Consider the following 42,877-nt stretch of genomic DNA (forward strand, 5'->3'; position numbering starts at 1 on the left):
GCGGGCCTGAGCCAGGGCCTCAACATCGGCTGGCTGCACAACATGTTCGGCGTGCAGGGGCTTGGCGCGCTGCTGCAGTATTTCGCCGGCGTGAGCGACGCGAACGTGCTGTCGACGCCGAACCTGATCACGCTCGACAACGAGGAAGCGAAGATCGTCGTCGGCCAGAACGTGCCGATCGCGACCGGTTCGTACTCGAACCTGACGAGCGGCACGACGAGCAACGCGTTCAATACCTACGACCGTCGCGACGTCGGCCTGACGCTGCACGTGAAGCCGCAGATCACCGACGGCGGGATCCTGAAGCTGCAGCTCTACACGGAGGATTCGGCGGTCGTCAGCGGCACCACCAACGCGCAGACCGGCCCGACCTTCACGAAGCGCTCGATCCAGTCGACGATCCTCGCGGACAACGGCGAGATCATCGTGCTCGGCGGCTTGATGCAGGACAACTACCAGGTGTCGAACAGCAAGGTGCCGCTGCTCGGCGACATCCCGTGGATCGGCCAGCTGTTCCGTTCGGAATCGAAGCAGCGCCAGAAGACCAACCTGATGGTGTTCCTGCGCCCGGTGATCATCTCCGATCGCAGCACCGCGCAGGAAGTCACGGCCAACCGCTACGACTACATCCAGGGCGTGACCGGCGCGTACAAGTCGGACAACAACGTGATCCGCGACAAGGACGACCCGGTCGTCCCGCCGATGCCGCTGGGTCCGAGCCAGGGTGGCACGCCCGCCGGGAACCTGTTCGATCTCGACAAGATGCGTCGCCAGCAGCTGCAGCGCCAGGTCGCGCCGGTGCCGGCCCAGCCGCTGCCCGAGGCGACGCCCGCGCAGCCGCAAGGCGTGCCGCAGCAGTCGGTGCCGCAACAGCCGCTGACCGCCACGCCGGGAGCCTCGCAGTGAGCAACGTGCTCGCGTCCTCGACCCAGGACGGCGCGCCGGGCGAACGGCAGCCGCCGTCGCCGCTCGCCGCGCGCCTGTTGCCGTACGGCTTCGCGAAGACCGGCCAGGTGCTGATCGCGCACCAGCTCGACGACACGCTCGAGGTGTGGATCAGCGAGCGCACGAACGATGCGGCGCTCGCCGAAATCGCGCGCAACTTCGGCTCGATTTCCGTGCACCGCGTGCCGGCCGACGAGCTCGCGCAGGCGATCAACCAGGCGTACGCGCGCCAGGACGGCAGCGCCGCGCAGGTCGTCGGCGAGGTCGAAGGCGAAGTCGACCTGTCGCGACTGATGCAGGACATCCCCGAAGTCGAGGATCTGCTCGAATCGGAAGACGACGCGCCGATCATCCGGATGATCAACGCGCTGCTCACGCAAGCGGCGCGCGAACAGGCGTCGGACATTCACATCGAGCCGTTCGAGAATGCGTCGGTCGTGCGGTTTCGCGTCGACGGCACGCTGCGCGACGTCGTGCGGCCGAAGAAGGCGCTGCACGGCGCGCTGATCTCGCGGATCAAGATCATGGCGCAGCTCGACATCGCCGAGAAACGCCTGCCGCAGGACGGCCGCATCACGCTGCGCGTCGGCGGCCGGCCGGTCGACGTGCGGGTGTCGACGCTGCCGACCGGGCACGGCGAGCGCGCGGTGCTCCGTCTGCTGGAAAAGGATGCGCAGCGCCTGAACCTCGAGGCGCTCGGGATGGGCCGCGACACGCTCGTCCAGTTCGACAAGCTGATCGGCCGCCCGCACGGGATCGTGCTGGTGACGGGCCCGACCGGCTCGGGCAAGACGACCACGCTCTATGCGTCGATGTCGCGGCTCGAAACGGCGACGACCAACATCATGACCGTCGAGGATCCGATCGAATACGACCTGTCCGGCATCGGCCAGACGCAGGTGAACGAGCGGATCGGGATGACCTTTGCCCGTGCGCTGCGTTCGATCCTGCGTCAGGATCCGGACGTGATCATGATCGGCGAAATCCGTGACCTCGAAACCGCGCAGATCGCGGTGCAGGCATCGCTCACGGGCCACCTCGTGCTCGCGACGCTGCACACCAACGACGCGGCCTCGGCCGTCACGCGCCTGACCGACATGGGCGTCGAGCCGTACCTGCTCGCGTCGTCGCTGCTCGGCGTGCTCGCGCAGCGTCTGGTGCGCCAGCTCTGCCCAGCCTGCAAGGAAGAGCGGCACGAGGACGGCCGCACCGTGTGGCATCCGGTCGGCTGCGACCGGTGCGGGCATTCGGGCTATGCGGGCCGGCGCGGGGTATACGAACTGCTGCTGATCGACGATTCGATCCGCGCGCTGATCCACCGCAACGCGGCCGATGCGGAGATTCTCGCCACGGGGCGCGCACAAGGGATGCGCACGCTGCGCGACGACGCCGAGCGCTGGCTCGCGGCCGGCGCCACGTCGCTCGAGGAAGTGCTGCGCGTGACGGGAGGCGCATAGCGCGATGCCGGCATTCCGTTTCGAAGCCATCGATTCGGCGGGGCGACCGCAGAAAGGCGTGATCGATGCCGACAGTGCGCGCGGCGCGCGCGGCCAGCTGCGCACGCAGGGGCTCACGCCGCTCGTCGTCGAGCCGGCCGCCAGTGCGACCCGCGGCGCGCGTTCGCAGCGCCTCGCGTTCGGCCGCAAGCTGTCGCAGCGCGAACAGGCGATCCTCACGCGCCAGCTCGCGAGCCTGCTGATCGCGGGGCTGCCGCTCGACGAGGCGCTCGGCGTGCTCACCGAGCAGGCCGAACGCGACTACATCCGTGAGCTGATGGCCGCGATCCGTGCCGAGGTGCTCGGCGGCCATTCGCTCGCGAATGCGCTGGGCCAGCATCCGCGCGACTTCCCGGAAATCTACCGCGCGCTCGTCGCGGCGGGCGAGCACACCGGCAAGCTCGGCATCGTGCTGTCGCGCCTCGCCGACTACATCGAACAGAGCAACGCGCTGAAGCAGAAGATCCTGCTGGCGTTCACGTATCCGGGGATCGTCACGCTGATCGCGTTCGGCATCGTCACGTTCCTGCTGAGCTATGTCGTGCCGCAGGTCGTCAACGTGTTCGCGAGCACGAAGCAGCAACTGCCCATTCTCACGGTCGTGATGATGGCGCTGTCGGAGTTCGTGCGGCACTGGTGGTGGGCGATCCTGATCACGGTCGCGCTCGTCGTGTGGTTCGTGAAGGCGACGCTGTCGCGCGACGGGCCGCGGCTCGCGTTCGATCGCTGGGTGCTGACCGCGCCGCTCGCGGGCAAGCTCGTGCGCGGCTACAACACGGTGCGCTTCGCGAGCACGCTCGGGATCCTGACCGCGGCCGGCGTGCCGATCCTGCGCGCGCTGCAGGCGGCCGGCGAGACGCTGTCGAACCGCGCGATGCGCGCGAACATCGACGATGCGATCGTGCGCGTGCGCGAAGGCTCCGCGCTGTCGCGCGCGCTGAACAACGTGAAGACATTCCCGCCGGTGCTCGTGCACCTGATCCGTTCCGGCGAAGCGACGGGCGACGTGACGACGATGCTCGACCGCGCGGCGGAAGGCGAGGCGCGCGAGCTCGAGCGGCGCACGATGTTCCTGACGAGCCTGCTCGAGCCGCTGCTGATCCTCGCGATGGGCGGCATCGTGCTCGTGATCGTGCTGGCCGTGATGCTGCCGATCATCGAGCTGAACAACATGGTGCAGTGACGGCCTGACCGCTCGTCAGGCCGCCACCGTTCAACGCATGTAGATCGCGGGGGACGGCGTGTTCGCGGGGAGCTGGATTTCGGCGCGGGCGCCGTTGCGGTCGATGATGATCGAGCGGCTGCGGACTTCGGCCAGCTTCGCGCCGGACGTGAGCTCCGCGCCGAGCGACACGGCGCGCGGCGGCTCGCCACCGATACCGACGATCGCGGCGGCGCCACGACCGAGCGAGAGAATGCCGAACAGGTGGATGTCCTGCACGGGATTCTTGTCGAGCTGTCCGCCGAAGAGCGCGGCGGCGTCCTCGGTGCGGATCGGCAACCGCGCGGCGGCGGCGGGCAGCGGCGCTTCGCGGGCCGACAGCGTGACGACCCAGTAGGTGGCCGTCGCGCACAAACCCGCGAAGAGGGCGAGGGAGAGGATCCGGATCGAGAGCGCGTTCATGCGCGCTATTGTACGGATGTATATGAAATTTGCGTTGGGTGAAAGCCCTCGGCAATGCGCGCCTTACAATGCGTGCTCCGCGCCCGGGGAATCGGAAGCTTGCCGTCAGGCAAACGTTCGCGATGCGCCGGGTGCGTCACTCAATCGACGATATTTTTTGGAAAGAGGTAGTCAGTCATGCAAACGTGGATCACTCGCCGTAATGCGGCCGTGCGCCGTCAGCGCGGTTTCACGCTGATCGAGATCATGGTGGTGGTCGCGATCCTCGGGATCCTGGCGGCACTGATCGTGCCGAAGATCATGAGCCGTCCCGACGAGGCGCGCCGTATCGCCGCGAAGCAGGACATCGGCACGATCATGCAGGCGCTCAAGCTGTACCGTCTCGACAACGGCCGCTATCCGACCCAGGAGCAGGGCCTGAACGCGCTGATCCAGAAGCCGTCCACCGATCCGATCCCGAACAACTGGAAGGACGGCGGCTATCTCGAGCGCCTGCCGAACGATCCGTGGGGCAACGGGTACAAGTACCTGAACCCGGGCGTGCACGGCGAGATCGACGTGTTCAGCTACGGCGCCGACGGCAAGGAAGGCGGCGAAAGCAACGATTCCGATATCGGTTCGTGGCAGTAAGTCGGCATCGACCGATCCGACGATCGTCCCCGTTCTTCATTTCATGCCCGCCCTTCGCACGCCCCTGCGCTCCGCTCGCGCTCGCCGCGCTGCCCGCGACCGCCGTGTGCGGCGCGTGCGGCGCGGCGCGGCCGTGACCCCGGCACGCACGCGTGCACGCGGCTTCACGCTGCTCGAGATGCTGGTCGTGCTCGTGATCGCGGGCCTGCTGGTGTCGCTCGCGTCGCTGTCGCTCACGCGCAATCCGCGCACCGATCTGCGCGAGGAAGCGCAGCGCATCGCGCTGCTGTTCGAGACGGCCGGCGACGAAGCGCAGGTGCGCGCGCGCCCGATCGCGTGGCAGCCGACCGCGCACGGCTTTCGTTTCGACGTGAGTTCGCCCGACGGCTGGCGCACGCTGCGCGACGACCTGCTGCGCCCGCGCGACTGGGACGGCGGCGTCACGGGCGCCGAAATCGATTATCCGGGGTCCGACACGCACGCGAGCACGGTCGTGTTCGGCACCGAAAGCGTCGACATGCCGGTGCGCGTGACGCTGCATTCGGCGGTCGGCAGCGCGACGATCGTCGGCACCGGCAACGGCCGGTACGAGGTGCAATGACGATGCGTCGTCGCCTGCCCTTCCCGGCTTCCGGTTCCCGAGGCTTCACGATGATCGAGGTGCTGGTCGCGCTCGCGATCATCGCGGTCGCGCTGGCCGCGTCGATCCGCGCGGTCGGCACGATGGCGAACAACGCATCCGATCTTCATCACCGGCTGCTGGCCGGGTGGAGCGCCGACAACGCGCTCGCGCAGTTGCGGCTCACGCATGCGTGGCCGGAGGTCGGCGAGCAGAGTTTCGATTGTTCGCAAGGCAACGTGCAGATGGTCTGCACGCAGCGCGTGAGCACGACGCCGAACCCGGTGTTCCGGCGCGTGCAGATTTCGGTGAGCATGCCGGGGCATCCCGGCGTGCTCGCGCAAATGGTGACGGTGGTCGCGAATGAAACCAGCCGTCCGCTCTGACGCGCCGATGCGGCGCCGTCCCATGCGTTTCGCTGGCTCGCGCCGCGTGCGCGGCTTCACGCTGATCGAACTGATGATCGCGATCGCGATCCTCGCGGTGGTCGCGATCCTCGCGTGGCGCGGGCTCGACCAGATCATGCGCGGCCGCGACAAGGTCGCGTCCGCGATGGAAGACGAGCGCGTGTTCGCGCAGATGTTCGACCAGATGCGCATCGACGCGCGACTCGCCGCGACCGACGACGAAGCCGGCCAGCCGGCGATCGGCGTCGCCGGCAATACGCTGCAGATCGTCCGCACGCTCGACTTGGCCGGCGCCGCGCCGCGGCTGCAGGTGGTCCGCTACCGGATCGCCGGCGGGCGCGTCGTGCGCTATGCATCGCCGCCGCTCGCCGATGCGAACCGCTTGCGCGACGTGCTGAAGGACAGCGGCGTCGACGGCTGGAGCTGGGTCGCGCTGATGGGCGGCGTCGGGGCGATCGACGCGAAGCTGTACGTGCCGCGCGTCGGCTGGACCACCAACCTGCAGACGGCCAACGACGCGCTGGCGCAGAACAACGATGCGCTGAAGGTGCCGCAGATCGGCAACGCGCCGCCGACACGCGCGGTGACGGGGCTGCAGGTCAGCATCGGCGCGACGTCGCTGCGCGTGCCCGTCACGCGCATCTTCCTCGTCGGGGAATGACGATGCGCGCGCGCCCTCACCGTTCCCGCTTCGCCGGCCGCCCGCCCGCAAGCACACATGCCCGCCGCGAGCGCGGCGCGGCGATCATCACCGCGCTGCTCGTCGTCGCGCTGTCTGCGATCCTCGTGTCGGGGATGCTGTGGCGCCAGCAGGTGCAGATTCGCCGGATCGAGAACCAGCGCGTGATCGCGCAGGCGCAGTGGGTCGCGCGCGGCGCGCTCGACTGGACGCGCATGATCCTGCGCTCCGAGGGCGACACGGCGCCCGGCATCACCTATCTCGGCGGGATCTGGGCCGTGCCGATCGCGAAGACCAAGCTGTCGGACTTCCTCGGCCGGATCGGCGCGCCGAACGACAACGGCGGCGAAGACACCTACCTGTCCGGCTCGATCGAGGACGCGCAGGCGAAGTACAACCTGCGCAATCTCGTGTCGTCGCCGGCGCCCGGCGTGCTGCAGCTCAACGTGATGCAGCTGCAGGCATTCCAGCGGCTGCTGACGACGCTCGGCTACGACGGCGCGTTCGCGAAGCGGATCGCGCTGCACATGCGCGCGGGCCTGATGCATTCGGCGACGCGCTTCCAGACGCCGACGCTGCCCGGCGCCGGTACGGCCGCGACCGCGCCGGTGGCCGGCGGTGACATGCAGGCCGGCAACTTCACCGACGAGCCGGGGATGTCCGACGGCGAGCGCGGCCCTGCGCCGCTCGTGATGTCGGGCGTCGACAACCTGCTCGACGTCGACGGCGTGACGCCCGAGATGGTCGCGCGGCTGCGCCCGTTCGTCACCGTGCTGCCGACCACGACGCCGGTGAACATGAACACCGCGCCGGCCGAGGTGATCGCGGCGCTGGTGCCGGGGATGAGCGTGTCGTCCGCGCAGGCGCTCGTGTCGCGCCGCGAGACCGTGTTCTTCCGCAACGTCGGCGACGTGCAGCTCGCGCTGCGCGGTGCCGGCGCGCCGAACGTGACGATCGACTCGAGCCTCGTCGACGTCAATTCCAGCTATTTCATCGTGCATGGCCGGATCCAGCACGATCGCGCGGAGGTGGATCGCACCTCGCTCGTGTATCGTGATCCGACCACGCACTCGACGCGGGTCGTGCGCATCCGCGACCAGCTATAACGACGCCATCCGGGAGAGGAGCTCTTGAGCACGCTGATTGTTTCTTTGCCGCCGCGCGAGCCGGCCGTGCCGTTGCAGGAATGGCAGTGGCCCGAGCTGCCGTTCACGCTCGTGGACAAGGCCGGCCAGGTGCAGCGCGCGGGCCACGCCGCGCTCGCGCTGCTGCCGCGCGCGAACGAGACGCGGCTGATCGTCGCCGCGCGCGACGTGCTGCTGCTCGCCGCGACCGTGCCGCCGCTCAAGGGGCCGAAGCTGCGCCAGGCGCTGCCCAACATCGTCGAGGATCAACTGATCCAGGATCCGCTCGGCTGCCATATCGCGCTCGACCCGGTCGCGCTGCCCGATGGCCGTCGCGTGCTGGCCGTCGTCGACCGCGCGTGGTTCCGTACGATCTGCGACGCGTTCGCCGCGGCCGGCCACCGGCGCCTGAGCGCGGTACCCGCGACGCGCTGCCTGCCGGCGCCGCGCGAGCCGGCGCAAGCGCCGCTCGATACGCCTGTCGACGGTGAGGCCGTCAAGGCCGACACGATCACGCTCGCGAACGCACCGGCCGGCCGCCCGACGGCCGTGGCCGCGGTGCTCGGGCTGGCGACCACGGTCGAACCGGCGCTCGTCGAAGCCGGCGCGCTGCCGGTCGCGGCCGGTGCGCCGCGTCTCGAACTCGCGATCGCGCGCGGCGCGCTCGGCGAGGGTTTCGCGGCGCCCGCGTCGCGTGCCGCCGGCACGCTGGCCGCGCTCGCGGGCGGCGGCGACGTCGAACTGTACGAACTCGGCGAGCCGGGCGCGGAGCCGCGGCTCGCGTCGGTCGGCCGCACCGACGGCCCGCTGCTGCCGGGTGCGCAGCCGCTGCCGTTCGACACGTTCGCGCGGCGTGCGCTCGCCGAGCGCTTCGATCTGTGCCAGTTCGAATTCGAGTCGCAGCCGTGGCGCTTCGACCGCGCGACGATGAAGCGCCTGCGCGTGCCGATCGCCCTCGTCGCGGCAACGCTCGGCGTCGCGGTGATCGGAATGAACCTGCACTGGTGGAAGCTGTCGCGCGAGCGCGATGCGCTGTCCGCGCAGATCACCGAGACGCTCCTGTCCGCCTTCCCGAAGACCACGACGGTGCTCGATCCGCCCGCGCAGATGCAGCGCCAGCTCGATCAGCTGCGCCTGGCGGCGGGCGAGCTGTCGCCGAACGACTTCCTCGCGCTGTCGAGCGGGCTGTCGCGTTCGATGGGCGCGCTGCCGCTGAACGGCATCGCGTCGCTCGATTATCACGACCGGCGGCTCGACGTCGGCTTCAAGCCGGAGGTCAAGGTCGACCCCGATTTCCCGCAGCGTCTCGCGCGCAACGGGCTCGCTGGCGAAGTCGACAGCAGCACCGGCAAATGGACCATCCGGAGCCGCCCATGAAGACCGAACAACTGAACCAGACGCTGGCCCAGTTCTGGGGCGAGCGCTCGCAGCGCGAGCGGACGCTGCTCGGCTGGGGCGGCGCCGTGCTGGCCGTCGCGATCGCGTATTCGGTGCTGTGGTCGCCCGCGCAGGAAGGCCGCGCGCGCATCCGGCGCGAGCTGCCGACGATGCGCAGCGAGCTTGCGCAGATGACCGCGCAGGCCAACGAGGCGAAGTCGCTGACGGCCGCCGCGCAAGGCGTCGCGCCGACCGGCCTCGCGCTGAAGGATGCGCTCACCGCGTCGCTGTCCGATCACGGGCTGCAGGGCGCGCAGGTGCAGGTCGTCGGCAACGGCGTGCAGATCCAGTTGAAGAACGTGCCGTTCCCGGTGTGGACGCAGTGGCTCGACGACGCGCGCAGGCAGTTCAAGGTGCAGGTCGGCGAAGCGCACGTGACCGGCCTGAAGGAAGACGGCCAGGTCGACCTGACAGCCGTGATGCAACCCTCGACGCAGAAGTGACGCAGTGGATGAAACCAGCGACGGTCGGCCGATGAGGCCAGGGATCAGGCGGCTTGCCGCCGCGGTGCCGTGGGTGGTGGCAGGCGGGCTCGCGACGGCGCTGACGCTCGTCGCGCTCGCGCCGGCCGCGTGGATCGCGCCGCAGGTCGCGCGCGCGACCGGCGCTCACGTGAACCTCGTCGATCCGGAAGGCTCGCTGTGGCACGGTTCGGGCACGCTGATGCTCGCGCCGGGCGCGGACCAGAGCGCGGCAACGCTGCTGCCGGGGCGGGTCCAGTGGACCACGCGCTTCTGGCCGCTGCTGACCGGGCGCGTGCAGATGCACATGCGGCAGACCGAGGCGATGCCCGACGCCGTCACGCTCGATGCGACGTGGCGCGGCGCGGTGCTGTCGGCGGGCTCGATGGCCGTGCCGGCGTCGCTGCTCGCGGGGCTCGGCACGCCGTTCAACACGCTCGACCTGCAGGGCGACGTGCGGCTCGGCTGGACCGACTGGCGGATGATCGGCAACAACGCGTTCGGCCAACTGACGGTGACGATCGATTCGATGAGTTCGCGCGTGTCTCGCGTGAAGCCGCTCGGGTCGTACCGCGCGGTGCTGCAGGCGAAGGGCGCGGACGCCGATCTCGACCTGTCGACCACGCAGGGCCCGCTGTTCCTCGACGGGCACGGCAGCTTCGGCCCCGGCCGCGGATCGTTTAGCGGCACCGCGCACGCGGCGCCCGAGCAGCAGGCGAACCTCGCGGGGCTGCTGAACCTGCTCGGCCGTCCGATCGGCAACAACCAGGTGTCGCTGATCTTCGGCGACGCGATGCGCTGAACGCGCGCGGCGCCCTCTCCCTTTTCCCCGATTACTTCTGCGCGAGCGGCGCGGCGGCCGACGGTGCGGTCGCGGCCGACGCTGCCGCACCGGACGCCGGCACGGGTGCGGGCGCCGCCACGTCGCCCGTCTCGCGCGCCATGTCCGACGCATCCCACCCGCCGCCGAGCGCCTTCACGAGCCCGACCGACGACACCATCCGCTGGCCGGCGATCGTCGCGAGCTTCTGCTGCGCGGTAAACGCGGTGGTCTGCGCGCTCAGCACGTTCAGATAGGCGACCGTGCCCGCCTTGTACTGGTTCGTGACGATCGCGAGCGCTTGCTCGGCGCTGTCGACGGCCTGCCGCTGCACGTCGACTTCCTGCGCGAGGATGCGTTGCGACGCGAGGTTGTCCTCGACGTCCTGGAACGCGGTGAGTACCGCGAGGCGATACGCGGCGACGTCCTGGTCGTAGGTTGCGCGGGCGGCATCGGTCTGCGCGGCGCGCAGGCCGGCGTCGAACAGCGTCGCCGCGAGTTGCGGGCCGACCGTCCAGAATCGCGCGGGCAGCGTGAACAGTTGCGACCACACCGAGCTCTGGAAGCCGCCGGTGGCCGACAGCGTGAGCGTCGGGAAGAACGCGGCGATCGCCACGCCGATCTGCTCGTTCGCGGAAGCCGCGCGGCGTTCGGCCGCCGCGATGTCGGGCCGGCGCTCGAGCAACGCGGACGGCACGTCGACCGGCGTGATCGGCGGTTGCGCGGTGAGCGGGTTCGGCGGCAGCGAGAACGTCGATGCCGGTTCGCCGATCAGCGTCGCGATCGCATGCTCGTACTGCGCGCGCGCGACGCCGTTGTCGATCGCCGCGGCCTGCGCGCTCTGCAGCTGCGTCTGCGCCTGGATCACGTCCGCGCGCGCGGCGACGCCCTGCGCGTACTGGTTCTGCGTGAGCCTCAGCGAGTCGCCGTATGACTTCACGGTGTCGTCGAGCAGCTTCTGCAGCGCATCGGACGTGCGCAGCTGGAAGTAGGTCTGCGCGAGCAGCGCCTGCTGCGACAGCCGCGCATTCGCGAGATCGGCCGCGGCGGCCGCTTCGCCGGCGCGCTGCGCGCTGACGCTGCGGCTCACCTTGCCCCACAGATCGGGCTCCCAGCTCGCATCGAGGCCGACGCTGTAGCTGTTGCTGATCGCCGAACTGCTGCCGAAGCCCGACGCGCCCGACGACGTGGACGTGCGTCCCGAGCGTGCGCGCGAGCCCGACGCGGTCAGCCCGACGGTCGGGAAATATGCGGCGCGCGCTTCGGCGACGAGCGCGCGGGCCTGCCGGTACGCGGCGGCCGATTGCGCGATGGTCTGGTTCGATGCGTTGAGCTTGCCGATCAGCGCGTCGAGCTGCGGATCGTCGTAGACGCTCCACCACGGGCCGCGGTCGGCCCGGTCGGCCGGCTGCGCGACCTTCCAGCCGGCCGGCGCTTCCTTGAAGGCGGCGGGGATCGACGTGTCGGGCCGGTGATAGTCGGGCCCGACGGCGCAGCCGGCGAGCAGCACGGCCGTCGCAACGGCGACGGCGGCGCTCAGCGGGCGAAAGGCGCGCGGGAGGGGGGCGTACGGCATCGTGGTTTTCCTGTCTGGGCGCGACGGCCGGCAAGCGGCGCCGCGCGATGCGGTCGTTGTGCCGCTGGCGGACAAATGGTAACTGACGGCGGGAAAGCCGCGCAGCCCTAAGGGTACGGCGCGCGGCGGCACGCATGTGTTACCGGCGCGGCCGGCCGGTTTACCGGCCATTACCATTACGGACTGCTTGCGGACGAAACAGGCAGGGGATGCGGCGCGGTCCACACCGGGCCGCGGCGGGCGCGGCCGGCCCTCAGTCGGGATGGCGAAAGCGGCGTGGCTTCAGTGGCAGCGCACGGGCACCGGGACGGGATCGGCGGCGGACCGCCATGTCGACGGCTCCGTCGCCGCCGGCTGGCCCGTGCGGCGGGCGGTGTCCTTCGCGTTGCGCTGCCGGCGATGATCGAACCATGCGAACCCGAGCGCCGCGAGCGATCCGCCCGGTACCACCAGCATCGTCACGTACAGCGCGATCTTCCAGCCGCGGTGCGGCCCGGAGAACACATGATGAGCGGTATCGGTCAGATTGCGGCGCAGCGCGCCGGCGGCATTTTTCAGGAACAGCATCGCGAACATCCTTGGGGGCCCGGCAGCGCGGGCAAAGCGGTCAGAACATAGTCTCCGGCAGTGCAACATGCACGTCGTAACTGGTTGACTGAAATAATATTGACTAAGCAATCATTTTTCAAGATACTGGGCGCGTTTTGACCTGAAACGCACTGTTGCGGCGTGCGCAATCGCATGAACGGCGGCCTCTACGATCCCGACACCATCGCGCTGGAAACGAGCCTCGGTTATTACCTGACCAAGGCCCGGCAGGCGCTCGTCGAGCGAATGGACCGCGCGCTCGAGCCGCACGACCTCACCGCGCAGCAGATCGGCGTGATCCTGCTGCTGTCGCGCGGCTATGCGCGCACGCCGTTCGAGCTGTCGCGCAAGATGTCGTATGACAGCGGCTCGATGACGCGGATGCTCGACCGTCTCGAGCGCAAAGGCCTGGTCGCGCGCTCGCGCAGCGAGCAGGACCGCCGGATGATCGAGCTGACGCTGACCGAGCGCGGCGCCGAGGCGGCCCGCGCGCTGCCGTCGCTGATCGCGACCGCGCTGAACGCGCAGCTCGCCGGCTTCTCGGCCGACGAACTCGCGACGCTCACCGGCCTGCTGCAACGGTTCATCGCCAACGGGCCCGGCGACGCCGGCTGCCCGAAACCCGACGAACCGGACTGCTGAGCGCGGGAGGCCCGATGTCTAGGTTAAGCATTCGCTTATTTCTCTGTCTGGGCAGAAGATGACAAGACACATGCTGCGTCTCTCCCCTCACCCGTTCCACCCGGCCGGGCCGCGCGGTATCGCGCGCCCGTGCGTTGTGCCGGCGCGTCGCGCGCGCCGCGTCTAGGAGATTCCGATGTCCGCCACCACGGCATCCGCCACGCCGCCTGCCACCCAACCCGCGCCGCTCACCGGCGGCGCGCTCGCGCTCCTCACCGTCGGGCTCGCGCTCGGCACCTTCATGGAAGTGCTCGATACGTCGATCGCAAACGTCGCGGTGCCGACCATCTCGGGCAGCCTCGGCGTCGCGACGAGCGAAGGCACGTGGGTGATCTCGTCGTATTCGGTCGCGTCCGCGATCGCGGTGCCGCTGACCGGCTGGCTCGCGCGGCGGGTCGGCGAGGTGCGCCTGTTCACGCTGTCGGTGCTCGCGTTCACGATCGCGTCGGCGCTGTGCGGGCTCGCGTCGAACTTCGAGACGCTGATCGCGTTCCGGCTGCTGCAGGGCCTCGTGTCGGGCCCGATGGTGCCGCTGTCGCAGACGATCCTGATGCGGAGCTACCCGCCGGCGAAGCGCGGGCTCGCGCTCGGGCTATGGGCGATGACGGTGATCGTCGCGCCGATCTTCGGCCCGTTGCTGGGCGGCTGGATCAGCGACAACTACACGTGGCCGTGGATCTTCTACATCAACCTGCCGATCGGCATTTTCTCGGCGGCCTGCGCGTACTTCCTGCTGCGCGGCCGTGAGACGAAGACGAGCCGGCAGCGGATCGACGCGGTCGGCCTCGCGCTGCTCGTGATCGGCGTGTCATGCCTGCAGATGATGCTCGACCTCGGCAAGGACCGCGACTGGTTCAACTCGACCTTCATCGTCGCGCTCGCGCTGATCGCGGTCGTGTCGCTCGCGTTCATGCTCGTGTGGGAGGCGACGGAGAAGGAGCCGGTGGTCGACCTGTCGCTGTTCAAGGACCGCAACTTCGCGCTCGGCGCGCTGATCATCTCGTTCGGCTTCATGGCGTTCTTTGGCTCGGTCGTGATCTTCCCGCTGTGGCTGCAGACGGTGATGGGCTACACGGCCGGCAAGGCCGGCCTCGCGACCGCGCCGGTCGGGCTGCTCGCGCTCGTGCTGTCGCCGCTGATCGGGCGCAACATGCACCGGCTCGATCTGCGGATGGTCGCGAGCTTCGCGTTCATCGTGTTCGCGGGCGTGTCGGTCTGGAATTCGACGTTCACGCTCGACGTGCCGTTCAACCACGTGATCCTGCCGCGGCTCGTGCAGGGGATCGGCGTCGCATGTTTCTTCGTGCCGATGACGACGATCACGCTGTCGAGCATTTCCGACGAGCGGCTCGCGAGCGCGTCGGGGCTGTCGAACTTCCTGCGCACGCTGTCCGGCGCGATCGGCACCGCGGCCAGCTCGACGTTCTGGGAAAACGATGCGATCTACCACCACGCGCGGCTGTCGGAATCGGTGAGCGTCTACGCGCAGAACACGACCGACTACCAGGGCGCGCTCGCGCAGCTCGGAATCGTCGGGCAGACGGCCAATGCGCAGCTCAACCAGCTCGTCACGCAGCAGGGCTTCATGATGGCGACCAACGACTTCTTCCACCTGTCGGCCGGCGTGTTCATCGCGCTCGCGGCGCTGGTTTGGATCACGAAGCCGCGGAAGGGCGCGGGGCCGGCGATGGGGCATTGAGGCCGGCGGGTACTTTCGGTGGACGGGAGGACCTTGCGACGGGCCCCCAATTAAACGAAGCTAGGGCGATCCGAACCTGGTTCAATTGGAGAATGCGATGCATACCTACGACATGCATGACGCGGAAACCAACCTGTCACGGCTGATCGACGAAGCCGTTCACGCCGGCGAACCGTTCGCCAAAGCCGGCAAGCCACTCGTCAAGGTCGTGCCGATCGATACGTCGGATCCGGTTCGGCCGAGCCGGATCGGGTTCATGAAGGGACAGATTCGGGTCCCGGATGACTTCGACTCGATGGTCAGTGACAAAATCAGCAAGCTGTTCGAGGGCGACGCATGAAATTGCTGCTCGACACTCGCCGGCCGCTTTCGGCGGCTGCTGGTGCAGCCGAGTTTCCCGCCCGCCCGATTCAGCACGTCTGATTCCACCGGGCATCGCCCCGGCCTCACTCCCGCGCCCGCAATCCCCCAAAGGCCAGGTCGTCGCCCGACGCGATCGGCAGCGTCGCCCGCGCGACGTCGAGCCAGGCCCGCGCCGCGTGCGACAGGTAACCCTTCTTCAACCAGCCGAGCGCGATCGCCCACGTGATCTCCGGCTCGACGATCGGCCGGCACGTGAACTGCCGCGCATCGAGCCGCCGGCAGTACGGCTCCGGCAACAGCGCGATGCCCACGCCCGCGTGCACCAGCGCGGCCATGAAGTCCCAATGACCGCTGCGGCTCACGATCGACGGCGTGAAGCCGGCCTGCCGACACGCGTCGAGCACCGCATCGTGCAGCGCGAGGCTTTCCGCATAGAACACGAACGACTCGCGTGCGAGATCGGCGAGCGGCACGGCCGCGTCATCCTCCCAGCGTGACTCGCGCGGCGCGACGAGCCACAGCGGCGCGCGCACCATCGGCAGCCGCTCGAACGTGCCGGGATCGACCGGCTCCAGCAGCCCGCCGAGTTCCAGTTCGCCCGACATCAGCGCGGCCTCGATCATCCGCGCGCCCTGCTCGAACAGCTTCAGCTCGATGTTCGGATAGCGCTGCTTGTACGCGGCGATGATCGGCGTGAACAGCGACCCGCCCAGCGGCGGAATGCCGATCGTCAGCTCGCCGCGCCCGAGCGTGCCGAGATCGTTCAGCTCCGACTGCAGCTGCGCCTGCGCGGCGAGCACGTCCTGGCCGCGCTGGAACACGATCCGCCCCGCGTCGGTCAGCACCATCTGCCGGCCATCGCGCAGCAGCAGCGGCGAGCCGATCTCGTCCTCGAGCGCCTTCACCATCTTGCTGATGGTCGGCTGCGTGACGAACAGCCGGTCGGCGGCCGCGGTGAAGCTCTGCTGACGCACGACCTCGACGAAGTACCGCAGTGCGCGCAATTCCATCGATTACTCCCCAGTTTGGTGCGGCGAACCCAAAGCGAATTCCGAATTGGAATGACAAGGATAGAGACAAGTCATTTTATTTATGGTTAGGGGAAACCCTATACTCACACCATCAACGGAACATCTGTATGGAGCCTGCCATGACCCACCCGACCACCACTGCCGCCGCCCGCCCCGCCGCTGCGGGCACCGTTGCGCGCACGGGCCGGATCGTGCTGCAGGCCGCCGCGCTCGGCGTGCTGTGGATGGCGGTCGACTGGGCCGTGCGCGCGGTCGGTCTGCCGGTGCCGTCCGGCGTGATCGGCCTCGCGGTGCTGCTCGTGCTGCTGTTCTCGGGCCGCGTCGCGCCCGCCTGGGTCAAGGACGGCGCGAACTGGCTGCTGTCCGACATGCTGCTGTTTTTCGTGCCGGCCGCCGTCGCGGCCGTGCAGTACGGCGGGCTGTTCCGCGAGGACGGCTGGCGCATCGCGCTGGTCATGCTCGCCGGCACCGCGTTCGTGATGGTCGCGGTGGCCGTCGCGGTCGACCTCGCCGCGAAGCTCGAACGCCGGCTGGCCGCGCAGCGCGTGTTCGCCCAACGCCGCCGCGCGCGCCTCGCCACCGTGTCCGCCCACTGAGCCGGAGCCCGCGATGCCCGCGCTATTGTCCAGCCTGTCCGTCGACCACGTGAATACGGCGATCTCCGTCGGCTGCTTCGTGCTGACGGTCGTCCTGTATTTCGCGTCGAAGCGGCTCTACGCGTACAAGAAGACGCTGCTGTTCTCGCCGCTCGTGTTCGTGCCGGGCGTGCTGGTGCTGCTCGTGTTGCTGACCGGCATCCCGTATTCGGTCTACTTCCGCGACACGCGCTGGCTGATGTGGCTGCTCGGCCCGGCGACGATCGCGTTCGCGGTGCCGATCTACGAATATCGCGAGCTGATCCGCCGCCACTGGCTGTCGCTGTCGGTCGGCGTCGCGGTCGGGATCGGCGCGGGCGTGTGCGGGTCGCTGCTGCTCGCGAAGCTGCTGCACCTATCGCCCGAACTGCAGCGCTCGCTGATGACGCGCTCGGTGTCGACCCCGTTCGCGCTCGCCGTGTCCGACAAGATCCATGCGCCGAAGGACCTCACCGCCCTCTTCGTGATCGCGACCGGCATCTGCGGGATGCTGCTCGGCGAAATCGTGCTCGCGCTGGTGCCGATGCGCACGCGGCTCGCGCGCGGCGCGCTGTTCGGCGCGGCCGCTCACGGCGTGGGCACCGCGAAGGCGCGCGAGATCGGCAATGAGGAAGGCGTCGTGTCGAGCCTCACGATGATGATCGCGGGCGTCGCGATGGTGCTGATCGCGCCGCTGCTGTCGCTGCTGCCGATCTGACACCGCACGGGGCGGGCGCCGCAGCTCGCCCTCCCAACGCACCGCAGCGGCGTGGGCCAGTCGTCGCCCCGCCATTCCAGCCCTGCCTCGAGCCCGCACCCGCCGACAATCGGCTGAGATAGCCGCAATTCCCCCCTCTTTTCCGCCCATCGGGCTCGGCCCGGATGCCGAACAATGCATGCTACGAGACATCACGCACGCATTCACATGGCCTCCACGACTGCAAACCCGACTGCCGACAAGCCGGCTTCCTCCGGCAAGTTCAAGCGCATCGCGCTCATCGCCGTCATCGCGCTGGGCGCGGCCGCCGCCGCCGCGGGCGGCATGTACGTGTTCCTGAGCAAGGCGGGCGTCGGCCACGCGAGCGCGCCCGCCGAACCGGCGCCGCTCGCCGCGCCGGTGTTCTTCCCGCTCGACCCGCTGACCGTGAACCTGCAGTCCGACGACGGCGTGCAGCATTACCTGCGAGTCGGCCTGTCGCTGAAGCTCACCGACCCGAAGGCGCAGGAGCAGCTGACCGCGCGCATGCCGGAAATCCGCAGCCGGATCCTGCTCGCGCTGTCGAACAAGCATCCCGAGGATCTCGCGACACCGGAAGGCAAGCATTCGCTCGCGAAGGAACTGCGCGAGCTGATCGAGCAGCCGACGCAGCCGGGCAACCAGCGCGCGAAGGTCGACGACGTGCTGTTTACCGAATTCGTCGTCCAGTAACGCGGCCGCAAAAGGAGCGCGCATGGGCCACCAGGAGTTCATGTCCCAGGAGGAGGTCGATGCCCTCCTCAAGGGCGTCACGGGCGAAACCGACACGGTCGACGAGCAGCGCGACCTGTCGAGCGTCCGCCCCTACAACATCGCGACGCAGGAGCGGATCGTCCGCGGCCGGATGCCCGGCCTCGAGATCATCAACGACCGCTTCGCGCGCCTGCTGCGGATCGGCATCTTCAACTTCATGCGGCGCACGGCGGAAATCTCCGTGAGCCAGGTGAAGGTGCAGAAGTACAGCGAGTTCACCCGCAACCTGCCGATCCCGACGAACCTGAACCTGGTGCACGTGAAGCCGCTGCGCGGCACGTCGCTGTTCGTGTTCGACCCGAACCTCGTGTTCTTCGTCGTCGACAACCTGTTCGGCGGCGACGGGCGCTTTCACACGCGCGTCGAGGGCCGCGACTTCACGGCCACCGAGCAGCGGATCATCGGCAAGCTGCTGAACCTCGTGTTCGAGCACTACGCGACCGCGTGGAAGAGCGTGCGGCCGCTGCAGTTCGAATTCGTGCGCTCGGAGATGCACACGCAGTTCGCGAACGTCGCGACGCCGAACGAGATCGTGATCGTCACGCAGTTCTCGATCGAGTTCGGGCCGACGGGCGGCACGCTGCACATCTGCATGCCGTACTCGATGATCGAGCCGATCCGCGACGTGCTGAGCTCGCCGATCCAGGGCGAGGCGCTCGAGGTCGATCGCCGCTGGGTGCGCGTGCTGTCGCAGCAGGTGCAGTCGGCCGAGGTCGAGCTGAGCGCGAATCTCGCGGAGATCCCGTCGACCTTCGAGAAGATCCTGAACCTGCGTGCGGGCGACGTGCTGCCGCTGGAGATCGAGGACACGATCACCGCGAAGGTCGACGGCGTGCCGGTGATGGAATGCGGCTACGGCATTTTCAATGGTCAATATGCGTTGCGCGTGCAGAAGATGATCAGCGCGAGCGACACGATGAAGGAAGGTGGATATGAGTGAGCTGAACCAGACGCCCGAACTCGACGCGCAGGCCCTCGCCGACGCGGCATTGGCGGAATCGGCAGCGGCCGCGCAGGCGGCACCTGCGGCGGCGCAGGAAGATCAGGGCCTGGACGACTGGGCCGCCGCGCTTGCCGAGCAGAACCTGCAGCCGGTGCAGGCCGGCGCGACCGGCGCCGGCGTGTTCCAGCCGCTGTCGAAGGCCGCGGCCAGCTCGACGCACAACGACATCGAGATGATTCTCGACATCCCGGTCAAGATGACCGTGGAGCTCGGCCGTACCAAGATCGCGATCCGCAACCTGCTGCAGCTCGCGCAGGGCTCGGTCGTCGAGCTCGACGGCATGGCCGGCGAGCCGATGGACGTGCTCGTGAACGGCTGCCTGATCGCGCAAGGCGAGGTCGTGGTCGTCAACGACAAGTTCGGCATCCGGCTGACCGACATCATCACGCCGGCCGAACGCATCCGGAAGCTGAATCGATGAACGTCGTCGCGCCCGGCCGCCGCGTGCGCGTCGCGACCTCGGTGGCGGCTGCCGTCGCCATTGCGGCGTCGCTCGCCTGCGTGCCGGCCGGCGCCGCCGACATGAACGCGGTGAACAACGCCGGTTCCATCGCGTCGAGCGTGATGGTCGGCTCGGCCGCGCCGTCGCTCGGCGTCGGCGCGGTGCTGCAGACGCTCGTCGGGCTCGCGGTCGTGATCGGCCTCGTGTTCGGGTGCGCGTGGCTCGCGCGCCGCTTCGGGTTCCAGCCCGCGCGGCGCGGCGGCCCGCTGAAGGTCGTGTCGAGCGTCGGGCTCGGCGCAAAGGAAAGCGCGACGATCGTCGAGATCGGCGACACCTGGCTCGTGCTCGGCGTCGCGCCGGGCAACGTGCGATTGCTGCATACGCTGCCGGCCGGCTCGGCGGTGGCGCCGGCGTCGGCCGAGCTCCCCGCCGGCACGCCTTCGGCCGATCGCGGCCAGCCCGGCACGTTCGGCGCGCGGTTTCGCGACGCGCTCGCGGGCGAAGCCGCGAAGCGCTTCGGGCGCGGCAAGGACAACCGCTGACATGGCGTCGCGCCCTCTTTCCGTATCTGCATTCCGATGAAACACGAATTCCTGCGTCGCGCGGCGCGCTTCGCGCCCGCGCTGATCCTCGGCCTCGCCCCCGCGCTCGCCTGCGCGCAGGCGGCCGGCCTGCCCGCGTTCAACACGAGCCCGGGCCCGAACGGCGGCACCACCTATTCGCTGAGCGTGCAGACGATGCTGCTGCTCACGATGCTGTCGTTCTTGCCGGCGATGCTGCTGATGATGACGAGCTTCACGCGCATCATCATCGTGCTGTCGCTGCTGCGCCAGGCGCTCGGCACCGCGACGACGCCGCCGAACCAGGTGCTGGTCGGCCTCGCGATGTTCCTTACTTTCTTCGTGATGTCGCCGGTGCTCGACCGTGCCTACGCCGACGGCTACAAGCCGTTCTCCGACGGCTCGATGCCGATGGAGCAGGCCGTGCGGCGCGGCGTCGCGCCGTTCAAGACCTTCATGCTGAAGCAGACCCGCGAGACCGATCTCGCGCTGTTCGCGAAGATCTCGAAGGCCGCGCCGATGCAGGGCCCCGAAGACGTGCCGCTGTCGCTGCTGGTGCCCGCGTTCGTCACGAGCGAGCTGAAGACCGGCTTCCAGATCGGCTTCACGATCTTCATCCCGTTCCTGATCATCGACATGGTCGTCGCGAGCGTGCTGATGTCGATGGGGATGATGATGGTGTCGCCGTCCACCGTGTCGCTGCCGTTCAAGCTGATGCTGTTCGTGCTGGTCGACGGCTGGCAGCTCCTGATCGGCTCGCTCGCGCAGAGCTTCACGTAAGCGGAGGACACGCGCGATGACGCCCGAACAGGTAATGACGCTGGCGCACCAGGCGATGATGGTCGGCCTGCTGCTCGCCGCCCCGCTGCTGCTGGTCGCGCTCGCGGTCGGCCTCGTCGTGAGCCTGTTCCAGGCCGCGACGCAGATCAACGAATCGACGCTGTCGTTCATCCCGAAGCTGCTCGCGGTGGCCGCGACGCTCGTGATCGCCGGCCCGTGGATGCTGACGACGATGCTCGACTACCTGCGGCAGACGCTGCTGCACGTCGCGACGCTCGGCGCCGGCTGACCGGCGCGCCCTGCACCGTTCCGTCTCAATGTTCTCGGTTACCTACGCGCAGCTCAACGGCTGGCTGACCGCCTTCCTGTGGCCGTTCGTGCGGATGCTCGCGCTCGTCGCGACGGCGCCCGTGGTCGGCCATGCCGCGGTGCCGGTGCGCGTGAAGATCGGCATCGCCGCGTTCCTGGCGCTGGTCGTCGCGCCCACGCTCGGCGCGATGCCGGACGTCACCGTGTTCTCCGCGCCGGGCATCTGGATCGTCGTCACGCAGTTCCTGATCGGCATCGCGCTGGGCTTCACGATGCAGCTCGTGTTCGCGGCCGTCGAGGCGGCCGGCGACTTCATCGGGCTGTCGATGGGGCTCGGCTTCGCGACCTTCTTCGACCCGCATTCGAACGGCGCGACGCCGGTGATGGGCCGCTTCCTGAACGCGATCGCGATGCTCGCGTTCCTCGCGGTGGACGGCCACCTGCAGGTGTTCGCGGCGCTGGCCGCGTCGTTCCAGACGCTCCCGGTGTCGGGCGACCTGCTGCACGCGCCCGGCTGGCGCACGCTCGCCGCGTTCGGCGCGACGGTGTTCGAGATGGGGCTGCTGCTCGCGCTGCCGGTGGTCGCGGCCCTGCTGATCGCGAACCTCGCGCTCGGGATCCTGAACCGCGCGGCGCCGCAGATCGGCATCTTCCAGATCGGCTTTCCGGTCACGATGCTGGTCGGGTTGTTGCTCGTGCAGCTGATGATCCCGAACCTCGTGCCGTTCGTGTCGCACCTGTTCGACATGGGGCTCGATGCGATGGGGCGGGTGTTGCTGGGGTGGCGCTGAGGCGGCAATACTCGGCAAGCGTGCAAGACATTCGCGCTGCCCCTTGCTTTTCGCAGCGTATCTGACTGGGACTCTCACGCCGGCGTATGGCCGACCGCGCCCTTTTTTCGTCGTTTTCGGCCCTCGTTTTCGACCCGCGCGGCAGGCCCCGCCGGACGCCCGCCGACAACCGCTCCGAAACCGCTTGCGGCCCGTCGGACGGGCGATCGCGGCCGATGCGCGCACGATCGCCTCGCATCGGTGCTTGACCTGCGCCGACCGACTCGCTAGCGTTTCGGGTTTGCCCGGGCGGCCATTGCCGCCGGTGCCGTGAGTGCGCCCGACGTCCTGGCGCACGCGGCCGGGCTCCGATGGAAAAAACGATGCAGAAACTCGATGCGGAGAGCCCGCAGGCGATGTCGACGGATTTCATCGCCGACAACGTCGCGCGCCTGAAGGCGCTGTTCCCCGAACTCGTGACCGAAGGCCCCGACGGCGCGTCGGTCGACGTCGACGTACTGAAGGCGCTGGTCGGCGAGCGCACCGTCGGCGCCGCCGACGAGCGCTACGGCTTCCACTGGCATGGCAAGCGCAGCGCGCGCCAGGCCGCGCTCACGCCGTCGACGGGCACGTTGCGCCCCTGCCCCGACGACAGCGTCGCGTGGGACGACACGCGCCATCTCGTGATCGAGGGCGACAACCTCGACGTGATGAAGCTGCTGCACAAGAGCTACGCGGGCAAGGTGAAGCTCGTCTACATCGACCCGCCGTACAACACCGGCAGCGATTTCGTCTATCCGGACGACTTCAGCGACAGCATCCGCCACTACCTGGCGATGACGGGCCAGACCGACGGCGGCGTGAAGCGCAGCACCAATACCGAGGCGAACGGCCGGTTCCACACCGACTGGCTGAACATGATGTATCCGCGCCTGAAGCTCGCGCACGCGCTGCTGTCCGACGAAGGGCTGATCGCCGTGCACATCGACGAGCATGAGGTGCATGCGCTCGTGCTGATGCTGCGCGAGATCTTCGGCGAGGAGAACGAGCTCGGCGTGGCCGTGTGGGACAAGCGCAATCCGAAGGGCGACGCGCGCGGCGTCGCGTACCAGCACGAATCGCTGGTGCTGTTCGCGCGCAACGCCGAGACGCTGCTCGAACAGGCGCCGCTGAAGCGCCCGAAGCGCAACGCGCAGCGCATGCTCGACGCCGCGCACGACGCGGTGTACCGCAGCGGCAACGCGAAGGACGCGCAGAAGGCATACCGCGCGTGGATGAAGGCGCAGACCAACCTGTCCGGCGGCGAGGTGATGTACGACCGGCTGTCGGCCGACGGGCGCGTGTACCGCCTCGTGTCGATGGCGTGGCCGAACAAGAAGAAGGCGCCGGAAGAGTATTTCACGCCGCTGATCCACCCGGCCACCGGCAAGCCGTGCGCAATGCCGGCCCGCGGCTGGCGCAATCCGCCGGCGACGATGCAGGCGCTGATCGAGCGCGGCCAGATCGAATTCGGCCCGGATGAAACCACGCAGCCGCAGCGGATCTACTACCTCGACGAGAACATGTACGAGAACGTGCCGTCGGTGCTGCCGTTCGCCGGCTCCGACGACGCGCTGCTGAAGACGCTCGGCATCCCGTTCGACCAGCCGAAGCCGGTCGATTTCGCGGCGGCCGTGATCGGCTGGTGCACGCGCGGCGACGACATCGTGCTCGACTGCTTCGCGGGCTCCGGCTCGACCGGCCACGCGGTGATGCAGGTGAACGCGACCGACGGCGGCGCGCGCCGCTATATCCTCGTGCAGCTGCCCGAGACGCTCGACCGGCGCGACAAGACGCAGCTCGCGGCCGCCGATTTCTGCGCGAAGCTGAAGAAGCCGACGACGCTCGCCGAGATCACGAAGGAACGCCTGCGCCGCGCCGCGCAGCAGGTCGCGCGCGACTATCCGGAAAGCTATGGCGACCTCGGTTTCCGCGTGTACCGGCTCGACACGACCAACGTGATCGAATGGGATCCGCGCCGCGACGACTTCGACCACGCGCTCTTCGCGTCCGTCGAGCATGTGAAGACCGGCCGCAGCGAGGACGACCTGCTCGCCGAGCTGACGCTGAAGCTCGGCCTCGACCTGTGCACGCCGGTCGAGCATCACCGGGTCGCCGGCAAGACCGTGCATCTGATCGGCCGCTCGATCGTCGCGTGCTTCGATGCGCGCATTTCGCGCGACGACGCGGGCCCGCTCTCGGACGGCATCGTCGAGCTGCTCGACGCGACCGGTGCGACGCGCGACGTCACGTGCCTGTTCCGCGACAGCGGCTTCGTCGACGACGTCGCGAAGCTCAATCTCGCCGCGCTGCTCGAGCAGCACGGCGTGAAGCGCGTGCGGAGCCTGTGATGCGGCTGCATTTCGAAGCGGATCTCGACTATCAGCGCGAGGCGATCGACGCCGTCTGCGACCTGTTTCGCGGCCAGGAATCGTATCGCGGCGACTTCAGCGTGCTCGCGAACGCCGCGCCCGGCACGACGGCCGCCGCGCAAGGCTCGCTCGGCTTCGCGGTATCGGAGCAAGGCGTCGGCAACCGGCTGTCGCTGACCGACGACGCGCTCGCGCGCAATCTCGCCGACGTGCAGCTGCGCGGCGGGCTGCCGCCGTCCGGCCTGCCCGGCTCGCGCGACTTCACCGTCGAGATGGAGACCGGCACCGGCAAGACCTACGTGTACCTGCGCACGATCTTCGAGCTGAACCGCCGCTACGGCTTCACGAAGTTCGTGATCGTCGTGCCGTCGATCGCGATCAAGGAAGGCGTGCACAAGACGCTGTCGATCACCGAGGACCATTTCCGCGCGCTGTATGCGGGCGTGCCGTACGACTACTTCCTGTACGACTCCGCGAAGCTCGGCCAGGTGCGCCACTTCGCGGCGAGCGCGGCGATCCAGATCATGGTGATGACGGTTGCCGCGATCAACAAGAAGGAGATCAACAACCTCTACAAGGACAGCGAGAAGACCGGCGGCGAAAAGCCGATCGACCTGATCCGCGCGACGCGGCCGATCGTGATCGTCGACGAGCCGCAGAGCGTCGACGGCGGGCTCGAGGGGCGCGGGCGCGAAGCGCTCGCCGCGATGGCGCCGCTCTGCACGCTGCGCTATTCGGCGACGCACGTCGACCGTCATCACATGGTGTACCGGCTCGACGCGGTCGATGCGTACGAGCGCAAGCTCGTCAAGCAGATCGAGATCGCGTCGGCGATCGTCGAGGATGCGCACAACAAGCCGTACGTGCGGCTCGTCGGCGTGTCGAACCGGCGCGGCGCGATCAGCGCGCGCATCGAGCTGGACGTCGCGACCGCGGCCGGCGTGAAGCGCCAGATCGTGGCGGCGACCGACGGCGACGATCTCGAACGCCTGACGAAGCGCGCGCTGTATGCAGGGCTGCGCGTCGGCGAAGTCCATGCGGTGAAGGGCGCCGAGTACGTCGAGCTGCGCCATCCGGAAGGCGAGGCATTCCTGTCGCTCGGCGAGGCATTCGGCGACATCGACACGCTCGCCGTGCAGCGCGAGATGATCCGCCGCACGATCCGCGAGCATCTCGACAAGGAATTGCGCCTGGCCGAGCGCGGCGTGAAGGTGCTGTCGCTGTTCTTCGTCGATTCGGTCGAACGCTATCGCCGCTACGACGAGAACGGGATGCCCGTGAAGGGCGACTACGCGCTGATCTTCGAAGAGGAATATGCGCGCGCGGCCCGCGTGCCGGCTTACCGTGCGCTGTTCGACGGCGTCGACGTCGCGCTCGAGGTCGAGCGCGCGCACAACGGCTACTTCTCGATCGACCGCAAGGGCGGCTGGACCGACACGAGCGAGAGCAGCGCCGCCGCACGCGAGAACGCGGAGCGCGCGTACGGCCTCATCATGCGCGAGAAGGAAGCGCTGCTGTCGTTCGACACGCCGCTGAAGTTCATCTTCTCGCACTCTGCGCTGAAAGAAGGCTGGGACAACCCGAACGTGTTCCAGATCTGCACGCTGCGCGATATCCAGACCGAGCGCGAGCGTCGCCAGACGCTCGGCCGCGGGCTGCGCCTCGCCGTCGACCAGGACGGCGAGCGCGTGCGCGACCCGGGCGTGAACACGCTGACCGTGATCGCGACCGAGCGCTACGAGTCGTTTGCCGAGAACCTGCAGAAGGAAATCGAGGCCGATACGGGCATTCGCTTCGGGATCGTCGAGGAACACCAGTTCGCGGCGCTGCCGGTGCAGGAAGGCGACGGGCCCGCGCATGCGCTCGGCATCGAGCTGTCGCGCGTGCTGTGGACGCATCTGCACGAGCAGGGCTACGTCGATGCGCAGGGCAAGGTGCTCGACCGGCTCAAGGATGCGTTGCGCCAGAGCGCGCTCGTGCTGCCCGAGGCGTTCGAGACGCTGCGCGCGCCGATCGTCGCGACGCTGCGCAAGCTGTCGGGCCGCTTCGCCGTGCGCAATGCGGACGAGCGGCGCGCGATCGCGTTGCGGCGCGACGCGTCGGGCAAGGCCGTCGTGTTCGGCGACGACTTCCGCGCACTGTGGGACCGTATCCGCCACCGCACCGTGTACAGCGTCGAGTTCGACAACGCGAAGCTCGTGCGCGACTGCACGGCCGCGCTGCGCGACGCGCCGGACATCGCGCGCGCTCGGCTGCAGTGGCGCAAGGCCGAGATCGACATCGGCAAGGCCGGCATCGAGGCGGTCGAGGTGGCCGGCGCGGGCACGGTGCTGATCGACGAAGGCGAGCTGCCGCTGCCCGACCTGCTCACCGAGCTGCAGGACCGCACGCAGCTCACGCGCCGCTCGCTCGCGACGATCCTGGCCGACAGCGGCCGGCTCGACGATTTCCGCGTGAATCCGCAGCAGTTCATCGCGCTGGCCGCCGACGCGATCAACCGCTGCAAGCGGCTCGCGCTGGTCGCGGGCATCGCGTACCGCAGGCTCGGCGAACGCAACGTGCATGCGCTCGAATCGTTCGAGAGCGAGGCGCTGACCGGTTATCTGCGCAACCTGCGTCCCGATGCGCGCAAGTCGATCCACGAGGCCGTCGTGTGCGAGACCGACGCGGAACGTGCATTCGCCGATGCGCTCGAAGCACACGACGGAGTGAAGCTGTACGCGAAGCTGCCCGCGTGGTTCCGCGTGCCGACGCCGCTCGGCAGCTATCACCCGGACTGGGCGGTGCTCGCGGAGCAGGATGGCGGCGAGCGGCTGTATTTCGTCGTCGATACGCCGAATGCCGATGGCGACGTGACGAGCGAGCACGAGCGCGCGAAGCTCGCGTGCGGTGAAGCGCATTTCCGTGCGCTGGTGGACGGGGAAGATGCCGCGCGATTCGTGCGCGTCAGGCAGGCGGATGCGTTGTTCGAGCCTGCTGCAACCATCGCGCCGCTGGCGAGCGCGGGACGCTGAAACGAAGGGCGGCGATGAGCCGCCCTTTGTTCATGGGGCGGCGGCGACGCCGATGCTCATCGCTTGCGGGAGCTGAGCCGCCTGTCATTCGCATGAAAGCCCATCTGTATTCTCGAGCGTTCATGTGCGTGGTTACGGCTGGTTGCAAATCGGGGTCGATGCCTGGCGCGGCCGGCATGAAAAAAGGGCGCCGAAGCGCCCTTCCGTGCCATGTAGCGCTGCGCTTACAGCGTGTGGCCGAATGCCTTGCGATGCGCGTGATGCGTGGACGTCGATGCATGCGCGGTATGGCCGTGCGTTTGGCTGTGAGCATGGCCCGGCTGCGTACCCGCACGATCGGCGATCGTGTCGGAACGATCGGCGGCTCGCGCGAGGCCCTTGTCGCGGTCGCCTGACTGGAAGCCGTTCGAGTTGCTGAGCGCTTGGCCGCTCATATGGCCGCCGGACATGCCGCCCGCGTTGCCGCCGGAGCCGCCTGCGCCATGACCGCCGCCGTTGCCGCCACCACCACCATTGCCGCCGGCCGCCGCATTCGCGGAAACGGCACCGAGTGCGAGCAGCGTGGCTGCCAGCACCGACAGATATCGTTGCGTTTTCATTGTTGGCTCCCTGGAGCGCGTTCGAGTGATTGCATTCTACGAACGCGTGCTCTGCGTGGTGCTCGACGTTGTAAATGATCGTAACGATGCGCGCGAGCGCCAATTCCTCAGATCAATTGGCCCGGTATCGGCCGCATCGGCGAACCGCGCGGCCGGCCGTCATCAAACGGGCATCATGCGATCACGCTCATGATGTGTCGTCGTCGTGATCGCGTTCTCGTGAACCGGCTGGCGGGTTCAGTTCCAGCCGCCGCGCCAGCCGTCGCGGTCATGCCAACGGCGCTCACGCCACTCGCGCTCGCGCCACTCACGGCGGCGCCATTCGTGTTCGCGCCATTCGCGCGCACGCCAGTCGTCGTCACGGTAACCCACCGGCGCGTACATGACCGGCGGAGGGGGCGCCACATAGACCGGCTCCGGTGCCGCGTAGACGCCCGGCACGCCGATGCCGACCGACAGGTCGACGTGGGCCGATGCGACGCCCGAAGCTGCCAGCGCCGCTACACCGAGAACTGCACCGAGAATAAGTTTCTTGCTCATCTCGCGACTCCCTGCACGTGTCGTGCTTCATGTGAATACGGTTCGGAGTCTAGGCACCCTGCGCTGACACAGGTGAAACCGGTCTGCGAGAGCGGTAACGGGCGATTACGGGTGGCCGCGAAGCCTTGTGGGACAAGGATGACGAGTGATTCGACACGCCGTTGCAAAGGCGCGTCGAATCGGTAAAGGCGGGAAGTTTTGCCGATTCGCGTCGCGGCGACACGGGCAGCACACGCACCGCACGCACGCCGTGCGCGCGGTCCGCAACGGCGCAACGACCCAACAACGTCAAGCGCGGATATCGTCGACGCTGCGCAGCCAGTGCACGCTGAACAGGTTGTCCGCATCGGTCCACACGGTGTCGGGCTCGAAGCCCGCACGCCGTGCGATCGCATGGAAGCCGTCGATCGTGAACTTGTGCGAGTTCTCCGTGTGGATGCGCTCGCCGGCGTCGAAGCGGAACGCATGGCCGCGCACGTGCACCGTCTGCGCGATATCGCTGACGAGATGCATCTCGATGCGCTGCCGCTCGCGATCGTAGAACGCGCAGTGCGAGAACGCGTCGAGATCGAAGTCCGCGCCGAGTTCCGCATTCGCGCGGGCGAGCAGGTTCAGGTTGAACTGCGCGGTCACGCCCTGCGCGTCGTTGTACGCGTCGTGCAGCGTGCGCTCGTCCTTCACGAGATCCGCGCCGACCAGCAGGCCGCCGCCGCGCAACAGCCGCGCGGCGTCGCGCAGGAACGCGTCGGCTTCCTCCGGCGAGAAGTTGCCGATCGTCGAGCCGGGGAAGAAGCCGATGCGACGGCGCGGCGTTTCGGTCAGCTCGGCCAGTTGTTCGGCCTTCGTGTAGTCGGCCGCGATCGGCGCGACGTCGAGCCACGGATACGCGGCACGCAGCCGCGCCGCGGCGCCGTGCAGGTAGTCGGCCGAGATGTCGATCGGCACGTAGCGCGCCGGCGCGTTCGCGTAGTTGTCCGCGCATGCATCGAGCAGCACGCGGATCTTCTCGAGCGAACCCGCGCCGAATTCGACGATGTCCGCATGCGGGCCGACGCGCCGCACGATCTCCGCCGCGCGGTCGCGCAGGATGCCGAGCTCGGTACGCGTCGGGTAGTACTCCGGCAGTTCGCAGATGCGGTCGAACAGCGCGGAGCCGGCCGCATCGTAGAAGTATTTCGGCGAAATGCTGCGCGGCGTGCGCGACAGTCCGTCGATCAGGTCGCGCTCGAACGCGCTCGGCCGCGAATCGCGGGCGGGTTGCAGGCCACCGCTCGTGGCCGTCAGATCAGACGTCTCGCGCAAGTCGCACTCCCGTGAATTGCCAGCGCGCGGCCGGCGGAAAGAAATTGCGGTACGTCGGCCGTTCGTGCCCCGGCGGCGTCGCGATGCTGCTGCCACGCAGGACCTGCTGGCCGACCATGAACTTGCCGTTGTATTCGGCAGCCACCCCGGCGAGCGGCCGAAAGCCCGGATACGGCTCGTAGGACGAACGCGTCCACTGCCATACGTGCCCGAGCATCTGCTGCATGCCGTCCGTGCCGAACGCGGCTTCCCATTCGAACTCCGTCGGCAAGCGTGCGCCGGCCCATTCCGCATAGGCGGCCGCTTCGTAAAAACTCACATGGCAGACGGGCGCATCGGGCGCGAGCGGTTCCACGCCGTGCAGGCCGAACGCGCGCCATGCATGGACGGATTTGGCATCGCCGTCGTCGTCGCGCATCCAGTACGGGGGCGCCGACCACCCTTCCCGCTGCACCGTTGCCCATCCGTCGGACAGCCAGTATTCGGGGCGTTCGTAGCCGCCGTCGGCGATGAAGGCCGCGAATTCCGCATTCGTCACGAGACGGTTCGCGATCTCGCACGGTCGCACCAGCGCCGTATGACGCGGCCGTTCGTTGTCGAACGAGAACGCGTCGCCGTCGTGGCCGATCTCGACGAGACCGCCCGGCTGATGCAGCCAGCGCAACGGGCCGGCGTCGCCTGCGGCCAAGGCGTGCGTGGCGGCGCCGTCGCGTGGCCGGAAGGCAGGCTTCAACGGGTTGCACGAGAACGCATGCAGCATGTCCGTGACGATCAGCTCCTGATGCTGCTGCTCGTGATGCAGGCCCAGCTCGACCTCGGGCGCGATCGCGGCGAGCAACGCCGGATCGGCATCGTCGAGCGCGCGCAGCATCGCTTCGTCGACGTACTGCCGGTACGCATGCACGTCATCGAGCGACGGACGCGTGAGCAGCCCGCGCTGCGGCCGCGGATGGCGCGGCCCGAGCGCTTCGTAATAGGAATTGAAGAGGAACTGGAAGGCCGCGTCGAACGGCGCGTAGCCGGGCACGCGGCGCATCAGCACGACGGTTTCGAAGAACCAGGTCGTATGCGCGAGATGCCATTTCACCGGACTCGCGTCGGGCATCGACTGCACGGCCTGGTCTTCGGCGGATAGCGTCGCGGTCAACGCGAGGCTATGGGCGCGCACGTCCTGATAACGGCGCTGAAGCTGGGATGCAAGGAGGCTCATCGGTTTACCGTTCACGTCGCGATTCGCTGCGTTGCGTTGCCGGAAAAAGGAAAGCCTTGCGCTCGAATGCGCGCGGCTGACGTGCGACCTTCGTTGCTGCGTCGTCGGGCAGCCGGCGCGCGCGCCGGGCCGCTGATGCGGCATCACTTCTTCTGCCCGTGCAGAACAGTATGGGCCAGAAATGTGAACGTCGCGAATCGGATTTCGGGCGAAACAAAGGCGAAAGAAAAATGAAAGAATTTACCCCGTCCGGCTCGGCGGCATGACGAACCGTCGACGCCCGTCATCGCGGGGCTCGGCCACTCTAACGCAATGTGCATGCCTGCGCATGCGCGCTACCGACGCCTCATGACAGCCATGCGGCGCGGATGAAAGGTCGATGGCGCGGCTTCGCCGGAGCAACGGCGTCATGCGGGCGATGTCGGATCCCGATCCGCGCGCGGGTGTCGCGGGCATCGGCGCCACGTTCGACCCCGCATGCTTCCCGGCCTTTGAAAAATTTTTTGCGTCGATGTCACGCGCGCGGGGTGCTCGCTCGTCATATCACCGGAACCCACACGAAAGGAGAAGGAACCATGACTGCGAAACTCAATCCGTTTGCCGCCGCCCCTGCGCTGATGAAGAGCTGGATGACCGTGTCGGTCGCTGCTGCCGGGAGCCTCGAGCCGACGCTGATCGAGCTGGTCAAGATCCGCGCATCGCAGATCAACGCGTGTGCGAACTGCCTTAACATGCACACCGTCGAGGCGCGCGAGCAAGGCGAGACCGAGCAGCGCATCAACCTGCTGGCCGCCTGGCGCGAAGCGCCCTGCTACACCGACCGCGAACGCGCGGCGCTCGGCTGGACCGACGCGCTCACGCGGCTGTCGGAGGGCCATGGCGCGCATGAGGCCGCGTATGCGGCGCTGAACGACCACTTCAGCCAGGAGGAACAGGTGAAACTCACGCTGATGATCAACGTGATCAACGGCTGGAACCGACTTGCCGTCGGCTTCGGGCTGTGGGTCGATCCGGCCGAGGCGAAGGCCGCGGCCGCGAAGATGGTGGCCTGATGACGAGCGTCGATCCGGCCACGGGCAGTGCCGAAGACCGGGCCGACGCAGCGGCGAGCTTCGACCCGCTGCGTCGCACGCTGATCCGCGTCGCGTATCGAATGCTCGGTTCCGTCGCGGACGCCGAGGACATGGTGCAGGAGGCGTTCATCCGCTGGATGGACGTCGATCGCACCGAGGTGCGCGTGCCCGAGGCGTTCCTGCGCCGCATGGTGATGCGCATGTGCCTCGATCAGCTGAAGTCCGCGCGGCACCAGCGCGAGACCTATATCGGCCCGTGGCTGCCCGAGCCGGTCGTCGAGGAAGATGAACAGGAGGATGTCACGCTGCCGCTGATGCTCGCGCTCGAACGGCTATCGCCGCTGGAGCGCGCGGCGTTTCTGCTGCACGACGTGTTCGGCCTCGAGTTCGACGAGATCGCGACGACGATCCAGCGCGACCCGGCTGCATGTCGGCAGCTTGCCGCGCGCGCACGCACGCATGTGCGCGAGGCGCGGCCGCGGTTCCAGGTCGAGAAGCAGCGCGGGATCGAGCTGGCCGAGGCGTTCTTCGCGGCGTCCCGCAGCGGCGACATGCGCGCGCTCGGCGCGATGCTCGCCGAGGACGTGAGCCTGCATTCGGACGGCGGCGGCAAGCGCGCGGCCGCGGGCAAGCCGGTGTTCGGCTTCGAACGCGTGATGAAGGTGCACGAATACCTGGCCGAGCTGTTCGCCACGCATGCGTCGAAACTCGTACGTGCCGGGTTCATCAACGGGCTGCCGGGGTTCGTCACGCTGGAGGCCGACGGCGAGCTGCAGACGACCGCGCTCGACATCGACGACGGGAAGATCGTCGCGATCTATGTCGTGCGTAATCCTGACAAATTGAAGCATCTGCATTGAGGGTGGCCGGTGGGCGCGCTGCGCCCGCTTGCCCTGCTCCGCGCCCTACCTTGTCAATTGCCTGCTGCTTGCAGCGCGTGAATCGCACGATGCATCGTGCACTGGCATGCGCAGTTTCGGCCGCAAAAAGAAAAACGCCACGCGAGGTTGCCGCGTGGCGTTTGTATGTTTGGCGAGCCGGATTGCCTGTAGGCAATTCGCGCTGCCGGACCCCTTCATTTTGTTCGTTGGTAGGCTCGATTGGATTCGAACCAACGACCCCCACCATGTCAAGGTGGTGCTCTAACCAACTGAGCTACGAGCCTAAGAAGCCGCGAATTATAGAGAGGGTTTTGGAGGAGCACAAGCCCCTTCGTGAAAAATTTTTGAAACGGGGATGATGCTTTTGGGGGATTTTCCGGCGCTCGAGGCAAACCGCAATCGCATCCGGGTTCATCCTCACTGCGACGCCTCACCGAGCAGGAGCTCGTTCCGTCATAATGGATTCGTCGCGAATCCGGGGCCGGGGTTGCGAACGACAATCAAGAGCAGGAACCGGCCCGTTCCGGTCACGGGGAACAGGCGCGCGTGATGCACGAAGCGCGCGCCATAATGCACGGATCAGTAGCGCCTCGTGACGACGTAGACCGCAACGTACGCGTAACGATATCGGGGTGGGTATGGTCGCGCTCAATCTCGTGATTCCCTGCTTCAACGAAGAAGCCGTGTTGCCGGAGACGGTACGCCGGCTCACGATCCTGCTTGACCGGCTTAGCCGCGACGGCATCATTGACGGCGCAAGCGGTGTGACGTTCGTCGACGACGGTTCGCACGACCGGACATGGTCGCTCATCGAAGGCTTCCATGCCGCCGATCCGCGTATCCATGGCCTCAAGTTGTCGCGCAACCACGGACACCAGAATGCGTTGCTGGCCGGTCTCATGAAAGTGAACGGCGACGTGCTGATCAGTCTCGACGCCGATCTCCAGGACGACCTCGACGCAATCCCGCGCATGCTGGGCGAATACCACTCCGGCGCCGAGATCGTATTCGGCGTGCGGCAGCGGCGCGACAGCGACGGCTTCTTCAAGCGCGTCAGCGCGCGCGGCTACTACCGGGTGCTGCGCCGCTTCGGCGTCGACATCTTGCCGGATCACGCTGACTTCCGCCTGATGAGCCGCCGAGCGATCGAAGAGTTGCGCGGCTTCCGCGAGGTCAATCTGTTCCTGCGCGGCATCGTGCCGTTGCTGGGCTTCCGTACCGCGATCGTCCACTACGACCGACAACCGCGCTTCGCCGGCGAGAGCAAATATCCGTTGGCGAGGATGATCCTGCTCGCGTCGGACGGCGTCGCGTCGTTTTCGACGAAGCCGCTGCAATGGAGCGCGTACGTTGGCGCCCTGCTCGCGCTGGCCTCGACCGTGTGCGGCGTCTGGGCGCTGTCGATCCGGTTGTTTACCGACCGCTCGGTGCCCGGCTGGGCGTCCACCGTAATCCCGATGTACTTTCTCGGCGGCCTGCAGCTGCTGTTCCTCGGCGTGATCGGCGGCTATGTCGCGAAGATCTATTCGGAGACGAAGCAACGCCCGCGCTTCATCGTCGAGAAGACGCTATGACGGGCAATCGGTGCTGTAGCGCGATGATCCGGCCCGAGGCCGGGGGCAGCGGTCTCACGCGGGGGCTCGTGCAATGGATGACAGCACGGTAAGCGGCCGCCTGCCGCACGCGTGGCCGTATCGCGCAGCCGATCGCGCGTTGCGCGTGTTGTTCGTTGCGACGGTCGCGGTGGCCGGTCTGCTGTTCTGGCTCGCGCCGCACCCGCCGATGGTCGATCTTCCGCAGCATGCGGCGCAGGTCGCCACGCTGCACGACATGCTGCGCGGCCAGTCGCCATGGGCGCCATTGCTGCGGATCAATCTGTTTACGCCCTACCTGCTCGGCTATGGCGCGGCGGCCGCACTGTCGTTCGTGATGCCTGTCACCGCCGCATTCAAGGTCATGCTGACGCTGTCGTTCTACGGTTTCGTCGCCGCGTACGTCGCGCTGCGCCGGCGTCTCGGTACGGATCCGCGTCTCGACTGGCTGTGCGTGCCCGGGTTCTTCGGCTTCGCGTATGAATTCGGCCTCTATTCGTACCTGGTCGCCACGCCGGTCGCGATGGTCTTCCTCGCGCTCGCGCTCGACTATGCCGAGCGGCCCACCTTGCGGCGCGGCGCCGTGCTGGCGTTCGTGAATCTTGCGCTGTTTTTCTCGCACGGGCTGATCTTCGTGTTCGCGAACGCGATCGGCGGATTGTTCCTGCTCGTGCGCCGGCCCGGCACGTTTTCGCGCGCACTGCTCGTCGCGTGGCCGTATGCGGCGCTCGCGCTTGTCACCGTGCTGTACGCGGTGTTGCATCGAGACGTCGATCTGGCGCCGATGTATCCGTTCACCGTGATCTGGACCATCAATCCACTGGCCAGAATACTTTCCGCCATGTTCTATCCGTTGGGTATTACCGCCGACAACGGTTTACTGCTGGCCTTTCTGCTGATCGTCGCCGCACCGTTCCTGATGGCGTCGAAGGCAAACCGACACATCACCGCCTATGTACCGGCGCTCGTTGTGACCATCGTCTGGTTCGGTGTGCCGCTGTTCGCGATCAACACGTTCTTCCTGTTTCCGCGCTTCGCGCTGTTCCTGCTTCCGTTCTATGCATTGATGTTTCGGGCGCCCGAGCCCGCCGAATCGGCTCGAGCGGGTACGCCCTGGCTCGCGCTGATGACGCAACTGATCCTTGCCGGGATCTGCGCCGGCTTCGTCGCGCAGCAAGGCGTGCGTGCGGTGCGCTTCGCCGACGAGAGCGCCGATTTCGACGTGGTCGCCAACGCGATCGAACCGGCGCAGCGCGGCCTCGGGATCATCGTCGACCGGGCGAGCGTGGCCGCGGACAACCCGTTTGTCTACGAAAACTTTCCGGTCTGGTATCAGGCCGAGCATCGCGGATTCGTCGATTTCAATGCCGCGCGGTTCCCGCCGCAGATCGTCCGTTTTCGGCTCGACCAGTTGCCCGGCGTCGGGCCGTCCGACGTCTCGCCGTTGCCGCTGTACAGGCATTTCAACTGGCAGCAACACCAGGGGCGCCTATACCGGTATTTTTTCGTCCGCGCAGAGACACCGCTGCCGGACGCGTTTTTCGCCAATCCGGACTGTCGCGTCGTGCGCGTGAAGACAGCGGGCGAATGGTCGGTGTATGAGAAGCAAGCTTGTCGGAGCGATTGATTACACTGCCGTCACATGAGGTGCGTTGCGTCGCGCCACGCGACTTGCACCGATCGCGCCATCGGGAGATTGCGATGCCACCTGGATTCATAGCGGACGATGCGCCGCGGCCGTATGACGAGACGTTCTACCGGTATCAGCGCGAAGGATCGGTACGGTCCGCGCGCGGCGTACTGCCAGGCGTCAATGCAGTGCTGAGGCCTGCGAGCATCCTCGACGTCGGTTGCGGCGCCGGAGCATGGCTCAGCGTGCATCGCGAGTTCGGCGTGCAGGACTTCACCGGCATCGACGGCGACTATGTGGATCGTTCGGTGCTGATGTTCGACCCCGCCCGCTTCGTGCCGGCCGATATTTCGAAGCGCTTCGATCTCGGACGAGCGTTCGATCTCGTCCAGTGCCTTGAAGTCGGCGAGCACGTACCGAAGGCATCCAGCGAGGTACTCGTCGACAATCTCGTCCGGCATGGCAAACACGTGCTGTTTTCTGCCGCCGTGCCCGGCCAGGGCGGCGAAAACCACATCAACGAGCAGCGCTACGAATTCTGGCGCGACCTGTTCGCGCGCCACGGCTACCAGCTGTTCGATTTCGTACGGCCGCTAATTGCGGCGGATACGCGCATCGAGCCGTGGTACCGCTACAACCTGCTCTTTTTCGTTGCCGCCGACGAAGTGGAACGGCTGCCGGACGCCATCAAACAACACCGCATTGACCGCCGTTCGAGCGTACCGGACGTATCGCCGCCCGGCTACAAGGCACGCAAGTTCGTGCTGCGCTGGCTGCCGGTGCGCGCGAAGACCGGGATCGCCATCCTGAAGAGCCGCATGGTCACAAACCGATTGAAGCGCAACGAGGGAGACAGGTGAAACTATCCGTCTACGTTCTCATTCTGGCTGGCGTATTCCTCGCGGCAACCGGTCAGATCGCGTTCAAGCTCGGTGCCGACGGACGCCACGCGTTAGCTGAATTCATCAATGTGTGGGTCGCGCTCGGGTTGCTCTGCTACGGCGCGGGCACGGTGCTCTGGATCTTCGCATTGAGCAAGGCCGGGCTCACGGTCGTCTATCCGTTTACCGCACTCACGTTCGTGCTCGTCTTTCTCGCCGGAATCGTGTTCTTCAGCGAGCGCGTGTCGTATGCGCAATGGGGCGGCGTCGCGATGATCCTCGGCGGCCTGTACCTGATCGCTGTGGTTCGATAGAGGGCGGAATTGAGGCGCAACTTATCCACAGCCCTCTCTGGATAACCATCCGGCAAGCCTCTGGATTCACAGTGGAACGATTGAGGATATGTCGGCGCGGCTGTGAATCTGCGAAAAGTTGTTCTGTGCTGCACAGAGCTTTGAGTGTTCATTGCCTGTGGTTGTGCATTCCACTTCGTGCTGAAAATTCAGAACGTTACGGTGGTTATCCACTGTGAGGCCGCATGCTTGTTAACTATCACTACGTATGTATACGAACACTGTTAACACCATTGGATAAGCACAGTCCGGCGACTGTGATCCGAGCAGACCATGCACTACGCGCAGCAAGCAGACAACCAAATCGACGGGCTGTGAGGCCTGCGGTCAATGTTCGAACGGTCATGTCTGTAGAATCGCCGGCATTCACGATGCGACGAGTTGTCGACATGACATTGGCGATCTGGGTTGACTGGCAAAGCGGTGTGGTTCACGCCGACCGCATGCGTATCGAGGTCGGCGACGACGGGCGATTGAGCGAGGGCGTCCGGCGCTTGTGTTCGCCGGTGCAGGAGCTGGAGAACGGTGCGGTGCGTTATCGCATATCGCAGAAGATCACCTTCGGTGGACATGCGGGCGAATGCTTGATCGACGTGGTTGGAGGGCGTCTGACGAGCGTGTTGATCCTGTTCGATACGATTCGCTTCCTCGATGCGAGCATCACAGAGTCGAAGATCGTTCGGTCGATCGCGAAGTCGTCGGGACTGGCTGTGGTGAGCGCGCATCCCACAGAGGCACGACTCGAGCCGTGTTCGTGGGGCGTGGCGGAGTTTCGCTACGATCCCAGGCAAGGGGATGTGAGTTTGGAGATGCGGTTTCGTGGCGACTGAATCACGCTGGCTGGTCAAGGTGTTGTAGTTGGTGGCCGATACGAATCCACCGATGGAGGCAGCGCCGGATGAGTCGGCGTGGTTGAGGACTGCTCATGCGACAGTTTGTGTTTCAGGAAACAGGTGACGAGATGCCGCTGATAAATTGCCCGTCTCACGGATATGTCGGCGGTGAGCTTGTGACACAAGCGGTGTCCGATCTCGTCAGGGATCGCAGCCGCTGGAGCGACAGCCGTCGGATTGTGCCGTTGATCTTTTTGCGCGACGAAATCGAGCATCCCGGCTACATGCTCGAATCCGAAGAGACGAAAGTGCTTGCGCTGGGCGGTAAGTACGAGGGAGGGGGCGTCTACCGCTTCAACGACGACGAGTCGATGGAAGCAGCCATCGGATTGCTGACCGCAACGTGCGTTGAGTGCCTGAGGGAATTAATGGCCGTGCAGAAAGAAGGGTAGTTGAACAGGATGTCTCAGGGAGAAGGATGGCCAAACCGACCGGTGCCCCGTCGAGCTCGATACCGCGACGCTGCTCGGTCTGGCCAACGAAGCGCTCACGCGTGTGAACAACCTGAACGCAACTAAATCGAAACCCTGTGCATCGGCTCGGTGAGAGCGGTGTGGATATCACCCGCTAAAGCCACTCGAAATCCTGTGCAACCCAAAGGTGAGCGATTCGACAAGGGAGGGTATGCGAAGCCGTTGCAGCCGATGTGGATATCCAGCGCCGAAACGACGCCAAACCCTGTGAGACCGAAACCGAAGAGCGCCCGCCCATCCACGAACGCATCGAGACGATCTGAGCGGTGTGGATAACCAATACGAAAACGAATCCCAATGCTGTGAACCCGAACGGTGAGCGTGAGCGCTTTCGGGCTGGCTGAGCCGCCGGGGCCGGCCCGCGGACCACGCTCCGCGCATTGTCTCGCTCAAATCTGCTGATCGAGCGCCCGCACAACGGCTTGTTCGCCGAGATTGACCGCCGGCCCCACCAGCGCAAAATTAATCCCATTCACCGACCCATACCGCGCCAGCAACGCCCCATCCACGCGTTGCCCAGCCGGCAACAGCCGATGTTTCGATTCCGCTGGCCGGAGATAGAAGCTGAGCGTCCGTCCGGCATTGTCTTCATAGAGCACCATCGCGGCCGTGGCCCCGCTGTCCGTCGTAAATAACCGCCCGCCAACCGGCTTGAACCCCGCCGCACTCAAATCCGGCAGCTTCGCCGAAGCGCCCACGCGTCTGGTGAGCCAGCCCTGCAAATCGCCCGCACTCGTCGGCCGGAAATCCACCTTCGCGACCTGGTCGACCACCATCATCCGGTAAGCCTCGAGCGCATCGCTCATCGGCGCGATCGGCGGCGCCGCGTTCCACCCGCGCGCCTGCCACCCACCGAACGTCCCCAGCCCGATACAGAACACGAACGAAGCCGCGATCGCGAACCGCATCCGCGAGCGCTCCGCACGCCGCGCACGAATCGCCGCCGGATCGAGTTCAGGATTCTCGCCCGGCATCCGCACACTCTCGAGCGCGGCCCGCAACCGCTGCGCATCCTGCTGCCAGCGCTTCACCTGTTCCGCACTCTCCGGATGCAGCGCGAGATATCGCTCGACCGCGGCACGCGCATCGTCGTCGAGCTGGCCGTCGACATAGGCCTGGAGATCGTGTTCGTCGGGACGGAGGTTGTTCATTTCATCAACCGGAGAGAAGGGGCGGGAAGCTCGCCGTCGCTGAGCTGGCGCAGCGCCTGACGCGCGCGCGAGAGTCGCGACATCACGGTGCCGATCGGCACGTCGAGCAGGTCGGCGACTTCTTGATACGTGAAGCCCTCGACCGCGACGAGCAGAAGCAGGCTGCGCTGCTCGTCGGACAGGCGGCCGAACGCTTCGAGCGTCGCACGCGCGGCGACCTCGCGTTCGGCGGACGGCCAGTGCAGCTCGTCGTCGTCGCGAATGCGGCCGAGCATCCACGCGTAACGCTTCGCGCTGCGCTTGCCGTCGAGAAACTGCCGGTAAAGGATCGTGAAGAGCCAGCTGCGCAGCGACGCGTCGTCGCGGCGGCTCGTCCAGCGCGACAGCGCGCGCTCGAGCGTCGACTGGACGAGATCGTCTGCCGCATGAACGTCGCGCGCCAGCCAGAGCGCGAAGCGTCGCAGCCTGGGGATGAGTTCGCGCAACGCGTCGTCGTCGGGGGCGTTTGGGGGCATGGCCGGGGCGCTAGCCGATAAGCGTGGAGATTCCGCGTAGGACGCCGGTCGGCGCCGCTTATTCCGTCAGCATACGAAAAATTTCTTCATGGAATAAAGCGGCGCGTACGGCGTCCTATGCCTGTTCGACAATGATCTGACGATCGGGAGTGCATCCATGAAGCAATCTTCCTCTTCTTCGCCGCCGCGCGAACCCGGGCGCGGGTGGTGGCGCTGGGCCGTGATCGGCGGCGCGGTGGCCGGCGTGACCGTGGCGTTCGGGTATGTCGGCGGCTGGCTCGCGCCGGCGCGGCTGACCCCGCACCGAATCGTCGACGCGCTGCAGACGGCCGGCGGCGGCGCGCATCCGGGTTTCCGGCGCAATCACGCGAAGGGCGTGTGCGTGACCGGTTACTTCGAAAGCAACGGCGCCGCCAGCGCGTATTCGGTCGCGCCGTTCTTCAAGGCGGTGCGCACGCCGGTAGTCGGGCGGTTCGCGCTGCCGGGCGGGAATCCGTATGCGCCCGACAGCAGCGTGCCGATCCGCAGCCTCGCGCTGAAACTCACCGCACCGGACGGCCAGCAATGGCGGACCGGGATGAACGCGATGCCTGTGTTTCCGGTGGCCACGCCGAAGGCGTTCTACGCGCAGTTGCTCGCGACCCGGCCGGATCCGGCCACGGGCAAGCCCGATCCGGCGAAGGTGAAGGCGTTTTTCGGCGCGCATCCGGAGACGGCTGCATTCCGCGCATGGGTGAAGGGTGCGAAGCCGAGCGCGAGCTACGTCACCGAAAGTTATTACGGGCTGAACGCGTTCTACTTCGTCGACGCAGCGGGCAAGCGCCAGGCGGTGCGGTGGCGCGTCGTGCCGGAGCAGACGGCCGGCGCCGGCGACGTCGCGACGGCTGCGGATCCGAACGTGTTGCAGCAGGACCTGACGCGTCGCATCGCGGACGGTGCGCAGAAGTGGAAGCTGCTGGTCACGCTGGCGGCGCCCGGCGATCCGGTGGACGACGCGACGAAGGTGTGGCCCACGCAGCGCACGACGATCGACGCGGGCACGCTCGTGCTCGATCGCGTGGAGCCGCAGGACAGCGGGCCGTGCCGCGATGTGAATTACGACCCGACGGTATTGCCGCAGGGGATTCAGGTATCGGGGGATCCGTTGCTGGCGGCGCGGTCGGCGGCGTATGCGGATTCGTATCTGCGCAGGACGAGTGAAGAGGCCGGCGTGGCCGGTGCGGCGCGGTTGAGTGCGGAGGGACGGTGATGAAGGCGACTACGACGTTTAGCTTGCCGGCGAGGGTGCTGCATTGGGTGATGGCCGCGATGATTCTCACGATGTTGTTTATTGGCGTGGGAATGGTGGCGTCCGTTTCCGGGCGGCATGATTTCCTCGTGGCTTTGCATAAGCCGCTGGGGGTTGCGGTGCTGGTACTGGTTTGTGTGCGGATCGTGGTGCGCTTCGTGTCGAAGCCGCCGGCGTTGCCCGCGGATCTGCCCGTCTGGCAGAAGGTGGCCGCGCATGGGTCGCATCTCGTGCTGTATGCGCTGATGGTCGCGATGCCGCTGATCGGCTGGGCGATGCTGTCGGCTGGGGGGTATCCGGTGACGTTGGGCGGCGGTGTGCAGTTGCCGGCACTGGTTTCGGCGGATCCGGTGACATTTGCCTGGCTCCGGGTCGCGCACCGGCTGCTGGCCTACCTGTTCTTCGCTACGTTCGTCGCGCACTTTGCGGCCGCGCTGTATCACGGCTTGATCCGGAGGGATGGGGTGGTGAGGGCGATGGTGGGGCGGTGAGCGACGGAGGGTTGCGTTCCATGCGGCAGGGCTGTTCACGGGCAACCGAGGCAGCTTCTGCCGAGTCGCTTCTATAAGTATCGGGGGACGGCTCAACGGCTCCCCGGCACCGCTTGTAAAAAAATTTTCACAAAAGGGTTGCGGAGACGAGGGCGGGTGCATAGAATCACGCCTCTTTCGCGCTAACGGAAACACGGCGCGGGGAGAAAGAAGGGAAGCGGTGCAATTGAGATTGGTTTTAGCGATCTCGGCGCACATTGAGTTGAATCCCAACCGTCGCAACGAATTAGTTAAATAAGTTGTTGACGAGTTGAAAAAAACACCTCATAATCTCGCTTCTCTGCTGCTGAAAACGCAGCGCTGCTGAGAAACAGAAGGTTTCTCGCAGAAATGCTCTTTAAAAATTAACAGC

46 protein-coding genes and 1 tRNA gene (1 of these 47 only partly in view) are annotated in these 42,877 nt (G+C 67.2%); 36 read left to right on the top strand and 11 right to left on the bottom strand.

The features are described from left to right. The 3 genes in view from gspD to gspF are tightly spaced (at most 4 nt apart) and all read left to right on the top strand, a layout consistent with a single transcriptional unit that may run on beyond the window. Positions 1–906: the final stretch of a type II secretion system secretin GspD gene (gene gspD, locus SB771_RS29115; protein WP_105830767.1), read on the top strand. 1,428 nt of this gene lie to the left of the window's left edge; only the last 906 of its 2,334 coding nucleotides appear in the window; its start codon lies beyond the left edge, outside the window; it ends in the stop codon at positions 904–906. Continuing rightward, positions 903–2,402, top strand: a complete 1,500-nt coding sequence (gene gspE, locus SB771_RS29120; protein ID WP_175661313.1) for a type II secretion system ATPase GspE — start codon at positions 903–905, stop codon at positions 2,400–2,402. The genes gspD and gspE overlap by 4 nt, the downstream gene beginning before the upstream one ends. Before the next feature lie 4 nt (positions 2,403–2,406). Continuing rightward, positions 2,407–3,624: a type II secretion system inner membrane protein GspF gene (gene gspF / locus SB771_RS29125; protein ID WP_011655584.1), complete on the top strand. Its 1,218-nt coding sequence runs from the start codon at positions 2,407–2,409 to the stop codon at positions 3,622–3,624. Between the two features lie 30 nt (positions 3,625–3,654). Here gspF and SB771_RS29130 read toward each other — a convergent pair whose 3' ends face one another. Further along, positions 3,655–4,065, bottom strand: coding sequence for a general secretion pathway protein GspC (locus SB771_RS29130; RefSeq protein ID WP_175661312.1), 411 nt, complete (start codon positions 4,063–4,065; stop codon positions 3,655–3,657). Positions 4,066–4,242: 177 nt separating this feature from the next. Here SB771_RS29130 and gspG point away from each other — a divergent pair, with 177 nt between their 5' ends. Genes gspG through SB771_RS29170 form a run of 8 tightly spaced genes read left to right on the top strand, consistent with a single transcriptional unit; the run spans position 4,243 to position 10,224 of the window. Further along, positions 4,243–4,695 (top strand): type II secretion system major pseudopilin GspG, encoded by a 453-nt coding sequence (gene gspG, locus SB771_RS29135; protein ID WP_006751354.1) that lies wholly within the window; start codon positions 4,243–4,245, stop codon positions 4,693–4,695. A gap of 43 nt (positions 4,696–4,738) precedes the next feature. Then, positions 4,739–5,296: a GspH/FimT family pseudopilin gene (locus SB771_RS29140; RefSeq protein ID WP_175661311.1), complete on the top strand. Its 558-nt coding sequence runs from the start codon at positions 4,739–4,741 to the stop codon at positions 5,294–5,296. After that, positions 5,293–5,700 (top strand): type II secretion system minor pseudopilin GspI, encoded by a 408-nt coding sequence (gspI, locus tag SB771_RS29145; RefSeq protein ID WP_081467163.1) that lies wholly within the window; start codon positions 5,293–5,295, stop codon positions 5,698–5,700. The genes SB771_RS29140 and gspI overlap by 4 nt, the downstream gene beginning before the upstream one ends. After that, complete coding sequence (locus SB771_RS29150; protein WP_011655581.1) at positions 5,678–6,382, top strand: type II secretion system protein J; 705 nt, start codon at positions 5,678–5,680, stop codon at positions 6,380–6,382. Before gspI ends, SB771_RS29150 begins: the two co-directional genes overlap by 23 nt. 2 nt (positions 6,383–6,384) lie before the next feature. Continuing rightward, positions 6,385–7,506, top strand: a complete 1,122-nt coding sequence (gspK, locus tag SB771_RS29155) for a type II secretion system minor pseudopilin GspK (RefSeq protein ID WP_175661310.1) — start codon at positions 6,385–6,387, stop codon at positions 7,504–7,506. Between the two features lie 24 nt (positions 7,507–7,530). Then, entirely contained in the window at positions 7,531–8,901 is a 1,371-nt protein-coding gene (gene gspL, locus SB771_RS29160) for a type II secretion system protein GspL (protein ID WP_175661309.1), read from the top strand. Then, on the top strand, positions 8,898–9,404 hold the full coding sequence (gene gspM / locus SB771_RS29165; protein ID WP_012362733.1) for a type II secretion system protein GspM: 507 nt from the start codon (positions 8,898–8,900) through the stop codon (positions 9,402–9,404). Before gspL ends, gspM begins: the two co-directional genes overlap by 4 nt. Positions 9,405–9,435: 31 nt before the next feature. Beyond that, positions 9,436–10,224, top strand: a complete 789-nt coding sequence (locus SB771_RS29170; RefSeq protein WP_175657355.1) for a type II secretion system protein N — start codon at positions 9,436–9,438, stop codon at positions 10,222–10,224. Positions 10,225–10,255: 31 nt separating this feature from the next. Here SB771_RS29170 and SB771_RS29175 read toward each other — a convergent pair whose 3' ends face one another. Further along, a complete protein-coding gene (locus SB771_RS29175; RefSeq protein ID WP_175661308.1) occupies positions 10,256–11,818 on the bottom strand; it encodes an efflux transporter outer membrane subunit in 1,563 nt (520 codons plus the stop codon). A gap of 282 nt (positions 11,819–12,100) precedes the next feature. Beyond that, complete coding sequence (locus SB771_RS29180) at positions 12,101–12,385, bottom strand: multidrug ABC transporter ATPase (RefSeq protein ID WP_175661307.1); 285 nt, start codon at positions 12,383–12,385, stop codon at positions 12,101–12,103. A gap of 174 nt (positions 12,386–12,559) precedes the next feature. Here SB771_RS29180 and SB771_RS29185 point away from each other — a divergent pair, with 174 nt between their 5' ends. The 3 genes from SB771_RS29185 to SB771_RS29195 all read left to right on the top strand — a co-directional run bounded on the left by SB771_RS29185 (position 12,560) and on the right by SB771_RS29195 (position 15,126). Next, positions 12,560–13,048, top strand: coding sequence for a MarR family winged helix-turn-helix transcriptional regulator (locus SB771_RS29185; RefSeq protein ID WP_006750437.1), 489 nt, complete (start codon positions 12,560–12,562; stop codon positions 13,046–13,048). Positions 13,049–13,223: 175 nt separating this feature from the next. Next, positions 13,224–14,786 carry a DHA2 family efflux MFS transporter permease subunit gene (locus tag SB771_RS29190; protein WP_175661306.1) on the top strand — a complete coding sequence of 521 codons (1,563 nt, stop codon included), beginning with the start codon at positions 13,224–13,226 and terminating at the stop codon, positions 14,784–14,786. Between the two features lie 97 nt (positions 14,787–14,883). Further along, the gene (locus tag SB771_RS29195; protein WP_175661305.1) at positions 14,884–15,126 is read left to right on the top strand and encodes a type II toxin-antitoxin system Phd/YefM family antitoxin; all 243 of its coding nucleotides are present in this window, start codon (positions 14,884–14,886) and stop codon (positions 15,124–15,126) included. A 106-nt stretch (positions 15,127–15,232) separates the two neighbouring features. Here SB771_RS29195 and SB771_RS29200 read toward each other — a convergent pair whose 3' ends face one another. Further along, on the bottom strand, positions 15,233–16,159 hold the full coding sequence (locus tag SB771_RS29200; RefSeq protein WP_012362727.1) for a LysR family transcriptional regulator: 927 nt from the start codon (positions 16,157–16,159) through the stop codon (positions 15,233–15,235). 140 nt (positions 16,160–16,299) lie between these two features. On the opposite strand from SB771_RS29200, the gene SB771_RS29205 reads away from it, so the two are divergent. The 11 genes from SB771_RS29205 to SB771_RS29255 all read left to right on the top strand — a co-directional run bounded on the left by SB771_RS29205 (position 16,300) and on the right by SB771_RS29255 (position 27,593). Next, positions 16,300–16,776, top strand: a complete 477-nt coding sequence (locus tag SB771_RS29205; RefSeq protein WP_175661304.1) for a CidA/LrgA family protein — start codon at positions 16,300–16,302, stop codon at positions 16,774–16,776. Positions 16,777–16,789: 13 nt separating this feature from the next. Next, positions 16,790–17,512, top strand: a complete 723-nt coding sequence (locus SB771_RS29210) for an LrgB family protein (RefSeq protein ID WP_011655573.1) — start codon at positions 16,790–16,792, stop codon at positions 17,510–17,512. 174 nt (positions 17,513–17,686) lie between these two features. Beyond that, entirely contained in the window at positions 17,687–18,223 is a 537-nt protein-coding gene (gene fliL, locus SB771_RS29215) for a flagellar basal body-associated protein FliL (RefSeq protein ID WP_011655572.1), read from the top strand. A gap of 22 nt (positions 18,224–18,245) precedes the next feature. Further along, positions 18,246–19,244, top strand: a complete 999-nt coding sequence (gene fliM / locus SB771_RS29220) for a flagellar motor switch protein FliM (protein WP_011655571.1) — start codon at positions 18,246–18,248, stop codon at positions 19,242–19,244. Further along, complete coding sequence (fliN, locus tag SB771_RS29225) at positions 19,237–19,728, top strand: flagellar motor switch protein FliN (protein ID WP_006750430.1); 492 nt, start codon at positions 19,237–19,239, stop codon at positions 19,726–19,728. Before fliM ends, fliN begins: the two co-directional genes overlap by 8 nt. Continuing rightward, entirely contained in the window at positions 19,725–20,291 is a 567-nt protein-coding gene (gene fliO / locus SB771_RS29230) for a flagellar biosynthetic protein FliO (RefSeq protein WP_175661303.1), read from the top strand. The genes fliN and fliO overlap by 4 nt, the downstream gene beginning before the upstream one ends. A 36-nt stretch (positions 20,292–20,327) precedes the next feature. After that, on the top strand, positions 20,328–21,089 hold the full coding sequence (gene fliP, locus SB771_RS29235) for a flagellar type III secretion system pore protein FliP (RefSeq protein WP_011655568.1): 762 nt from the start codon (positions 20,328–20,330) through the stop codon (positions 21,087–21,089). 16 nt (positions 21,090–21,105) lie between these two features. Next, positions 21,106–21,378, top strand: coding sequence for a flagellar biosynthesis protein FliQ (fliQ, locus tag SB771_RS29240; RefSeq protein ID WP_006750427.1), 273 nt, complete (start codon positions 21,106–21,108; stop codon positions 21,376–21,378). A 28-nt stretch (positions 21,379–21,406) separates the two neighbouring features. Continuing rightward, positions 21,407–22,189, top strand: coding sequence for a flagellar biosynthetic protein FliR (gene fliR / locus SB771_RS29245; RefSeq protein WP_175657268.1), 783 nt, complete (start codon positions 21,407–21,409; stop codon positions 22,187–22,189). 350 nt (positions 22,190–22,539) lie between these two features. Then, a complete protein-coding gene (locus SB771_RS29250; RefSeq protein ID WP_175661302.1) occupies positions 22,540–24,558 on the top strand; it encodes a site-specific DNA-methyltransferase in 2,019 nt (672 codons plus the stop codon). Further along, on the top strand, positions 24,558–27,593 hold the full coding sequence (locus tag SB771_RS29255) for a type III restriction-modification system endonuclease (protein ID WP_175661301.1): 3,036 nt from the start codon (positions 24,558–24,560) through the stop codon (positions 27,591–27,593). The genes SB771_RS29250 and SB771_RS29255 overlap by 1 nt, the downstream gene beginning before the upstream one ends. 224 nt (positions 27,594–27,817) lie before the next feature. Here SB771_RS29255 and SB771_RS29260 read toward each other — a convergent pair whose 3' ends face one another. Further along, complete coding sequence (locus tag SB771_RS29260) at positions 27,818–28,192, bottom strand: hypothetical protein (protein ID WP_175661300.1); 375 nt, start codon at positions 28,190–28,192, stop codon at positions 27,818–27,820. Positions 28,193–28,217: 25 nt separating this feature from the next. On the opposite strand from SB771_RS29260, the gene SB771_RS29265 reads away from it, so the two are divergent. Then, positions 28,218–28,385 carry a hypothetical protein gene (locus SB771_RS29265; protein ID WP_175705065.1) on the top strand — a complete coding sequence of 56 codons (168 nt, stop codon included), beginning with the start codon at positions 28,218–28,220 and terminating at the stop codon, positions 28,383–28,385. A 44-nt stretch (positions 28,386–28,429) separates the two neighbouring features. Here the strand turns inward: SB771_RS29265 and SB771_RS29270 are convergent, their stop codons facing one another. The 3 genes from SB771_RS29270 to egtB all read right to left on the bottom strand — a co-directional run bounded on the left by SB771_RS29270 (position 28,430) and on the right by egtB (position 31,244). Continuing rightward, on the bottom strand, positions 28,430–28,732 hold the full coding sequence (locus SB771_RS29270) for a hypothetical protein (protein WP_175661299.1): 303 nt from the start codon (positions 28,730–28,732) through the stop codon (positions 28,430–28,432). 288 nt (positions 28,733–29,020) lie between these two features. Beyond that, positions 29,021–30,034, bottom strand: a complete 1,014-nt coding sequence (gene egtD / locus SB771_RS29275) for an L-histidine N(alpha)-methyltransferase (protein ID WP_012362707.1) — start codon at positions 30,032–30,034, stop codon at positions 29,021–29,023. Further along, positions 30,018–31,244, bottom strand: coding sequence for an ergothioneine biosynthesis protein EgtB (gene egtB / locus SB771_RS29280; protein WP_175661298.1), 1,227 nt, complete (start codon positions 31,242–31,244; stop codon positions 30,018–30,020). Before egtB ends, egtD begins: the two co-directional genes overlap by 17 nt. Positions 31,245–31,819: 575 nt before the next feature. Between egtB and SB771_RS29285 the strand changes: the two genes are divergently transcribed. Both SB771_RS29285 and SB771_RS29290 read left to right on the top strand, forming a co-directional pair. Further along, positions 31,820–32,296: a carboxymuconolactone decarboxylase family protein gene (locus SB771_RS29285; RefSeq protein ID WP_124663878.1), complete on the top strand. Its 477-nt coding sequence runs from the start codon at positions 31,820–31,822 to the stop codon at positions 32,294–32,296. Further along, entirely contained in the window at positions 32,296–33,177 is an 882-nt protein-coding gene (locus SB771_RS29290) for a sigma-70 family RNA polymerase sigma factor (protein WP_175661297.1), read from the top strand. Before SB771_RS29285 ends, SB771_RS29290 begins: the two co-directional genes overlap by 1 nt. A 228-nt stretch (positions 33,178–33,405) precedes the next feature. Here the strand turns inward: SB771_RS29290 and SB771_RS29295 are convergent. Beyond that, positions 33,406–33,482 (bottom strand) — tRNA-Val (locus SB771_RS29295). Between the two features lie 354 nt (positions 33,483–33,836). Between SB771_RS29295 and SB771_RS29300 the strand changes: the two genes are divergently transcribed. The 6 genes from SB771_RS29300 (at position 33,837) to SB771_RS29325 (ending at position 38,939) form a co-directional block, all read left to right on the top strand. Continuing rightward, positions 33,837–34,772, top strand: a complete 936-nt coding sequence (locus SB771_RS29300) for a glycosyltransferase family 2 protein (RefSeq protein WP_175661296.1) — start codon at positions 33,837–33,839, stop codon at positions 34,770–34,772. A 73-nt stretch (positions 34,773–34,845) separates the two neighbouring features. Further along, a complete protein-coding gene (locus tag SB771_RS29305; protein ID WP_175661295.1) occupies positions 34,846–36,417 on the top strand; it encodes a hypothetical protein in 1,572 nt (523 codons plus the stop codon). Between the two features lie 74 nt (positions 36,418–36,491). After that, a complete protein-coding gene (locus SB771_RS29310) occupies positions 36,492–37,280 on the top strand; it encodes a methyltransferase domain-containing protein (RefSeq protein WP_165750740.1) in 789 nt (262 codons plus the stop codon). Next, positions 37,277–37,615, top strand: a complete 339-nt coding sequence (locus SB771_RS29315; RefSeq protein ID WP_165750608.1) for an EamA family transporter — start codon at positions 37,277–37,279, stop codon at positions 37,613–37,615. The genes SB771_RS29310 and SB771_RS29315 overlap by 4 nt, the downstream gene beginning before the upstream one ends. A gap of 428 nt (positions 37,616–38,043) precedes the next feature. Continuing rightward, complete coding sequence (locus SB771_RS29320) at positions 38,044–38,484, top strand: hypothetical protein (RefSeq protein WP_175661294.1); 441 nt, start codon at positions 38,044–38,046, stop codon at positions 38,482–38,484. A gap of 95 nt (positions 38,485–38,579) precedes the next feature. Beyond that, entirely contained in the window at positions 38,580–38,939 is a 360-nt protein-coding gene (locus SB771_RS29325) for a hypothetical protein (protein ID WP_244096814.1), read from the top strand. Between the two features lie 470 nt (positions 38,940–39,409). Here SB771_RS29325 and SB771_RS29330 read toward each other — a convergent pair whose 3' ends face one another. After that, positions 39,410–40,171 carry an anti-sigma factor family protein gene (locus SB771_RS29330; RefSeq protein WP_175661293.1) on the bottom strand — a complete coding sequence of 254 codons (762 nt, stop codon included), beginning with the start codon at positions 40,169–40,171 and terminating at the stop codon, positions 39,410–39,412. After that, on the bottom strand, positions 40,168–40,686 hold the full coding sequence (locus SB771_RS29335) for a sigma-70 family RNA polymerase sigma factor (protein WP_105830786.1): 519 nt from the start codon (positions 40,684–40,686) through the stop codon (positions 40,168–40,170). The genes SB771_RS29330 and SB771_RS29335 overlap by 4 nt, the downstream gene beginning before the upstream one ends. 157 nt (positions 40,687–40,843) lie before the next feature. Here SB771_RS29335 and SB771_RS29340 point away from each other — a divergent pair, with 157 nt between their 5' ends. After that, on the top strand, positions 40,844–41,935 hold the full coding sequence (locus tag SB771_RS29340; RefSeq protein ID WP_175661292.1) for a catalase family peroxidase: 1,092 nt from the start codon (positions 40,844–40,846) through the stop codon (positions 41,933–41,935). Beyond that, entirely contained in the window at positions 41,935–42,465 is a 531-nt protein-coding gene (locus SB771_RS29345; protein ID WP_006757410.1) for a cytochrome b, read from the top strand. Before SB771_RS29340 ends, SB771_RS29345 begins: the two co-directional genes overlap by 1 nt. The last annotated feature ends 412 nt before the right edge of the window (positions 42,466–42,877 follow it).

Source organism: Burkholderia sp. SIMBA_051, assembly GCF_046534915.1.
GTDB classification, from domain to species: domain Bacteria; phylum Pseudomonadota; class Gammaproteobacteria; order Burkholderiales; family Burkholderiaceae; genus Burkholderia; species Burkholderia ambifaria.

What these genes read in the sequence shown, in the direction of transcription:
- SB771_RS29180 (WP_175661307.1), bottom strand. Translation starts at nt 12,385, where the DNA reads ATGCTGTTCCTGAAAAATGCCGCCGGCGCGCTGCGCCGCAATCTGACC.
- SB771_RS29250 (WP_175661302.1), top strand. Translation starts at nt 22,540, where the DNA reads ATGGAAAAAACGATGCAGAAACTCGATGCGGAGAGCCCGCAGGCGATG.
- gspF (WP_011655584.1), top strand. Translation starts at nt 2,407, where the DNA reads ATGCCGGCATTCCGTTTCGAAGCCATCGATTCGGCGGGGCGACCGCAG.
- SB771_RS29335 (WP_105830786.1), bottom strand. Translation starts at nt 40,686, where the DNA reads ATGCCCCCAAACGCCCCCGACGACGACGCGTTGCGCGAACTCATCCCC.
- SB771_RS29285 (WP_124663878.1), top strand. Translation starts at nt 31,820, where the DNA reads ATGACTGCGAAACTCAATCCGTTTGCCGCCGCCCCTGCGCTGATGAAG.
- gspG (WP_006751354.1), top strand. Translation starts at nt 4,243, where the DNA reads ATGCAAACGTGGATCACTCGCCGTAATGCGGCCGTGCGCCGTCAGCGC.
- SB771_RS29140 (WP_175661311.1), top strand. Translation starts at nt 4,739, where the DNA reads ATGCCCGCCCTTCGCACGCCCCTGCGCTCCGCTCGCGCTCGCCGCGCT.
- SB771_RS29340 (WP_175661292.1), top strand. Translation starts at nt 40,844, where the DNA reads ATGAAGCAATCTTCCTCTTCTTCGCCGCCGCGCGAACCCGGGCGCGGG.
- SB771_RS29325 (WP_244096814.1), top strand. Translation starts at nt 38,580, where the DNA reads ATGCGACAGTTTGTGTTTCAGGAAACAGGTGACGAGATGCCGCTGATA.
- fliQ (WP_006750427.1), top strand. Translation starts at nt 21,106, where the DNA reads ATGACGCCCGAACAGGTAATGACGCTGGCGCACCAGGCGATGATGGTC.
- fliL (WP_011655572.1), top strand. Translation starts at nt 17,687, where the DNA reads ATGCATGCTACGAGACATCACGCACGCATTCACATGGCCTCCACGACT.
- SB771_RS29190 (WP_175661306.1), top strand. Translation starts at nt 13,224, where the DNA reads ATGTCCGCCACCACGGCATCCGCCACGCCGCCTGCCACCCAACCCGCG.
- SB771_RS29130 (WP_175661312.1), bottom strand. Translation starts at nt 4,065, where the DNA reads ATGAACGCGCTCTCGATCCGGATCCTCTCCCTCGCCCTCTTCGCGGGT.
- SB771_RS29175 (WP_175661308.1), bottom strand. Translation starts at nt 11,818, where the DNA reads ATGCCGTACGCCCCCCTCCCGCGCGCCTTTCGCCCGCTGAGCGCCGCC.
- fliR (WP_175657268.1), top strand. Translation starts at nt 21,407, where the DNA reads ATGTTCTCGGTTACCTACGCGCAGCTCAACGGCTGGCTGACCGCCTTC.
- SB771_RS29255 (WP_175661301.1), top strand. Translation starts at nt 24,558, where the DNA reads ATGCGGCTGCATTTCGAAGCGGATCTCGACTATCAGCGCGAGGCGATC.
- gspI (WP_081467163.1), top strand. Translation starts at nt 5,293, where the DNA reads ATGACGATGCGTCGTCGCCTGCCCTTCCCGGCTTCCGGTTCCCGAGGC.
- SB771_RS29300 (WP_175661296.1), top strand. Translation starts at nt 33,837, where the DNA reads ATGGTCGCGCTCAATCTCGTGATTCCCTGCTTCAACGAAGAAGCCGTG.
- SB771_RS29345 (WP_006757410.1), top strand. Translation starts at nt 41,935, where the DNA reads ATGAAGGCGACTACGACGTTTAGCTTGCCGGCGAGGGTGCTGCATTGG.
- SB771_RS29305 (WP_175661295.1), top strand. Translation starts at nt 34,846, where the DNA reads ATGGATGACAGCACGGTAAGCGGCCGCCTGCCGCACGCGTGGCCGTAT.
- SB771_RS29260 (WP_175661300.1), bottom strand. Translation starts at nt 28,192, where the DNA reads ATGAAAACGCAACGATATCTGTCGGTGCTGGCAGCCACGCTGCTCGCA.
- SB771_RS29200 (WP_012362727.1), bottom strand. Translation starts at nt 16,159, where the DNA reads ATGGAATTGCGCGCACTGCGGTACTTCGTCGAGGTCGTGCGTCAGCAG.
- SB771_RS29320 (WP_175661294.1), top strand. Translation starts at nt 38,044, where the DNA reads ATGACATTGGCGATCTGGGTTGACTGGCAAAGCGGTGTGGTTCACGCC.
- fliO (WP_175661303.1), top strand. Translation starts at nt 19,725, where the DNA reads ATGAACGTCGTCGCGCCCGGCCGCCGCGTGCGCGTCGCGACCTCGGTG.
- SB771_RS29205 (WP_175661304.1), top strand. Translation starts at nt 16,300, where the DNA reads ATGACCCACCCGACCACCACTGCCGCCGCCCGCCCCGCCGCTGCGGGC.
- gspK (WP_175661310.1), top strand. Translation starts at nt 6,385, where the DNA reads ATGCGCGCGCGCCCTCACCGTTCCCGCTTCGCCGGCCGCCCGCCCGCA.
- gspM (WP_012362733.1), top strand. Translation starts at nt 8,898, where the DNA reads ATGAAGACCGAACAACTGAACCAGACGCTGGCCCAGTTCTGGGGCGAG.
- SB771_RS29310 (WP_165750740.1), top strand. Translation starts at nt 36,492, where the DNA reads ATGCCACCTGGATTCATAGCGGACGATGCGCCGCGGCCGTATGACGAG.
- SB771_RS29195 (WP_175661305.1), top strand. Translation starts at nt 14,884, where the DNA reads ATGCATACCTACGACATGCATGACGCGGAAACCAACCTGTCACGGCTG.
- SB771_RS29290 (WP_175661297.1), top strand. Translation starts at nt 32,296, where the DNA reads ATGACGAGCGTCGATCCGGCCACGGGCAGTGCCGAAGACCGGGCCGAC.
- fliM (WP_011655571.1), top strand. Translation starts at nt 18,246, where the DNA reads ATGGGCCACCAGGAGTTCATGTCCCAGGAGGAGGTCGATGCCCTCCTC.
- fliN (WP_006750430.1), top strand. Translation starts at nt 19,237, where the DNA reads ATGAGTGAGCTGAACCAGACGCCCGAACTCGACGCGCAGGCCCTCGCC.
- egtB (WP_175661298.1), bottom strand. Translation starts at nt 31,244, where the DNA reads ATGAGCCTCCTTGCATCCCAGCTTCAGCGCCGTTATCAGGACGTGCGC.
- SB771_RS29170 (WP_175657355.1), top strand. Translation starts at nt 9,436, where the DNA reads ATGAGGCCAGGGATCAGGCGGCTTGCCGCCGCGGTGCCGTGGGTGGTG.
- SB771_RS29150 (WP_011655581.1), top strand. Translation starts at nt 5,678, where the DNA reads ATGAAACCAGCCGTCCGCTCTGACGCGCCGATGCGGCGCCGTCCCATG.
- fliP (WP_011655568.1), top strand. Translation starts at nt 20,328, where the DNA reads ATGAAACACGAATTCCTGCGTCGCGCGGCGCGCTTCGCGCCCGCGCTG.
- SB771_RS29210 (WP_011655573.1), top strand. Translation starts at nt 16,790, where the DNA reads ATGCCCGCGCTATTGTCCAGCCTGTCCGTCGACCACGTGAATACGGCG.
- SB771_RS29270 (WP_175661299.1), bottom strand. Translation starts at nt 28,732, where the DNA reads ATGAGCAAGAAACTTATTCTCGGTGCAGTTCTCGGTGTAGCGGCGCTG.
- SB771_RS29330 (WP_175661293.1), bottom strand. Translation starts at nt 40,171, where the DNA reads ATGAACAACCTCCGTCCCGACGAACACGATCTCCAGGCCTATGTCGAC.
- SB771_RS29185 (WP_006750437.1), top strand. Translation starts at nt 12,560, where the DNA reads ATGAACGGCGGCCTCTACGATCCCGACACCATCGCGCTGGAAACGAGC.